This is a genomic window from Pedobacter sandarakinus (assembly GCF_026240095.1).
Lineage (GTDB): Bacteria > Bacteroidota > Bacteroidia > Sphingobacteriales > Sphingobacteriaceae > Pedobacter > Pedobacter sandarakinus.
In genome coordinates, this window is the sequence record NZ_JAPIVG010000001.1 from 403,700 (window position 1) to 461,370 (window position 57,671).

40 protein-coding genes and 2 tRNA genes (1 of these 42 cut by a window edge) are annotated in these 57,671 nt (G+C 39.0%); 12 read left to right on the forward strand and 30 right to left on the reverse strand.

The window, feature by feature from the left end; translation table 11 throughout:
- Positions 1 to 3: 3 nt before the first annotated feature.
- From OQ268_RS01610 to OQ268_RS01645, 8 genes are all read right to left on the reverse strand, one after another.
- Complete coding sequence (locus tag OQ268_RS01610; protein ID WP_265854313.1) at positions 4 to 2,328, reverse strand: TonB-dependent receptor; 2,325 nt, start codon at positions 2,326 to 2,328, stop codon at positions 4 to 6.
- Between the two features lie 60 nt (positions 2,329 to 2,388).
- Positions 2,389 to 3,510 (reverse strand): multiheme c-type cytochrome, encoded by a 1,122-nt coding sequence (locus OQ268_RS01615; protein WP_265854314.1) that lies wholly within the window; start codon positions 3,508 to 3,510, stop codon positions 2,389 to 2,391.
- Between the two features lie 89 nt (positions 3,511 to 3,599).
- The gene (locus OQ268_RS01620; RefSeq protein WP_265854315.1) at positions 3,600 to 5,351 is read right to left on the reverse strand and encodes a cellulase family glycosylhydrolase; all 1,752 of its coding nucleotides are present in this window, start codon (positions 5,349 to 5,351) and stop codon (positions 3,600 to 3,602) included.
- Positions 5,352 to 5,365: 14 nt separating this feature from the next.
- A complete protein-coding gene (locus OQ268_RS01625; protein ID WP_265854316.1) occupies positions 5,366 to 6,769 on the reverse strand; it encodes a glycoside hydrolase family 30 protein in 1,404 nt (467 codons plus the stop codon).
- A gap of 85 nt (positions 6,770 to 6,854) precedes the next feature.
- Positions 6,855 to 8,384 (reverse strand): RagB/SusD family nutrient uptake outer membrane protein, encoded by a 1,530-nt coding sequence (locus OQ268_RS01630; RefSeq protein ID WP_265854317.1) that lies wholly within the window; start codon positions 8,382 to 8,384, stop codon positions 6,855 to 6,857.
- Positions 8,385 to 8,394: 10 nt separating this feature from the next.
- Complete coding sequence (locus OQ268_RS01635) at positions 8,395 to 11,535, reverse strand: SusC/RagA family TonB-linked outer membrane protein (protein ID WP_265854318.1); 3,141 nt, start codon at positions 11,533 to 11,535, stop codon at positions 8,395 to 8,397.
- A 248-nt stretch (positions 11,536 to 11,783) separates the two neighbouring features.
- Positions 11,784 to 14,699 (reverse strand): triple tyrosine motif-containing protein, encoded by a 2,916-nt coding sequence (locus OQ268_RS01640; RefSeq protein ID WP_265854319.1) that lies wholly within the window; start codon positions 14,697 to 14,699, stop codon positions 11,784 to 11,786.
- A gap of 120 nt (positions 14,700 to 14,819) precedes the next feature.
- A complete protein-coding gene (locus OQ268_RS01645) occupies positions 14,820 to 15,479 on the reverse strand; it encodes a GDSL-type esterase/lipase family protein (RefSeq protein WP_265854320.1) in 660 nt (219 codons plus the stop codon).
- A gap of 190 nt (positions 15,480 to 15,669) precedes the next feature.
- On the opposite strand from OQ268_RS01645, the gene OQ268_RS01650 reads away from it, so the two are divergent.
- Both OQ268_RS01650 and OQ268_RS01655 read left to right on the forward strand, forming a co-directional pair.
- Complete coding sequence (locus OQ268_RS01650; protein ID WP_265854321.1) at positions 15,670 to 16,164, forward strand: hypothetical protein; 495 nt, start codon at positions 15,670 to 15,672, stop codon at positions 16,162 to 16,164.
- A gap of 100 nt (positions 16,165 to 16,264) precedes the next feature.
- Complete coding sequence (locus tag OQ268_RS01655; RefSeq protein WP_265854322.1) at positions 16,265 to 16,660, forward strand: hypothetical protein; 396 nt, start codon at positions 16,265 to 16,267, stop codon at positions 16,658 to 16,660.
- 172 nt (positions 16,661 to 16,832) lie between these two features.
- Here OQ268_RS01655 and OQ268_RS01660 read toward each other — a convergent pair whose 3' ends face one another.
- Genes OQ268_RS01660 through OQ268_RS01670 form a run of 3 tightly spaced genes read right to left on the reverse strand, consistent with a single transcriptional unit; the run spans position 16,833 to position 21,415 of the window.
- Entirely contained in the window at positions 16,833 to 19,283 is a 2,451-nt protein-coding gene (locus tag OQ268_RS01660; RefSeq protein ID WP_265854323.1) for an outer membrane beta-barrel family protein, read from the reverse strand.
- Between the two features lie 38 nt (positions 19,284 to 19,321).
- Positions 19,322 to 21,064: a PspC domain-containing protein gene (locus tag OQ268_RS01665; RefSeq protein WP_265854324.1), complete on the reverse strand. Its 1,743-nt coding sequence runs from the start codon at positions 21,062 to 21,064 to the stop codon at positions 19,322 to 19,324.
- A gap of 15 nt (positions 21,065 to 21,079) precedes the next feature.
- A complete protein-coding gene (locus tag OQ268_RS01670; protein WP_265854325.1) occupies positions 21,080 to 21,415 on the reverse strand; it encodes a PadR family transcriptional regulator in 336 nt (111 codons plus the stop codon).
- Positions 21,416 to 21,662: 247 nt separating this feature from the next.
- Between OQ268_RS01670 and OQ268_RS01675 the strand changes: the two genes are divergently transcribed.
- Both OQ268_RS01675 and OQ268_RS01680 read left to right on the forward strand, forming a co-directional pair.
- Positions 21,663 to 23,102, forward strand: coding sequence for an amino acid permease (locus OQ268_RS01675; protein ID WP_265854326.1), 1,440 nt, complete (start codon positions 21,663 to 21,665; stop codon positions 23,100 to 23,102).
- Between the two features lie 181 nt (positions 23,103 to 23,283).
- A complete protein-coding gene (locus OQ268_RS01680; RefSeq protein WP_265854327.1) occupies positions 23,284 to 23,448 on the forward strand; it encodes a hypothetical protein in 165 nt (54 codons plus the stop codon).
- Positions 23,449 to 23,462: 14 nt separating this feature from the next.
- On the opposite strand, the gene OQ268_RS01685 is transcribed toward OQ268_RS01680, so the two are convergent.
- The 3 genes from OQ268_RS01685 to OQ268_RS01695 all read right to left on the reverse strand — a co-directional run bounded on the left by OQ268_RS01685 (position 23,463) and on the right by OQ268_RS01695 (position 25,527).
- Entirely contained in the window at positions 23,463 to 24,365 is a 903-nt protein-coding gene (locus OQ268_RS01685; protein WP_265854328.1) for an NAD(P)/FAD-dependent oxidoreductase, read from the reverse strand.
- A 62-nt stretch (positions 24,366 to 24,427) separates the two neighbouring features.
- Positions 24,428 to 25,051, reverse strand: coding sequence for a class I SAM-dependent methyltransferase (locus OQ268_RS01690; protein ID WP_265854329.1), 624 nt, complete (start codon positions 25,049 to 25,051; stop codon positions 24,428 to 24,430).
- 59 nt (positions 25,052 to 25,110) lie between these two features.
- Complete coding sequence (locus tag OQ268_RS01695) at positions 25,111 to 25,527, reverse strand: UbiA prenyltransferase family protein (RefSeq protein WP_265854330.1); 417 nt, start codon at positions 25,525 to 25,527, stop codon at positions 25,111 to 25,113.
- A gap of 600 nt (positions 25,528 to 26,127) precedes the next feature.
- On the opposite strand from OQ268_RS01695, the gene OQ268_RS01700 reads away from it, so the two are divergent.
- Positions 26,128 to 26,490, forward strand: coding sequence for a cupin domain-containing protein (locus tag OQ268_RS01700; protein ID WP_265854331.1), 363 nt, complete (start codon positions 26,128 to 26,130; stop codon positions 26,488 to 26,490).
- A gap of 162 nt (positions 26,491 to 26,652) precedes the next feature.
- Here OQ268_RS01700 and OQ268_RS01705 read toward each other — a convergent pair.
- The 3 genes from OQ268_RS01705 to recO all read right to left on the reverse strand — a co-directional run bounded on the left by OQ268_RS01705 (position 26,653) and on the right by recO (position 27,638).
- Positions 26,653 to 26,730, reverse strand: a tRNA-Val gene (locus tag OQ268_RS01705).
- Between the two features lie 44 nt (positions 26,731 to 26,774).
- Positions 26,775 to 26,849 (reverse strand) — tRNA-Val (locus OQ268_RS01710).
- Between the two features lie 63 nt (positions 26,850 to 26,912).
- On the reverse strand, positions 26,913 to 27,638 hold the full coding sequence (gene recO, locus OQ268_RS01715; RefSeq protein ID WP_265854332.1) for a DNA repair protein RecO: 726 nt from the start codon (positions 27,636 to 27,638) through the stop codon (positions 26,913 to 26,915).
- A 121-nt stretch (positions 27,639 to 27,759) separates the two neighbouring features.
- Here recO and OQ268_RS01720 point away from each other — a divergent pair, with 121 nt between their 5' ends.
- Positions 27,760 to 30,111, forward strand: a complete 2,352-nt coding sequence (locus tag OQ268_RS01720; RefSeq protein ID WP_265854333.1) for an efflux RND transporter permease subunit — start codon at positions 27,760 to 27,762, stop codon at positions 30,109 to 30,111.
- A gap of 265 nt (positions 30,112 to 30,376) precedes the next feature.
- Here OQ268_RS01720 and OQ268_RS01725 read toward each other — a convergent pair whose 3' ends face one another.
- Complete coding sequence (locus tag OQ268_RS01725) at positions 30,377 to 30,649, reverse strand: hypothetical protein (RefSeq protein WP_265854334.1); 273 nt, start codon at positions 30,647 to 30,649, stop codon at positions 30,377 to 30,379.
- 266 nt (positions 30,650 to 30,915) lie between these two features.
- Here OQ268_RS01725 and ileS point away from each other — a divergent pair, with 266 nt between their 5' ends.
- The 3 genes from ileS to OQ268_RS01740 are packed head-to-tail and all read left to right on the forward strand — an operon-like array spanning position 30,916 to position 35,333.
- Positions 30,916 to 34,317 (forward strand): isoleucine--tRNA ligase, encoded by a 3,402-nt coding sequence (ileS, locus tag OQ268_RS01730; protein ID WP_265854335.1) that lies wholly within the window; start codon positions 30,916 to 30,918, stop codon positions 34,315 to 34,317.
- 30 nt (positions 34,318 to 34,347) lie between these two features.
- On the forward strand, positions 34,348 to 34,731 hold the full coding sequence (locus OQ268_RS01735; RefSeq protein WP_010600357.1) for a TraR/DksA family transcriptional regulator: 384 nt from the start codon (positions 34,348 to 34,350) through the stop codon (positions 34,729 to 34,731).
- Positions 34,731 to 35,333 (forward strand): lipoprotein signal peptidase, encoded by a 603-nt coding sequence (locus tag OQ268_RS01740; protein ID WP_265854336.1) that lies wholly within the window; start codon positions 34,731 to 34,733, stop codon positions 35,331 to 35,333. Before OQ268_RS01735 ends, OQ268_RS01740 begins: the two co-directional genes overlap by 1 nt.
- Before the next feature lie 544 nt (positions 35,334 to 35,877).
- On the opposite strand, the gene odhB is transcribed toward OQ268_RS01740, so the two are convergent.
- The 3 genes from odhB to OQ268_RS01755 form a co-directional block, all read right to left on the reverse strand.
- Positions 35,878 to 37,104, reverse strand: coding sequence for a 2-oxoglutarate dehydrogenase complex dihydrolipoyllysine-residue succinyltransferase (gene odhB / locus OQ268_RS01745; protein WP_265854337.1), 1,227 nt, complete (start codon positions 37,102 to 37,104; stop codon positions 35,878 to 35,880).
- A gap of 94 nt (positions 37,105 to 37,198) precedes the next feature.
- On the reverse strand, positions 37,199 to 39,997 hold the full coding sequence (locus tag OQ268_RS01750; protein ID WP_265854338.1) for a 2-oxoglutarate dehydrogenase E1 component: 2,799 nt from the start codon (positions 39,995 to 39,997) through the stop codon (positions 37,199 to 37,201).
- 193 nt (positions 39,998 to 40,190) lie between these two features.
- A complete protein-coding gene (locus OQ268_RS01755; RefSeq protein ID WP_265854339.1) occupies positions 40,191 to 41,465 on the reverse strand; it encodes a DASH family cryptochrome in 1,275 nt (424 codons plus the stop codon).
- Between the two features lie 171 nt (positions 41,466 to 41,636).
- On the opposite strand from OQ268_RS01755, the gene OQ268_RS01760 reads away from it, so the two are divergent.
- From OQ268_RS01760 to OQ268_RS01770, 3 genes are all read left to right on the forward strand, one after another.
- Positions 41,637 to 43,277, forward strand: a complete 1,641-nt coding sequence (locus OQ268_RS01760) for a DUF4139 domain-containing protein (RefSeq protein ID WP_265854340.1) — start codon at positions 41,637 to 41,639, stop codon at positions 43,275 to 43,277.
- A 143-nt stretch (positions 43,278 to 43,420) separates the two neighbouring features.
- Complete coding sequence (locus OQ268_RS01765) at positions 43,421 to 44,323, forward strand: TIGR01777 family oxidoreductase (protein WP_265854341.1); 903 nt, start codon at positions 43,421 to 43,423, stop codon at positions 44,321 to 44,323.
- Positions 44,324 to 44,349: 26 nt separating this feature from the next.
- On the forward strand, positions 44,350 to 45,663 hold the full coding sequence (locus OQ268_RS01770) for a cryptochrome/photolyase family protein (protein WP_265854342.1): 1,314 nt from the start codon (positions 44,350 to 44,352) through the stop codon (positions 45,661 to 45,663).
- On the opposite strand, the gene OQ268_RS01775 is transcribed toward OQ268_RS01770, so the two are convergent.
- The 9 genes from OQ268_RS01775 to OQ268_RS01815 form a co-directional block, all read right to left on the reverse strand.
- On the reverse strand, positions 45,660 to 46,580 hold the full coding sequence (locus tag OQ268_RS01775) for an FKBP-type peptidyl-prolyl cis-trans isomerase (RefSeq protein ID WP_265854343.1): 921 nt from the start codon (positions 46,578 to 46,580) through the stop codon (positions 45,660 to 45,662). The genes OQ268_RS01770 and OQ268_RS01775 overlap by 4 nt on opposite strands.
- A 4-nt stretch (positions 46,581 to 46,584) precedes the next feature.
- Positions 46,585 to 47,073, reverse strand: coding sequence for an FKBP-type peptidyl-prolyl cis-trans isomerase (locus OQ268_RS01780; RefSeq protein ID WP_265854344.1), 489 nt, complete (start codon positions 47,071 to 47,073; stop codon positions 46,585 to 46,587).
- A gap of 198 nt (positions 47,074 to 47,271) precedes the next feature.
- The gene (locus tag OQ268_RS01785) at positions 47,272 to 49,065 is read right to left on the reverse strand and encodes an acyl-CoA dehydrogenase family protein (RefSeq protein ID WP_265854345.1); all 1,794 of its coding nucleotides are present in this window, start codon (positions 49,063 to 49,065) and stop codon (positions 47,272 to 47,274) included.
- 108 nt (positions 49,066 to 49,173) lie between these two features.
- Positions 49,174 to 49,554 carry a four helix bundle protein gene (locus tag OQ268_RS01790; RefSeq protein ID WP_265854346.1) on the reverse strand — a complete coding sequence of 127 codons (381 nt, stop codon included), beginning with the start codon at positions 49,552 to 49,554 and terminating at the stop codon, positions 49,174 to 49,176.
- Positions 49,555 to 49,622: 68 nt separating this feature from the next.
- The gene (locus tag OQ268_RS01795; protein WP_265854347.1) at positions 49,623 to 50,798 is read right to left on the reverse strand and encodes an acetyl-CoA C-acyltransferase; all 1,176 of its coding nucleotides are present in this window, start codon (positions 50,796 to 50,798) and stop codon (positions 49,623 to 49,625) included.
- A 356-nt stretch (positions 50,799 to 51,154) separates the two neighbouring features.
- Positions 51,155 to 53,560, reverse strand: a complete 2,406-nt coding sequence (locus OQ268_RS01800; RefSeq protein WP_265854348.1) for a 3-hydroxyacyl-CoA dehydrogenase/enoyl-CoA hydratase family protein — start codon at positions 53,558 to 53,560, stop codon at positions 51,155 to 51,157.
- Between the two features lie 75 nt (positions 53,561 to 53,635).
- Positions 53,636 to 54,070 carry a MarR family winged helix-turn-helix transcriptional regulator gene (locus tag OQ268_RS01805; RefSeq protein ID WP_265854349.1) on the reverse strand — a complete coding sequence of 145 codons (435 nt, stop codon included), beginning with the start codon at positions 54,068 to 54,070 and terminating at the stop codon, positions 53,636 to 53,638.
- A gap of 244 nt (positions 54,071 to 54,314) precedes the next feature.
- Positions 54,315 to 56,030: a gamma-glutamyltransferase gene (gene ggt, locus OQ268_RS01810; protein ID WP_265854350.1), complete on the reverse strand. Its 1,716-nt coding sequence runs from the start codon at positions 56,028 to 56,030 to the stop codon at positions 54,315 to 54,317.
- Positions 56,002 to 57,671, reverse strand: partial view of an AMP-dependent synthetase/ligase gene (locus tag OQ268_RS01815; RefSeq protein WP_265854351.1) — the 3' portion only. The gene runs 106 nt beyond the window's last position; only the last 1,670 of its 1,776 coding nucleotides appear in the window; the start codon falls outside the window, past its right edge — the gene reads right to left on this strand; the stop codon is at positions 56,002 to 56,004. The genes ggt and OQ268_RS01815 overlap by 29 nt, the downstream gene beginning before the upstream one ends.

The window sequence follows — 57,671 nt, forward strand, 5'->3', positions numbered from 1 at the left end:
TAATTAAAATTTAAAATTCCAGGTGATTGATGGGATCAATCCGAAAAGGGAAGTTTGCTCGGCAACTGTTTTCATCGGATCTGCGGGATCATTAATAAATTCGATTGAATACGGATTTTTACGCCCCAGTGCGTTATAGACGCCAAAATTCCAGCTCGACTGGAACCTACCTTTGTTTCTTCCTTCCAGGGTGGCACTCAAATCTAAACGCATGTTGTAAGGCATTCGCCCAGCATTTCTTTCTGTGTAATAATAGGCTGTTTGCTGACCAATAACATACTTCCCTGCTGGAAAAGTAACTGCATTTCCTGTGCTATAAATAAAGCTCGACGAGAAAGTCCAACGGGTATTGAGATTATAGATACCCACAACCGATAGATCGTGAGTACGATCTTGCCTCGCAGGGAAATATTTTCCGTTATTCAACTGCGCAAACTTCCTTTCTGTACGTGATAAGGTGTAGCCCACCCAACCGTTTAATTTTCCAAATTTCTTCTTAAAAAACAATTCCATTCCATAAGCCCTCCCTATTCCATAAAGCAACTCTGATTCAACGTTAGCATTGGCAAGCAGCTGAGCAGCGTTTTTGTAATCGATTTGATTTTGCATCCATTTATAGTACACTTCGCCAGATAATTCATAATTATTTTCATCTAAATTTTTAAAATAACCCAAAGCTACCTGATCGGCAATTTCAGGTCTGATGTTGTTGCTGCTTAGCACATATTGATCGGTAGGTGAGCTTGATGTAGCATTGGTTAGAATATGAATATTCTGGGTGTTGCGGTTGTAGGAAGCCTTAACAGAATTTTGCTCGTTAAATAAATAACTAACAGAAAAGCGGGGCTCTAAGTTCAAATAGTTTTTGTAAAACTTTCCACTGGTAGCATTTTCTGTACTAATGATGTTTCCACCAGCATCGTACTTACTAAAGTTGCCAGGCCCTAAAAGCGAAAATGCAGCCAGGCGCATTCCGTATAAAAGATTTAATTTTTCCGAAACAGCCCATTCATCAGAAACATAGGCAGCGCTTTCTAAACCATATCTTTTTTCCTGCGTAAGCGGGTTTACCTGCGAAGCCTGACTAGTAGTAATATCAATTGGAGAAATACGGTGATGGGTTGCGTTAATACCAAACCTAAGCGTATGTTTGTTGCTAAAGTATTGTAAATCCTCTTTAAAATTGAAATCCCTAACCAGCGAGGTTGCCTTGAAGTTGGTGATATCGTTTAATAGCCGCACCGTATAGTTATAGTTGTTGTAAATTAACGAAGTGTTCGAAAATAAGCGATCGTTAAAAATGTGGTTTAAACGTATGGTAGTAGTCACATTTCCCCAGTTATTTTCAAAAAGATCTTTAACACCAATGTTATCCTTACCAAAATATCCCGATAGGTAAATGGTATTTTTATCGTCTATCTTGTAATTGGCTTTGGCATTAATATCGTAGAAATTTAATGTACTTCCGTTGATGGATGAATCTGGCGATGCCCTTAAAAACAGATCGATATAAGTTCTTCTAAAACTTACCATAAATGATCCCTTATCTTTCACAATAGGACCCTCTGCCTTCAACCGTGAAGCTATTAAGCCTATTCCGCCCTGAAACTTAAATTCTTTATTGTTTCCATCGTCCATTTTCACATCTAACACGGAAGATAAACGTCCACCGTATTGCGCAGGCATCCCGCCCTTATATAAACTCACATCTTTTATGGCATCGGCATTAAAAGTAGAGAAGAAGCCTAGCAAATGAGAAGAATTGTACACTACAGCCTCATCTAAAATAATTAAGTTTTGATCTGCCGCACCGCCGCGAACATAGAAGCCCGTATTGCCTTCACCCCCAGATTTTACACCAGGTAACAACTGAATAGTCTTTAACACATCTTTCTCGCCCAACAAAACCGGAATTGTATTGAGAGACTTCATGTCTACTCTTTCTAAGCCCATTTGCGCACTTTTGACATTTTCATTTTTACGATTGTTGGCGCTTACGGTCACCTCTGCAAGATCGTTCGCAGATTTAAGTTCCTGGTTCAGCTTGGTATCTTGATCTAATACAATTGTTTTTGTTACTGATAAATAGCCCGTATAACTTATGGTTACAGTATATGAGCCGGCAGGTTGGGTTAAAGCGAAGTAGCCATATCCATTGGTTAAGGTAGCTACGCTTGTAGCGCCAAACAATTTAACGGTAGCGCCAATTAAGGTTTCCCCAGAACTTGCATCGCGAATGGTTCCGCTTAAGGTAAACTTTCCCTGCGCCGAAACAGGTAGATAAAAAAATATAGAGAGGATTGTGAATAACCAAAACTTTGATAACATGCTAGCTAATATCCTTTTTAATGGAGCGCTAAATGTACGCATTACAAAAATGTAAATGGGCTAGTTTACAGGATATACCGCAATTTTGTGCGATCGTAACAAGTATGGATTAGCATGCTCCTTGCCTGCCATTTGAAAAGAAATAAGTTTAGAAGGTTGTTTAGGCATATGGCAATCGATACAGTTGCTGGCCAAAACGCCCTTAGCTAATGTTGCGCTGCTGTGTTTGGTATTTTTATGGCAGTTGATGCATTTTTGGGAGAAAATAGCCATGTTACCTTTTACGTCTTGATGTGAATTGTGGCAAGACTGGCAGGTCATATTTTCGCTTTTTTGATAGCAGGCACTGGTCATGAGCATGGGCGTTTGGTTCCCATGTACATCACGATCACCTCCACCAAAACCAACAAAATCCTGGGTATAGTAATCATCTAAATTATCGCCAGGTTTAAAACCAAAAACAGATTTTTGCACCATAAGCGTATTGCCAGAATGACAAACCCCGCAGGCATCCATCTTTTGTTTCCGCGTTAATGTTTTATATAGGGTAATAAACTTAGCAGTTTTCTCTTCGGGATTTTCCATATGAAAAACAACATGCTGCTTTCCTGGACCATGACAACGCTCACAATCGATACCATAAATTATAGCACCCTTTTCCATTTCCTCGTCAATAGAAAAGGTAGATTTTTGAGTTAATTTCTTTTCTACATAAGAGCCATGGCATTCTAAACATCTGCTAGTGATACCCCTATCGTAATAAAATGTGTTGCTTGGAAAACCCGGACTTATAGCCCAGCTTTGTATTGTTGTAAAATAAGAAAGCGGCAATTCGTAGAGCTTCTTGCCTTTCCAATAGCCATAGGTATAAGCCTTTTCTCCCGAACCAAAAATGATGTCGAATTTCTCAGAACGAACTTCCTTGCCGGAATGAAAGGCTACCTGGTAAGCTTGGCCATTTCTGTTTTCGATTAAAACTTTTTGCTCGTCATTAAAGGTAAAAGAATTAGCATCTGGATGTAACTTTGCTAAGGCCGTCCCCGATTCAAATGGTTTCGAAGTTAACCCATGAGGGCTGTGCGCATAAGATGTTGATAGCTCTTGGTGGCATTTAGCGCAGGTCTGTGCCCCAGTATAATCGTCTCCCCTGATGTCTTTTGGTAAGCTATCGGCCACATTCATACACCTAGATAGCACTAGAATAACAATTGCTATTACGCCTAAAAAACATAAAATACGTGGAGCACCTTTCAAAGTAGATAATTTGTTGATTATTTTATAAATTGAAGATAGCTAAAATTATAGCCTCCTTCATCTGCTTTGATTCTAATTTTATGTATTCCTTTTTTCAGTTTAATTTTCCCAACTTCAAAGAGGCTAAAAACTTTATCGTTACCAGTTGATGGAATGGTAATATTTCTTAAAACTTCTTCACTATCAATACTAAATGATACTTTTCCATCATCATTTTTGGAGGCGACATTTGCCTTCAGAGTATATGTGCCAGATTTCTTCACATTTAAGGTGTACTGAAGCCATTCTCCTTGCTCTATACTAGACACATAATATTTTTCATATAGATTTACATCTTTTTCAATATCAACCCCATCATTACGATAAATTCTACCCCTATTCCCTGCAGATCTCTTGTTGGTAGCAACATGGTAATCGGCTGTGTCTTTATCAAAGTAAGCAAAGTTATTTCTGCCCAAATCATAATCAACCGCATATATGATACTATTACTTTGGATTAGATTTGGCTTGAAGGGTTTTGTTTCATTATTAAATGGTTGCCTAATCATCGCATCAATCACATCGTGGTGTATGATCGTGTTTTCTAAACGGCTGTAAATTGCAAGTTCCATTAAACCGCTGTACACATTGCTTTCTTTTGGTTTCTCACCGCCATTATCCAGGTATTTTACAACTGCTTCGAAATTCGGATTGGACTTGATCTCCATTGGATTGTTAGCACCTATTTTTTTCAACGGCCACCAAGACCAACCAATGTTGTTTGTTTCGAATAGATGAATTGCATCTCGAAACCAAACATTGGAATTTTCGCCTGTTTCGCCTACCCATATAGGTGCATTTTGCTCATCGCGGGCCTTAACCATGTTTGCAATCGATGCCTGATCATTATAATTCCAATATTTGTGAAAACTGATTACGGTATTACTGTCCCAAAGTGGGAAAATGCCGTTGTAATTATTTCCCCAACCGTTTCCTTCTATGATAACAATATGCTTCTGATCTACCTCCCTGATGGCCTTGGTAATTTCAACCATTAATTTCCTGAGCGGGGCATTAAGTTTTTCCTTGGTACCGTTTCTATCTTGTTCAGGATTTTGAAAACCATAATTAGGTTCATTTAAAATATCATAAGCAGCCACAGTAGGTTCGTTCTTGTAACGTTCAGCAAGTTTCTTCCAAAGTGCAATGGTTTTCTTCTGGTTTTCCTCGCTGGTCCACAAATATGGTTTAGATGGATCTCTATCGGCAATATTCGCATCGTTTCCTTGTCCGCCAGGTGCGGCATGCAAATCCAAAATTAAATACATCTGGTTTGCCTTACACCAGGATAGTAGGCTGTCTGTAAGGGCAAAACCTTTATCTAGCCAAGTCTGCTCTCCTTTATTGGGTTCCTGATCGACGGGTAGCGTATAAAGATTATAGTGCATTGGAAGGCGAACTGAGTTAAACCCCCACCTTTTTAGGGAATCAATATCAATTTTGCGTACATGGTTTGCAAGCCAAGCATCGTAAAAAGCCTGCGTTTGTTTAGCACCCATTAATTCTTCAATACCGGCCTTAATTTTGTATTGCTGCCCATTTTTATTAATCTTTAGCATGTAGCCTTCTTGTAACATCCAACCGCCCAAACCAAAGCCACGAAGCAATACATTGTTGCCTTTCTCATCTACAATCATTTTACCATTGGCTTTTAGAAAACCCTGACCAAATCCCTGAAAATAAAATAAGCTAAATAAAAAAAGTAGTAAAATCGATCTTGAATAAGACATAATTATTGAGTTAATTACCAAATGTAGGTTGCTACGGATCCACTATCGAGATTAGCAACTAGCACTTTGTTTTGATGACTGATATTAAATGAAACTTTGTTCTTGCCTGTATTAGCTACAATAAGAACCTGCTGACCTTTATCTGTTTTAAAAGCCACATTGGGCAATTCTGGAAGTGCATTCGAGGCTATCCTAACCGCACCCGGGCGAACAAATTTCGAAGCGTGTGCAATGGAATAGAATGCCAGATTTTTACTGTATTGATCTTTATCGATAGTAATTGCCCCTTGGCACATCGAGCAACCGCCCCTATCGGTGTAAGGTTTATTTTCTGGATCGGCGGCCAAATTCCATTCCAAAACATTTCGGCTCCAGTTTCTAGTGGCACCAATAATTAACCTACGTACAGGATTAATAATATTGATCGTTTTGGAATCAGCAGGCTCAACCACCATCTGTTCCGAAAAATAAATATGCTTATCGGGATGTGCTTCATGTACATCAGACAGCGCCTCTATTTTACCTCCATAAAGATGAAACGCCGCCCCGTCTATATATTTATTTGCTTCAGGATCGTTTAAAATGCTAATTGGATAATCTGGTCGATCTGCATTATGATCGTACACTACAATTTTAGTTTTGATATTTGCTTTTTCAAAAGCGGGACCAAGATGATTCTTTATGAAGTTTGCCTGATCGGGGGCAACCATTAATAAGCTAGGGTTATTTCCCGGATGAAGGGGCTCATTTTGTATCGTTATAGCATCAATTGTAATGCCTTGTTTTTTCATCTCTTCTACATACCGAACAAAGTATTTTGCATAGGCACTGTAATATTCAGGTTTCAACATTCCTCCCCGGGCATCATATGCGGTCTTCATCCAAAGCGGTGGCGACCACGGGGAGGACATAATTTTTAATTTAGGATTGATGGATAAAATTTCTTTCATCACCGGAATCACATCCTTTTTATCGTCGCCCAAATCAAACTTTGCCTGTTCCAAATCCGTTTCTCCTTCTGGTAAATCATTGTAAGAAAAAACTTTTTCATTCAAATCTGAAGCACCCATACTTAGTCGGATATAGCTTACGCCAATCTGTTCACCATTTGTTCCGAAAAGTTCATTTAGCAAAGCCGCTCTTGCAGGTGCAGACATCTTAACAATATGCTGAGCGCTTCCTCCTGTTAAGGCAAAACCGAATCCATCTATCGTTTGGTATTGTTGCTTATCATCTATTAAAATAGTTGGAAATGAATTTTTTTCTGTTGTAAAGATTAAAGGAATATCTTGTTTTTTGAATAAGGAAGAACGGTCTGCTTTGGTAAGCCATACCGTGGCATTTTTCTGGGCTAGAGCATCAAAGGAGAAGCAAATAAAGATGGTAAGGGAGAGGATAAAGAATTGGGGTTTTATCATTCGGGATACAATTTCAGATTAAACAAACAGGAAAGAGAAACCTCTCTTTCCTGTTAACAATTAATGATAAGCGTAATTCAGCGTGCTATTTAGTTCCGCCGTATTCTTTGTTTTGCTCTAACTTCGTATTGGCTAATTCACCTTGTGGAATTGGGAAAATCTCATTTCTTCCAGCTTTAAAGCCTTTGTAAGCAAGTGCAGTTGCGGCCTTGCCCCAACGCACAAGATCTAGAAAACGATGTCCTTCTCCCGCCAATTCCAATCTTCGCTCTCTCATGATATTATCTAGGTTTACAGCTACCGGATTTAAGCCTACACGTGCACGCACTGCGTTTAACAGCTGATAAGCACGGGTGCCAGGACCAACCGCAGCATTGCTTGCCAATAGCGCCTCTGCTTCTAGTAGATATGTATCAGCCAGACGAATTTCATATGAGTTTTGTGGAAAATTTAACTCTGTCTGCCCTGTTGGCGCTTTATCGGCTACTCTTCCGATTGTTTTTTCAAGGAAATAACCAGTATTTTGATACCCCTTCTCATAAGTAGCGATACCATTTTTCTCTAAACTATCTAGGTTAGCTACTGTAGCCTTGTTACGAGGGTCAAAATGAATGAAATCAAAGAAATCTTTAGTAAACAATAAGAAACTATATCCTGAATAGTAATCTGGAGCACCAGGACCTGGTTTATATCCCCGCGGACCAACAATAATGTTTAGTAAATTACCTTCTGAGGCACCTGCGTCATTCCATCCGCCATTTGAAGAGTTGGCATGAACAATTTCCAGAATGGATTCTGAATTATATTTGTTGGCCACTTTAAATAAGTCTCCGAAATTGGTTAACAACTTATATCCGTATGTCGCATTTGCTTGTCCGGGTGTACTTCCATTAACAAGAGCCAGTTGTTCTGCGGCTTGAGCATTTTTACCTTGCCACAAATATACTTTTCCGAGCATGGCTTGTGCTGCTCCCTTTGTAATACGTCCACCGTCGGTGCGGGCAACAACAGTATTTGGTAATCCTGGAATAGCTTCTGTAAGGTCTTTCTCTATCAATGCATAAATGTCGGCAGGTGCTACCTGGGTAACATTGTAGATGTCTTTTGGATCTACGGCAGAGGTAAGCAAAGGAATATTCTTAAAGAAACGAACCAAATCAAAATAAAAGATAGCCCTTAAGGTTTTGGCTTCAGCGATATAGCTATTCTTAGTAGTGGCATCCATATTAATATCGCCAATTTTGGATAGAAATACGTTTGCCCGGAAAATTCCTGCATAACCTTTATTCCATAAATAACCTTGAGGACCAACGGTAGAGTTTAAAGTAAAATTGTTTACTACCTGCAGATCGTTAATGTCTGAAGGTCCGCCACCACCAGCAATTTGATCATCGGAGGCTGCATCCATAATTGCAACTTTATCATATAATCCCCCGCTTTGGAAACCGAAACGATCATAAATTGCAATTAACGCCGATTTGGCTTCCTGTGGTGTTTTGTAATAATTATCTAATAGGATACGCTCTTGTGGGTTAATATCCAGGTATTTTTTACAACCACCCAACAACTGCAAACCAGCTAGGATTGCGATTGTGTATGTTATTCTTTTTTTCATAATCAATTATTTAAAAATTAGCATTAATACCAAATACAAAAGAACGGGCTTGTGGGTATAAACCACGATCGATACTGAAAGCATTTCCACTATTATTAGAACCCAATTCTGGATCGTAACCTGTATACTTCGTTGCAGTGAATAAATTTTCTGATAATACATAAACCCTGAACTTTTGCATACCAATTTTGCCTACAATGTTTTTAGGTAAGGTATAACCAATCTGGAAAGTTCTTAGCCTGAAATAACCTCCGTTTTCCAAATAAAGTGAAGAGAATCTGGTTAGATTTCTATTAGGATCAGAATCAGTAAGGCGTGGCTGAGTAGTAGACGGGTTGGTTGGTGTCCAACGATCCAACCTCGATGTTTGGTAGTTTGCATTAGGAATATCTAATCTCCTCAATCCCTGGAAAATTTTGTTTCCTGCAACCCCGCTACCAAAGGCAATCAAATCCCAATTTCTAAAAGACAGGTTCAGGGTTACACCATAAGTAAACTTAGGCAAGCCATTACCAATAAAGTCTCTATCATTCACATCAATTACTTCATCATTATTTATGTTGGCAAATTTAACATCGCCTGGTTTTGCAAGTGGCTGAAGAATAGTTCCATTTGGCCCCCTGTAAGCGTTAATTTCCGCTTGAGACTGGAAGATACCCTGGTTTACATAACCGAAGAATTCGTTGTAAGAATGACCGATTTGCGTACGGGTGATATTGCCCAATGTTTGGAAAGTGGCTTGACTATCATCGATAAAATTAACACCTGGGCTTAATTTGTCGATAGTATTTTTCAAAAATGAGCCATTACCGCTAAGACCGAAATTAATTTCACCAATTTTTTTACGATAACCTACCTCGAATTCAAATCCGGAATTCGACATATCTGCAATATTCGCTGCCGGGCTACCGCTACCAATATAACCTGGAACTGGTGGATTCTGCAGAATACCAACGGTCTTCTTTTTATACCAATCTAAAACCAAGTTGAAGTTATTAAATAGGGTTGCGTCGATACCGATATTTGTTTGACGGGTTTCTTCCCATTTCAAGTCGGGGTTTGCAGAAGCAGCCGGACTATAGCCAATATTTACGATGTTCTCGTTTCCGAAAGTGTAGTTTCTACCACTTCCAACTAAGGGAACGTAAGCAAAATCGCCAATACCATCATTTCCGGTTACCCCATAACTACCGCGAACTTTCAAGAAATTTACGATGTTGTTTTTTGGGAAGAAATCTTCATTTGTTGGCACCCAACCAACTTGTGCTGATGGGAAATATCCGTATTTATTATTTGCACCGAAACGAGATGAGCCATCTCTTCTAATAAGGCCAGAAAATAAATATTTCTCTTTGTAGTTATAGGTTAAGCGGGTAAATAAAGAAAATACTTTGTGATCTGTTCCTTCACTACCATCTGATGTTCTGTTTGCAGCAACAGGTTTAAATCGCATCGAAGCGGAGTAGAAATCCTGAGCCGGCACGTCATAAAATGTAGTGCTTACACTTCGGCTAAATCCATCACTGTAAGATCCCTGACCAACCAATAAACTTAGGTTATGATTGCCAAATGATCTGGTATATGATGCCGTGTTCTCTAAATTATAGGTAATAACGTAATTGATATTTCTCGAAAATTGTGTCCTGTTATTTGATGTTGATGAATTCAAATAATAGATCGGATTAAAACCATCACTACCATAGAATGCCAATTTAGAACCCAACGTAGAGCGGAATCTTAAACCTTTAATTGGTTCTGCTTCTACAAAAGCATTCCCAACAATATTATGATCCCATGAGTAGTTTCCGATTCTTCTTCTGATATCTCCTAATGGATTGGTAATCTCTTGTGCTACACGGGTTGATATTCCGTAAGGATTACCATTCATATCTCTAAAAACTGGCTGCGTACTATATGGAGCTGCCCCTGCAACAGCAGGATCGGTAATTATTGCCGGTGTAATCGGATCTAAGTTTATAGCCGAACTTAATGGTCCGCCAAACTCGCTATTGGTATTGCCTACACCATTGGTAATGGCATGGCTGTATCCTAAATTTTCGCCAAGTGTAAGCCATTTGTACAATTTATGCTGTGAATTGAGTCTGATATTTGCACGGTTGTATTTAGAGATATCTTGAGCCACAATCCCATCAACTTTCAAATACCCCGCAGATAAATAAAACGTCGATTTCTCACTGCCACCGCTGATGGATAATTCATGGTTTTGGCGTGCAGCATTATCATCAAACACATAAGATTGCCAATCTGTACCCTGACCGAGAGCAGCAGGATTAGCATAAGGCAAAGTAAATGTTCCAGAAACGAAGTCGTTTGTATAGGCCTCATTTCTTAGTGTGGCGTATTCCGTTGCGTTTAACAAGTTCAATTTCTTTGCTGCGCTGGCAACACCATAGTAACCGTTGTAGCTAAGTTCGATTTTGCCTTGTTTACCTTTCTTTGTTGTAACGATGATTACACCGGATGCTGCCCTGGCACCATAAATAGCGGCAGAGGCCGCATCTTTTAATACTTCAATCGACTCGATATCGGCCTGGTTTAAATAACCTATTCCTCCGTTATCAACTACAACTCCATCAATAACCCAAAGCGGATCATTTTTGCCGCCAAACGAGGTAAAACCCCTTAGCCTTACTGTAGAAGCGGAGCCAGGTTGGCCTGACTGTGCAGCAATGGTTAAACCAGATGTACGCCCTTGCAAGGCTTGTTCTAAACGGGTAGTTGTAGGTTGGTTTTCTAAATCTGCAGCCCTCACACTAGATATTGCGCCTGTAACAACACTTTTCTTTTGAACACCGTAACCAACCACTACAACATCTGTTAAATCTTGTGCGCTGGTTGCAAGTGATACATTTACGCGGCCACCTGCAGGAATAGTAATGGTTTGGGTTTTCATCCCAACTAAACTGAAGGTAAGTGTTCCGCCAACGGGCGCCTGAATAGAAAAAACACCGCTTGCATCTGTAGATGCTACACGGGTTGAACCATTGAGCTTTACAGTTACACCCGGCAATGGCTGTCCGTCGCTTTGGTCTGTTACTTTTCCTGTAACGGCAATATCCTGCGCAATCAGCGCAAGGGGAAATGCTAAGAAACAGTAAATGAAGAATACGAATGTAAATCTTCCTCTCATAGAAATTAGTTTAATGTTAATATTTGGTTAATTGTTAGCATTGCAACTTCAGCAAATGCATAAACCAAAGCTATGTTGCTTTATAAAGAATGCACAATTTGCTACTACTACACAAACCATACAGAAGCCCCACATAAACTGTAAAAGTATCAGGATAGGCACTACATAACCACTACAACATGAATGTATACCATTGATAATCAGTAATTAAGATTGATCATAAGTTTTACAACAAAAACTTTGATTGATTACTGTTTTGGGTTGGATATTGCAAGTAGAAACTCGTATAAATTCGTTTCGGGCTTAAGTTGTAATTTCTTTCTCAGGCGGTATCTGCCTACCTCTACCGCTTTGATCGTGATGTTCATCAATTGTGCCATTTCTTTTGATGAAAGATTCATTGATAAATACGCACAAAATTTTAAATCATTTTGGCTTAAGTCTGGGTAACGGTTTTTTAATTGGTTGAAAAAAGCGGCGTTTACATGATTAAAATGTATGCCTAGGTGATCCAATTCCTGATCTTTTTTCTCTACATCTTTAATCAGGCGAATCAAGTGCCTAAAACTGGGAGAGCTCTCGCTAATATCATGGTTCTTAATAACTGTTGAGATAACCTCCTTTATCTTTGCCAAAACTTTTCCGCGTTGAACAAGGTGCATGGTCATCGTAGAAAGCTCCTTGTTTTTATAATTTACATCGGCTTCTAGCTTTTCATTTTGCAGCCTAACAATCTCCTTCTCATTTCTATCTAATTCCAACTGGTGTAAATAGCTCATTCTATCTTGTTCCTTTTGGTGCTTGCTTTTTTGCCATTTAACCAGTAAACGTAGGCCTAATAAAACAATTGCCAGGTAAAGCAGTTTCATCCAGAAAGAATTATACCAGGCAGGCAAAATCTCAAAACTATAAGTTAAAACTTCAGACTCATTATCTTCGTTGGTTCTGGCTTTGATTTTAAACGCATAACTTCCCGCGGGTAAATTCGTATAATCCTTTTCACTCTTGTTGTTCCAGAGCGACCAATTATCATCAAAACCAACTAATTGGTAACTAAACTTTAAGTTTTTATCATGCTCAAAAAGGGTGGATGAAAATTCAAAATGAATTGAATTTAAATCATACTTGTAGCTTGGAATTCCAGAAGAATCCTGCTGATAGGTAATGGCTCCGTTTTTCACAAAATAGCCTCCAAAAACCAAGCTATCGGCCTTTCCAAGAAGCCTTACATTCCCAAGAATAACTTTTGGTTTAGTAATGTTTTCAATATATTTTAAGTAATTGATATGGTAGGCGCCCTTATTTGCACCAATAAATATGTTCTTACTGTCGAGTGTGTAAATCGACTCAAAACCGCCTACAACCTTCCCGTCTAACTCGGGCATGTAAAATATACGAAACGGATGAGCCGTTGAAGATTTACCAAAATCTATTACACCAACCTTTTTATTGGTTACAAACCATACGTTGCCGTCATTATCCTCTTTCAGGTATTGTATGGGCAGGTTATTCAATGCATTCCCAAACAATTTTAAGCGTATGAATTTATTCCTGTCCGCATCAAATTCAAAAACACCTTTAACCGTGGCAATAACAACCCTATTTTTAATGCGGTAAACGTAATTGTACAACTTGAAAGGTAATCCATCTTGGTCGGTATACATTTTAGTACTCAAGATCCGTTTATGGTCGGGCGCTAAAACAATTTTATATACACCATGGTAAGGGTGGGAAGCCCAAATGACATCAGAATTATTGTTATCAGCCACAATGAAACGCAAAGTTTCCGTAATTCCCTCTATCTTACCTAAACTGACGAATTTACCATTGATAAAGTTAAGCTTCTGCAACCCAGTGTATGTGCCCGCAACAACATCATTAATAGGATAAACATTTTCCAAGGGCTCAAACATCCATGTGCCAGGCAAATTATATATGGGTTGGGCAACCCTACCCTTTACCGCAGAAGTTCCTTCTTCGTGAGCCATCAATAACTCATTATTAAATTCATTTAATCCCCAAACCTGGCCGCGGGTATTTTTTACTTCCTCAAAATTAGATGTAGAATAACTCAAATCTCCATTGTTTTCTGAGATTTTCGAGGCGTACAATCCATTAGAAGTTCCAATATAAATAGACTGGTCAAATTTCCTGAAGGCATAGCTGGTAATTTGTTTGTTCCTATCGGGAAAAATATTCTTAATAGCACTGTTGATAGCGATGTATGAGATTCCATCGTCAAGCGCTAACCACAAGTTCTTATCGCGATCTAATAAAATGCCACGCACATTATTATTCTGCAAACCTTCCTTATAATTATACTTTTGGATGAGTTTTCCTCCTTTATTCATGATATAAATTCCGCCAGATGTGGTGCCCAAGGCATATTGACTTGCACTGATTTTACTGGAGAAAAATACACGATCATTAAAAAGAACAGGGTCGAATTTGGTTTCAAAAGTGCTTAATCTGCCCTTAGTGATAATAAACAAACCCTTTTTCAGGGTAGAGACTAACAATGAATCTTTTCCAAATGGCATAATTGCCGTTATGGAAGAATGTTTCAAGAGGGTATCTGTACAATAGGGTTTCCATGCGTCATCAGCATAAATCATCAAACCACTACCCCTAACTTGAGCATAGACTGTTCCATTGGCTTGCCCAAGGTGTAACCAGGTGGTATTGGTTTTGTAATACTTGAGCATGCCATTCTTGTAATGGACGATCGCGTTATTCGAACGAAAGAAAACTTCATCGTGAAAGATGGAAATATCCCAGATGTCGGCAAGTTTTCGGAGGCGTTCTGGTAATAAGGGCAACAATGAATGATATTGTAAAATACCATGATCGTTGGGATAAAAATAACCAAATTCATCTTGCCCGCCTACGTAAATTCTATTTTTAGAATCGATATCCAACGAACGCACTGCAGTAAAGTTTGGTAGGCGGTACAAATTCCAATATCTGCCATTAAAGGTTAACAAACCTTCATTATTCCCGAAGTATAAAATGCCTCCGCGGTCTTGTTTTACATCCCAATTTTGGATCCCACCTTTATAATCTTCGTTATTATAGTTTACAATTTGAGGAATACCCAACAAATCTTGCGCAAGGGCATTTCTACCGACTATAAAAAAGATAAAGGCAAAAAGGAATTTCTTCATTTGGCAAATTGGAGGCTTTATGCAATGATAAAAATATAATTCCAATTCCTAAGCAGCAGATTGGGAAAACCAACACCATATGGCAGCGATTAGGGCTTTGTAAACATATACCGCTTTTTGCTACTTCATTAAATATTTTTCTACCGCTTTTCTCCAAATAGCATATCCCTTTGCGTTCATGTGTAACATATCGCCAACAAAAAGCTCTGGTCGCATCTCGCCGGTTTTAGTAAGCATCGGAGTAAATACATCAACAAATTTTGTATTCGGTTCTTTTGATAAAAAATTTTTGATCAGCGCATTGGCGGCTACTGCTTTTTCTCTAAATGCAGCTCTACTCGGACTAGGTTTTATAGAAATGTAAACCAGCGGAACATCCGGTAATTTTGCTCTAATGGCCCGGTATAACTTTACAGTCCTGTTCAGCACAGAATCGGCAGTAGTTTGCGCATTAGGTATATCGTTCTCGCCCACATACAGCACAATCTGCCGTGGTTTGTATGGAAATACTATATCGTTCAGGTAATAGGTAATATCGTTGGTAACCGCTCCGCCTATACCCCTATTTAAAGCATTATATTTAGCAAAAATCTGAGTAAGATCATCCCATTTACGAATAGAAGAACTACCAACAAATAATACGGGGTTCACCGGAGGTTTAAACATCTGATCGTATTTTTTGATCGTTTGCACGTCATCCCAGAAAGCGTGTTTTTGTTGCGCATTAACGCTTAAAATAATCAGGTTAGCTAGTAATACTATTAAGGATAATTTTTTCATGGTTATTAATCTTTTATTGAAAAGTTTACAATATAGCAATCAGCAATAAAGATTGAAGATAAAAAATGTACAACTTTTAGATCCGTATTTTTAAAGCAGGTTGAAATTAGTATCTTAGGCAGAGCCAAAAACCTATAAATCAAACATTTGTTAGGGGCTAGGCACATCATTGATCTAAATTATACACTTTATGGGAGCGCTTTTAAACGTACTATTGCCTAGCTTAATTGGTGCAATTAGTGCCATCTTGGTTATTTTCATCAACCAGTATTTCGAAACCAGAAATAAACAGCTGGCAAGCAAGAAAAAAGAACTCGAAAAGATATTTGCCCCCTTAGAAATTTTATCCAGGGTAAATAAACAGGAATTTATTCGCTTCCAGGCTATGGGTAAAATTACTGATGACGAACGTAATTTCATTGAGCAAAGTATCTGGTATCCCAATAATATGGAGATCAAAAAAATCTTAATGAGCAACTCACATTTGCTAAGCGAAATGCCCCAGGCATTCTTAGATTTACTAGATCATATTAACCTATGGCTGTTTGTTTACGAGTCTAAATATGTTTCGAAAACGTACAATGGTCCCGTATATGCTGGTCCTGGTGGCAAACCTTACCCAAAAGGTGCCGATGAATATATTTATCAGAAAGCCAGTGAATATAGGGCATTGTTGAGAAAATGATTTTTCTTTGTGCAACGATTGTCCCAAAGATACCATGCAATACTTATTGTTTTGTTATATCAAATAACGATGCCATCTTAAGCCATACTTGCGCCAAAATATGAAACGCCGTTTTAATTTATTTCTGTTAGCAATCTTCAGCACGATGATGCTTCTATCATGTGAAAATTCAATTTCGCTGGCCGATCAGCAATTTTATTTGGTTAAGCCAGAATTGGGTGGTAAGCGTTATGCGGTGATACAATGTCAATTTGCAGCAAACACCGTAGAATTCTTTGCTTTTAAACAAACCAATGGAACAGCTGATTATACCAAGGGGCCATATCTCGTAAAACACGATCAAATTAGCTTCCCAAAAGGAACCTTCGAAATCGTAAAAGTCGATGGTGGTTATCAATTGAAAATGCTCGGCCAAGTTCAACATCAACTTCTTACAGCAGATGGATATAAACTGTATCACGACACTTATAAACAAAGTGCCGAACAGCGCAAATAGCTGTGAACTTAGACTTTACAGAAACTATTATCGGGTTAGTTCGGCACTTATACCACCTGTTATTTACTTAATTTTTATGTAAGTTTTACAGCTATAAAGCCTGATAGAGTTTGCTACAAGCATGGCATAGAATATCCTATTCATTTTATCAAAGTCCGTTACTTGGTTTAGCTTAATTACTCCCCGCTCTTCCGTTTATATCGTCGGTAGCAGTTTTTCTGGTTCTTGCCGATTTAACATTCTGGTTTCCAAAACTGTAACTCATGTTGAAATTAATTCTTCTACTGGAATAATGGTTTACCACATTCATGTTTACATTTTGATAAACTAAGCTACCAGCCCAGTAGTTCGTTAGGAAGATATCATCTATATTTAACCGTAACTTTAATTTTTTATTCCACATACTTTTTTGCACGCCTGCATTAACAGCATATTGATTGATAGTTGTTTGCTCTACACCTGAAATTCGTGGCGTATTTAACCAAAAGTTTATTTCGACGCTGAAATTTTTTGGGAGTGTAAAAGTGCTTGAACTGTACACATTCACAGCTGCCTTAGCAGCCAGATATGGCGCTCCCTCCAAATTGCCATCCTCAAATTTGCTGTAGTAAACACTGGCGTTGTTCTGTAAGTTCCACCATTTTGTTATTTTTATGGGGATGAAGACACCCGCCGAAAAATTTTGGAAACGACCGAGATTTTGCCTCACTACACTTATTACACGGGTGGCATCATTCTGCTGACTTATCTGCGTAATCATATCCCGGGTATTGGCATAAGTTAATGAAAGCGAGGCCTGCTTATAGCTATAGTTCACCTCAAAGTTATCGGTAAATTGCGGCTTTAAATACGGGTTTCCCTGGTCTACCGCCAATGGATCCATATAGAAAACAAAAGGGTTTAACTGCTGGTAATTCGGCCGATCTACACGCCTGCTGTAAGAATATCCCAGATTGTGATTCTCACTAAGCTTCTGGTGCACAAAAATTGTTGGAAAAAGCGACAAATAATTGCGATCTACTTCTTTACTATCAGTAACCGACATGCCGTTAGAATGCGTATGTTCTGCTCGTAAACCCAATTGAACCTGCCACGATTTCCATGTCTTTGATACATTCCCATACGCCGCATTAATATTCTCCTTGTAAACAAAGTAATTCGATTTTCCCAAGTCATTTTGCCATACCAGACCAATTAACTGTTCAGAAAGAAAATCGTTATTGGTTATTACGTAGCTACTTTTTACACCCGTTTCTATTTTCAAGTTTTCTGATACCTGCAATGTTAAATCGCCTTTGGCTGCGTAAACGCTAATCTCGGCATCGGTAGTATTTCTCAAATTAGTTTGCTTGGTTACTTTGCCGGTTGCCTCCAAATAATCAGCAATGAAGTCCTCAGTTTTTTCATTGCCAAATCCGGCATAATCCACATCGAAAGTTAAAAAATTACCCTTTTTGGTAAAGTCATGCTTCAGATTCAAATTTGCCGTTAAATTGCCTACGGGTGATGTAGAATATGCATTCTGAACAATTGAACTTAATGTATTTGATCCATTTTGAACCGCATTGATATTTGTATTGCTGAAATTTGTGAGCTTGGATTTAACGGTGTTGGCATCTACCATTACCCCAAATACCGTTTTCTCATTAGCATAATAGTCTGCACCAAATTTGCCCTGGAAACCGACTCCTTTGTTATTGCGGTCGAAATTTTGGGTAAGATAGCTGGCTGTGCCGTTTGCAATACTCGTTCTGTCCAGAAAAATATTGTTAAAGTTTACCTTTCTGGCTATGGCGCCATTCCCAAAAACATTCCACTTCCCTACACGATGGTTGAGATTAAGGTTCACTCCTCCACGGTATAAATCTGCGGGTGAATTGGGCATAATTCCCTGACCACCATTGAAAGATAGTGAGCCGTTTGTACCGAAAGATTTATTTCTTTTTAGTTTGATGTTAATGATACCTGCATTTCCTGCTGCGTCGTACTTAGATGATGGATTAGTAATAATTTCTATTGTAGAAATTTGTTCAGCACTCATGTTGCTTAATAAGGTTGTAACGTCGGCTCCTGATAAAAAATTTGTTTTGCCATCAATCATAATCAACACACCGGGTTTGTTATTGAGCTTAATCTGATCGCTTTGTCTATCAATTTGAACGCCAGGTGCCTTTTCCAAAACTTCCAAAGCCGTTCCGCCGGTTGCTGTGATGCTATTTTCAACATTCAAAACCGTTTTGTCTACTTGATGCTCAATAAAAGGTTTAGTAGCAGAAACACTCACCTCATTTAATTGCTTGGCCAATGGCTGTATCGTTATGGTGGGTAGAGTGACATCTGCGTCTAAAACAAATTTCTCAGTTTGCTTTGTTTGGAAACCCACCAAAGACACAATAATAAAATACGATCCACTGTTCACCTGCGTAAATTTAAAATGGCCTTCGATGTCTGATGAAATGGTTTTCACTTGTGATGTATCCGCCAACCTGAATAACTTTACCACAGCATATGGCGCAGGTATGCGCTTTTCATCGTTAATTTTTCCTTCAATACGATTTGATTTTTGGGCAAAGGAGATCCCACACGTCATTAGACATGCAATGAGCACATACAATTTCTTCATGATTATTTTGTCTGCCTTCTGGCGATTAATTGATAAGCTTATATTTTAGTTAAACCCAATTCTTCCTCAATCTCTTTGATTCTATTAGATACAGAATCTTGTTCGACACTATCGGTGGCTGAATTTTCCTGTAGAAATTTCAAGTGAGACAGTTCTTCCCTCAATGTTTTATTTTTAATGGCATCTGCTTTCATTTGTGCTTCACACTTTAAGCCTTCCGCTGTCATGATCCAAAGGCTTGCGTCATCATTATCATTTTCGAGTTTGCCGCAATCCCAGGTCCCATAATAATTGTTGAGGTACCTATAAACGTCTTCTTTCAAAATCAATTTCGTGCCAACAGGTACTTCTATGTTCAACCAAACTTCCTGGTTTCTCCAGATGGTTCCCTTTCGCAATTGAAATCGCGGGTTCAATACAATTGATGCATCTTTTACAACGTATCTGTAATCGATATTCTGCGCATTTTGTAAAGCACTCTGGAAAGTTTTTCCTTGTGATTCGTACTTTTGGATCAAACGTGTAGTTCCTGTCTGGCTCTTTTCAATATTAATCCGGATCTTACTAGGGAAGATGAAAGGCCCATCCTCGAAGTCATCAGTTACAATCTGCCTACGTTGGCTACCGTCGATTTGGTAAATTAAACTGTCTTCTTTACTGAAATATTTACTTTTATCAATCTCGATTACATAAGTTTTAAATGATTTCAAATCGGTGGTTTGTGTAAGTTCGGCATGCTGCTTAAACTCCGAGGAAATTTTTGCTGCATAATATCCGGTTGCGGCAACACCAGCCAACCATATAATTAGTAACGCAAAAGACAACGTTTTATTAATGGCTTGTTTATTAAAAGCTACCCTGATAGAAAAAAGTACTAAAGCCAAAATAGGCACGAAACATACAACAAACGCACTGAAAACTATCACGCCCCTGTTTCCGTAATTGATAATAGAAAAAGGAAAATATTCATAGATACTCGAATCCCAGAAACCCTGAAAGGCCGCAAAACCAATAATAAGCGAGAGTAGGAAAAATACACCGAAGAGGATGATAAATCCTGCAATAACTTTAAAAATTACTTTTCCTGTGCCCGAGATAAATTTTGCTAGCCACTCAAAAAATTCACCGATAAAAAGGCCTAATCGGCCGAAAATTGGTTGAGCATGTCTGTTCACTTCGCTCAAGCCTGCCTTCATTGCTTGCAACTCCTCATCTAAATTTCGTTGGAAGCCCTGTAGGTTTGCAGGTTCACCTTTCATTTCCATACGCTCTAGTCTGGATGTGGCCTTAGGCATAATCACCCACAAAATCCCATAAACCAATATTCCGGCACCGCCTAAAAATGTAATAAGAAAAAAGGCTAACCGTATCCATCTGGCTTCGGTGTTAAGATAATGTGCTATTCCCGCACAAACGCCGGCAACAACGCGGCTGTCCATATCGCGGTATAATTTTTTGTCGATAAACTGATGCTGATCGTTACTTTGTGTAAAAGATTCTTCCTCGTTTACCTCAGCCGAATCAAAATCTTGTACACGCCCCATTTGTGTAATTACCAGTTGCACATTGGCAGCATCTATTACTTGCTTTTTCTGCGCCTCGAGTTGTTCACTTAATAACTCTGCAATACGGTTTTCAATGTCCGTTACAATCTCGAAGTCGTCGGCATGGTTAGCGAAGTACTGCTTCACTTCATTTAAATAAGCTTTCAAAAGTTCGTAGGCACTTTCCTCGATATGAATAATCGTATTGCCAATATTGATGATGATGGTCTTTTCCATTTCAGTTTCTAAAAATTATGAGTTGGCTCCTTTTTGAGATACACCTACAGCATAAGCCAATTCTTGCCAGGTTTGATCCAATTGTGATAAAATATCTTTACCTATTGCTGTTAAAGTATAGTATTTGCGTGGAGGTCCTGAGGTAGATTCTACCCAGTTATAGCTTAATAAACCATTGTTCTTAAGCCGAGTTAACAAGGGGTATAATGTGCCCTCTACCACCAATAACTTCGCCGATCTCAATTCAGCGATGATATCAGAGGCATAGATTTCTCCTCGTGATATGATGGATAAAACACAGTACTCCAGAATTCCCTTCCGCATTTGCGTTTGCGTATTTTCTGCTATCATAATACAAAGATATATGTTTTATAATGTACTATGCAATACATAGTACTAAATATTTAAAATAATAATTTATATTATATTGATAATCAATATCTTATTTTTTGTTCGTATCAGAAATTTCAGCATTATAAATTTAAACTGACAAAAGATCAGCTAAAAATTTGCAATAAATGCGAAGGAATTTAAAAAACGATAAATACTATAGATTACATATATTTTTATAGTTTTGTAATCATCTTAACTTATTTTCATGAAAAAGTCTATTGCTAGTATTGTTGCAGAAGCAAACGAAACCGGCGAAGGAACGCTAAAAAGAACACTCGGTCCCATTAACCTGATCTTGATTGGCGTTGGTTTAACACTTGGAGCAGGATTATTTTCGATTACGGGCCTTGCTGCTGCCAACCATTCTGGTCCGGCGGTTACACTTTCATTTGTTATTGCTGCCATAGGCTGTGGCTTTGCCGCTCTTTGCTATGCGGAGTTTGCTTCAATGATACCTGTGGCCGGTAGTGCTTATACTTATTCTTATGCCACGATGGGCGAGCTTTTTGCATGGATTATCGGTTGGGATTTGGTACTCGAATATTCAGTAGGCTGTGCAACAGTGGCCATTAGCTGGTCGCAGTATTTAACTAAATTTCTGTCTAGTCTAGGCATCTATTTACCACCTCAACTAACACTATCACCATTTGAAACTGCTAAACTTGCAAACGGCGAAACCGTAAATGGAATAATCAATATTCCCGCTGCTTTAGTTGTGGTATTAATGACTGCAGTCTTAATCCGTGGTACAAAGGGATCAGCCATTGTTAACGGCGTGATTGTTTTTTTGAAGGTTGGCGTTGTACTCGTATTTATTGCCTTAGGGTGGCAATATATCGATCCATCCAATTATCATCCATACATCCCTGAAAATACGGGCACCTTTGGCCAGTTTGGCTGGAGCGGTGTGTTAAGGGGTGCCGGCTTGGTATTTTTTGTTTTTATTGGCTTTGATGCTGTGGCAGCTTCTGCACAAGAAACTAAAAATCCTGCCAGGGATTTGCCAATCGGAATTATCGGCTCTTTATTGGTTTGTACCGTCTTGTTTGGTTTATTCGGACATGTAATGACGGGCTTAGCGAATTACAAAGACTTTGCAAATAGCGGTGCACCTGTGGCTATCGCCATCGAAAAAACACCTTACGGATGGCTCAGTCAAGCCATTATTCTTGCGATCTTAATTGGCTACACTTCGGTAATATTAATAGATTTAATGGCACAGTCTCGAATGTTTTACTCCATAAGTAAGGATGGATTGCTACCAACAATGTTTTCTGATGTACATGCTAAATTCCAGACCCCATGGAAATCAAACATCATCTTGTGCGTGTTCATTGGTCTTTTTGCAGCGTTTGTTCCGATGAATGTGGTGGGCGAAATGACCAGCATAGGCACTTTACTTGCCTTCCTAATGGTTTGTGTAGGCATTCTTATCTTAAGGAAGACTAACCCAAATGCCAAAAGACCCTTTAAAGTTCCTTTTGTTCCATTGGTGCCCATACTTGGGATCTTTACCTGTATTGCTATGATGGTTTTCTTACCCTGGGAAACTTGGTTAAGGCTTATTGTATGGTTAGCAATTGGCTTAGCGATTTATTTCTGGTATGGAAAAAAACACAGTAGATTGAGAAACGGTAAATTGTAATTGGTTAAAAATAAATAGTTAAGAGCAAAAAATGTTAAGCCATAATCCGAGATTTACGTAGTTATACCCAAATTACCACGCAGGTTGAGAATAAATGTTTAAGTTATCCACAAACTAGCGCTTACGAATGTTTTTGGCTTGTGATTTGTTTTCAGTTTAATACCCTATAAAAACTTTTTTTATGCTTATTAAATTAGACACATCGATATTTAGACTTGCGAGAGCAAAGGCAGAAACTAAACCAACAATTGCTAAACCTTTAACAAGAGCACAATGGATTAATGCAGATAGAATTGTAATTGCCATGATGTTCCTTGCGACTATAATAGGCGCAATTTTATTTTAGATTTAAATGTTCTATCAAAAGTCTTCTTCGATCAATGCTTTATTGATCATTACTGCAGCCATGGTACCAGCTGATACAGCTACAGATACCGTACGCATCAGCGTGGTGCAATCTCCTGCCGCATAAACGCCAGCAACATTGGTTTGCTGAAGCTCATTTACTTTTATTGTTTTCAAATCGGTATACTCAACTGCTAGCTGCTGACTGAAATCCAAGTGTTGCTTCACATCGCATCTGGCATAAACAGCTTTTAGGTTTATAAATGCACCATTTTTAAACATGACACCACTTAAGACACCATTTTCGTGAATAAACTCAGAAACTTCTTCTTCGATGATGTCTATAGACTTCGACCGTAACTTGTTAGTTTGCTCAACGCTTAGCTGAGATTTTCCATTTGTCAGCACTGATAATTCCTTATTCCAGTGATTTAAATTCTTAGCCATCTCAAAAGCATGGTCTCCATTCATCAATAAACCGATTTTTTCGCCACTTACCTCATACCCGTGGCAGTATGGACAATGGATTACAGATATTCCCCAACAAGATTCAAAGCCCATGATGTCAGGAAAAACATCTTTTAAACCAGTTGCAAGTAAGATTTTTCTTGAAGTATACACATGCTGAGCGGTAATAACTTCGAAGCCTAGATCTATCTTTTCTATAATCAAAACTCGTTCGTTACTGAGGCTAATTGTTGGATAATTGAGCACTTCAGATTTAGCAATAGTAGATATTTCACTTGGTTTTTGGCCATCGTGTGTTAAAAAATTATGCGAATATGGCGTTTGCCGATTGCAGGGTTTACCTTCATCTAAAATTAATGTTTTGCGTTTGGCCCTACCTAATGCTAATGCACCCGAAAGCCCGGCATAACTTCCTCCGATGATAATTACTTCAAATTGTTGATGATCCATTATTAACAAAGATGCAAAAGTAAAATTACAAATGCAACAATGTTGCCTTAAAGATTAGGTATTTATTTTAGGTATACAATTGCTTTGATAAACCTGCCAAAATAAAAACTTACTGCTATTATCTTGTATTTGCAGTGATCAAAATAGACTTCTGTATCAACCAAAGTTTTCGTTTCCACATTACTAAGTATCCGAAAGAACTGGTACATCAACTTCAAAAATACCTGCTTCCACCAAATAGATCCATGTTTTAAAGTGAAATCGACCATGAGCCATACCCCTTGGTTTATCAGCAGCAGATTAAGCTTTTTAAAAACCATCTCGGCAGTTTGAGTTGAGAAATTATCAAATAAAAAAGGAGTTAAAATGGCATCAAAACGGCAATTGCTTTCAAAGTTTTCAATGCTGTCGCGATAAAAAGTAACTTCATTATCATGGGTATTTCTTTTCATCGAAAGCAATATCATCTTGGCTGATACTTCAACATAAGTGATATTTAAACCTGATGGATGAATCTTTGCAATTTCTTCTAATATCCAACCCGTACCACCACCTACAATGAGTATATTTCCCCTCGTCGGAAGGTATTTCAGTTGATGGATCTGGGCATTTACCTGGGCACGACCAAATACCATCCTGCTTAGGAAGTCGTAACTGTTAGCTATTTTATCATAGTTATTATTCACATTTAATACCCGTTTTAACTTATGCAATAATCCGGAGAGGTATTATATCTAGTTTAGGCTTACCTAACAAACTGCATCCCTAAAATTCCACACAAGGCTTTAAATAAAATTAACCCATCTATTACCATTAAATAATACAAGATGTTTTTCCGTTTGTGCATGGTGTACGCAACGTAGATCGTTAGGAGAAACGGAAGTACATTGCACAAAACCTGTGGCCAGGCAAAGTCCTTATAATCAGCAAAAATCCCAAGAGAAAGTAATCCAACTATTAATAATGGAATAAGAATGTTGAATATTGTTTTGCGTAATCCATAACGAACAACGAAAGTCCTCAAATGCTTATTCGCATCTGTTGGATAATCTTTGATATCGAAAATGATAGCATTAACCGTACAAAACATCCAATTTTTAATAAAAAGCCAGGTCCACATTACCGAATCGTGGTAGCCAATTCCTGTTTCTATTTTCAGCATAATTAACGGTAAAACATTAGCGCAACACGCCCATACAAAACCAATAACAAAGGCCTTTAACCAACCTGTATTCCGAAGGTTAAAACTTAAAAAAGATTTTGGTAATAACCCGTAATACAGCACGCCGGCTATTATGATTATTGCGATTGCAGACCAGTAACTTATTGGAAGTTTTAAAAAATTGACGAAGTTTTGAAAAAGCAAGTTCAAAGACAAGATAAGGCATAGAACGAAAAGAATTCCCTGGCTCCAGTTAATAAACATTCTGTGCTTAAAGTACCATTGATTACGTGGGTTAGTAACAGTTGGGTTTGTGGAAACGTTGTGGTATGCGTGTGTGTAATAAATGGTTGGCGCTAAAAAAAGAAGCAGATAGTAATTAATAGAATTGAATGGAAGCCGAAGTTGCAATGTAGCTTCGATGGTTAAGGCTACAGCGAGAATGCCTACAAAGTAGTTTCCAAAAAAAACAAAGCGTATTAATTTATTAACCATTCTAAAATATAACTATTTGCAATTTCGAATTAAATATCCAAAAAAGACAGCATAATTAATTTGAAACAACTAAACCCGCTAAACGTTAGATATAAAACGATGGAAATGGAAAATCTTATAAGCATAGTTGAGGAAAATAGTGGTAATAGTATGTCTGTTGTGGGCGATACCTATAAAATTATCATTTCTGGAGAGCAAACCAACGGAGAATACGCCGTTATAGATATGTTGGTACCATCTTTTAGTGGTCCGGGGCCACATGCACATCCAAACATACAGGAGGCATTTTACATTTTAGATGGAGAAATCGAATTTACAACTGAGCAGGGCAAGCAAACTGCAAAAAAAGGAACTTTTGTAAATATTCCAAAGGGAGGAATCGTTCATCAGTTTAAAAACCTTAAGAAAAATCTGGCCCATATGCTTTGTATTGTTACACCTGCCGGCATGGAAAAAATGTTTGAATAGATAGGAACGCCAGTTGAAGCGAATACTTTTTTACCTGCACCGGAAATGAACCAGGACACGATGGCAAAGTTCGAAAAAATAGCAACGAAGTATGGTCAAAGGTTATACCCTACAGACTATTTCAAAAAATAAAAAAGCCTTTCAGATTTCTGAAAGGCTTCATGGTGGGAAATGAGGGGTTCGAACCCCCGACCCCCTCGGTGTAAACGAGGTGCTCTGAACCAGCTGAGCTAATTTCCCCTATTGGGTGTTTGTAAAAACCTTCCTAATCCAAGAAAGTTATGTGGGAAATGAGGGGTTCGAACCCCCGACCCCCTCGGTGTAAACGAGGTGCTCTGAACCAGCTGAGCTAATTTCCCTTTCCTTTTGGGAATGCAAATATAGCGCTATAATATTGTTTCGCAAATCTTTTTTATTTTTTTTCAACCTAGCAAGGTTTCTAAAATTTTATGCGATTGTACTTCTCCAAATGAGGCTGTATGTAAGGTATAGAAAACCAATATTTTATCAAGAAGAAATCGCCTTTTGCGATTGCTCATTTTGATTTCATAAATTTTTTCAAGCGAGGTTTCAAATAGCGAGATGAAACTTAACGCATCTTCACCTTCCAGGTAATGAGCATGTACAGGAACCCTCGAAACGAAAGCACCCTCATGTAAGTCGAAATAATTTTGATCGCCTCTACGCCTTCCGTTGGGCGAAAAACCTAAAAATCTGCTCAACTTTAAGAGAAAAGAAAGATGGAAGTTTGGATCTACATCCTCATTTTCATCAAACCAAGCGATTGCACTGAAAATATAATCGAACAGACTCTCATCGGCAGATTGCTGTCTGATGCTTTTATAAAGCACTTCGTTTAAAAAAATAACAATGCTGGTTTTAAGTACATTGTAAGGAATGCTTTTAAACACCGGTGTTTGCCTAATTTCTGAAACGCGTTGGATGGTGGTATTGGTCTTGTGATAAACCACCATATCTAACAAATGAAGTGATTGTAACATGTTCATTTTAACCTTTGCCTTAGGCTTTTTGACACCATTAATAAGGTAAGATTGCATCCCGAATTTATCGGTAAGCACTTGTACCACCACACTGCTCTCGCTGTAATTCGTTGTTTTTAAAACAATTCCCCTGACTTTGTGCAACATGCGACGAAAACAATTTTTCCAAAAGTATGTTATTTGTGCAAATTTAATTGCGCAAAAAGTAAATCAGATTTGTAAATAAGATTAGTTTTGCCCTTAACATATCATTTAAACTAGACTACACATGTGGGTAAAGCTATCGAGATTTATTCTTCAGAATCGTATCGCAATCATTTTATTCTTTATACTAGGCACCATATTTATGGCCTACCAAGCCAAAAATGTTAAGCTCTCTTATACAGGGAGCAAAATTCTGCCCGTTACTGATAGCGCCTTTGTTAGATATAATAACTTCAAAAAAACCTTTGGTGAAGATGGAAGTGTTATGGTTGTCGGGATACAATCGCCAAACATTTTTAAAAAAGACATTTATAATCAATGGGTTCAGTTATCAAACGAAATCCAACAACTTAAAGGCATTAAACAGGTTTTATCATCTGGAAGAATTTTCCAACTTGAGAAAGATACTGTTGATCAGAAATTTACATTAAAATCAATTCCTAATGGCTTGGTGAAATCTGATCCAGAGATGGATTCGATAAAGAACACCTTATTTAACACGCCATTTTTTGAAGGTTTGGTGTACAATAAACAGAACGCCACGCTGATGGCCATTACTTTTGACACCAAAATATTAAATACCGCAGAACGGAATCCCATCCTCAAACAGATCGAAGAAAAAGCAAGAGCCTTTGGTGAGAAAACCAAAATCCAGGTTCATATATCTGGGTTGCCATATATCCGTACGGCTGTTAGCAAGTTGGTTAGTAATGAATTTGTGCTTTTCCTGGGCCTTTCTATCTTAGTTTCGGCAGTAATTCTATTGTTCTTTTTTAGGAAATTTTATGCCGTATTCTTCCCTATTCTGGTTGTTGTTATGGGCGTAATCTGGAGTATCGGCACCTTAGTTTTATTTGGCTTCGAATTAACCATTCTTACTGGCTTAATACCGCCCCTTATTGTTATAATTGGTATTCCTAATAGCATTTTGCTTTTAAACAAGTACCAAAACGAGCTTAGGAAAGATGGCGATAAACAGAGGGCACTAAGTTTAACTATAGAGCGTATCGCAGTTACAACCCTAATAGCAAATATTACAGCAGCAATAGGATTTGGCGTGCTGTATTTCACCGGGAGCGAGTTGTTAATGCAATTTGGCAGTGTAGCGTCAATTAACGTAATGATTACCTGGTTAATGTGTTTATGTCTGATTCCAATCATCTTTAGTTATTTGCCGGCACCAAAACTTAAAGCCCAAACGCATATCGAAGAAGGTTTTTTACATAAACTTTTGGTAAAAACTGATAACCTGGTGCAAGGCAAAAGCAGTGTAATTTATATTGCAACCGTAATTATTTCAATTATTGCTTTTATTGGCGTAATGAAAATAAATGTGAACGGATATGTTGTAGATGATTTGCCAAAAAGTTCGACCATTTTGACAGACTTGAAATTTTTTGAGAAAAACTTTGAAGGGATTTTGCCTTTGGAAGTAAGTGTTGATACTAAAAAGAAGAATGGTGTATTTAACCTAACGAATCTAAAACGAATGGAAAAGATGGAAAAAATGATTTCCTCATATCCAGAATTTTCTAGATCGATTTCCGTAAATATGGGATTGAAATACGCTACACAGGCTTTCTACAACAATGATTCTACCTTCTTCCGTTTGCCAGATAACATGGAAAAGAATTTTATTTTAGCTTACATTGCTAGTGGAGGAAAAGGTAATGCTAGTTTACTAACCAATTTTGTGAGTAAGGGGAATCAGAGTACACGGATTAGTTTTCAAATGGCTGATGTTGGATCTAAACGCCTAGATGCTATTATGGCTGAATTAAAACCCAGAATCGATAGCATTTTACCCCCAGAGAAATTTGATGTTGAGCTAACCGGAAGCAGTGTTATCTTTTCTAAAGGCACAGACTATATGCTGAAACATCTGTTCGAGAGTATTGGCTTAGCCATTGTACTCATTTCCCTTTTGCGTTTGGCACAATTTAAAAGTTTAGGCATTATGTTTATTTCCCTATTACCGAATATTGTTCCGCTAATTATTACTGCTGGAATTATGGGATATTTTGGTATTTCGCTTAAACCATCTACCATTTTAATTTTTACAATTGCATTTGGTTTAGCATCAGATCAAACCATTTATTTCCTTACCCGTTACCAGCAAGAGCTGAATCTAACCAATTTCTCGGTACCAAAAGTAATTACCGATACCATAACCGAAACTGGCGTAAGCATGACTCATATTGCTTTAATTTTATTCTTTGGATTTGGAATATTTACTGCTAGTACTTTTGGTGGCACTGTAGTATTGGGCTTATTGCTATCGATAACTTTATTTGTGGCACTAATCTTCAATCTAACGCTATTGCCAGCATTGGTTTTGTGGTTAGATAAGAAGAAAGTAAGAACATTTGTTTCTGATGAGGAGACAGCCAAACACCTTGGCGAATTTGACCACTAGTTAAAGTAGCAAGTTGAAAACAAATTGGTTGCCATAGGACCTTAACTTAAGAAAAAGGAATGAAAAACCGCGTTCTAAGTATTTACAGGACTTTATAAACCTGATGGTAGCGAGCACGAGCGAAATTTTTTCTATGGAGCGAGTAAAGCGCACAGCAGGACTAACATTAAAATGGAAATAAGGCTTTGCTTTCCTATTATTTAAACAATGTTTAAACTACCTCTTGCACTTTGACGAAATTGATCGAGGATGAAGAAATAAAAAGTTACTCTGTTATTGGCTTTTCTTCTGGCTCGTCTACAGGAACTTCTACCGTTGGATCGGTAATAATTTCTGCGTTTCCATCGCCATCTTTAGCTGCAAAAACTATAGGATATAACATCCAAAGGGCGCCAACCATTACGAATATTCCTGCTAAAATTTGCATATACCTAGACCAACTTGCTTCATATGCATCTAAAATAAGGTAAGAAACATAAGATAACACGCCCAGAATAAGCAACAGAACGGCTTTTTGTAGTTTAAGAAGCTTGATCATGATGAGTTTTTTTTAGTTTGATGATATGAACTAGAACAAATGTGAGTCCAATAAGTTCGAGTAGGCCACAGAAATAAAAAGCATACAATACAAAATCGCGATTGGAGGGGCCAGTGAGGGCTAAGATAGGCAGCGCAATGATGGCCAAAACCATAAACATTAGCCCGATATTAAATAATTTCACCTTAAAGTATTTACATCAAAACTACCAAATTTGAGCGAAAAAACTTAACTTTGCAACCTTAATTTTTTGAGGTACTTAATTGATGTATAGCGAATTTAAACAATTAGAGCTTGCCAAAATAGGGCAGGAAATACTGGAGTTCTGGAAAAAAGAAAACATCTTTGAAAAGAGCATTTCTTCTCGTCCGAAATCCAATCCATTTACTTTTTACGAAGGGCCACCGTCTGCCAATGGCATGCCTGGTATTCACCACGTAATGGCTCGTGCTATTAAAGATATTTTCTGCCGATATAAAACTCTAAAAGGATACCAGGTAAAACGTAAAGGTGGCTGGGACACTCATGGTTTACCAATAGAACTTGCCGTTGAAAAAAAACTCGGCATTACCAAAGAAGACATTGGCAAAAAGATTAGTGTTGATGAATACAATGAAGCTTGCCGAACTGAAGTAATGCGCTATACCGATGTCTGGAACGATCTAACCGAAAAAATGGGATATTGGGTAGATTTAGAAAAGCCTTACATTACCTACGAAAACGAATACATAGAAACACTCTGGTGGATTTTAAAACAACTCTACGATAAGGGATTTTTATATAAAGGCTATACCGTGCAGCCCTATTCACCTGCTGCAGGTACAGGATTAAGCTCGCACGAGCTAAACCAGCCCGGCACATATAAAGATGTAAGTGATACAACCATTGTTGCACAGTTCAAAGCCATTACAGCAACTTTACCTGTACAGTTGCAGGCATTTGGAACGGTACACTTTTTAGCCTGGACAACCACACCATGGACTTTACCCAGCAATACTGCTTTAACTGTTGGTTCGAAAATAGACTATGTTTTAGTTAAATCTTTTAACCAATATACGTTTGAACCGATACAGGTAATTTTAGCGAAAGCATTAGTTGGCAAACAGTTTGGCGGCAAGTATTTTGCTACAGAGGCGGATGAGGACTTTGCAAATTTTAAAGCCGAAGACAAAAAAATTCCTTACCGCATTTTAGCCGCTTTTACTGGGGCTGATGTTGTTGATACCAAATACGAGCAATTATTACCGTTGGCGCTTCCTTACCAAAACGCAGCAGATGCTTTTAGGGTTATTGCCGGCGATTTCGTAACCACAGAAGATGGTACCGGTATTGTACACACCTCTCCTACTTTCGGTGCTGATGATGCCAGGGTGGCTAAATTGGCTACGCCAGAAGTGCCACCAATGTTAATTTTAGACGATAAGGGAAACCCTGTTCCACTGGTAGATTTACAAGGCAAATTTGTAGCGGCTTTAGGCGCAAAATATGGCGGTAAATACGTTAAAAACGAATATTATAAAGACGGTGAAGCGCCAGAAAAATCGGTAGATGTAGAACTTGCCATCCAATTGAAAGAAGAAAACAAGGCTTTCAAGGTGGAAAAATATGTGCATACTTACCCACACTGCTGGAGGACTGATAAACCTGTGTTATATTATCCTTTAGATAGCTGGTTTATTAAAACTACAGCTGTAAAGGACAAAATGGCCCAGTTGAATAAAACCATTAACTGGAAACCAGAATCGACAGGTACGGGAAGGTTTGGTAACTGGTTAGAGAACCTGGTTGACTGGAATCTTTCTCGTTCTCGCTATTGGGGAACGCCCTTGCCAATCTGGAGAACTGCAGATGGAGTAGAGGAAAAATGTATCGGCTCTATTGCAGAATTGAATGCCGAAATTGCCAAATCTGTTGCCGCAGGCTTTATGCCGTCGGGTTTTGAGTTGAAGGATATGCACCGTCCTTATGTAGATGATGTGATTTTAACATCTTCAAATGGGGAGAAAATGACCCGGGAAACCGACCTTATTGATGTTTGGTTTGATAGTGGTGCAATGCCATATGCACAGTGGCACTTCCCCTTCGAAAATAAAGACGAGTTTGCAAATGCCTACCCGGCAGATTTTATTGCAGAAGGTGTAGACCAAACACGTGGCTGGTTTTTTACGCTGCATGCTATTGCTGTTATGCTTAGCGAGGCTAGCAATGAAATAAAAGAAGTAAATGCTAAAACCGGAAATCAGGGCGTAGCTTTTAAAAATGTAGTTTCTAATGGCTTGGTGTTAGATAAGAATGGCAACAAAATGTCTAAACGTTTAGGCAATGCAGTAGATCCATTTAGCACCATCGAAACCTACAGTGCTGATGCTACCCGTTGGTATATGATTAGCAATGCATCGCCATGGGATAACCTTAAATTTAGCCTCGAAGGCTTAGACGAGGTGCGCCGTAAGTTCTTCGGCACTCTTTACAACACCTACGCATTTTTTGCGTTGTATGCCAACATCGATAAATTTGAAATAGACAAAAACAACTTAAGCAAAGTTGCCGACAGAACGGAGCTTGATCGCTGGATTTTATCTTTATTGCAAAACTTAATTAGCGAAGTTGATGAGGCATACAATACCTACGAGCCAACAAAAGCAACGCGGGCAGTTCAAACATTTGTTGATGAACATTTAAGCAACTGGTATATCAGGTTAAGTCGCCGACGCTTCTGGAAAGGTGAAATGACCGAAGATAAGCGTGCGGCATATGAAACATTGTATACGTGCCTGGAAACATTAGCACAACTGATGAGTCCTGTTGCACCTTTCTTTGCCGATTGGTTATATAAAAATTTAACTGTTACTGATAAAAATGCAGCACAATCTGTGCACCTCACATTATGGACGGATGCGGATAGGAGCTTAATTGATACAGACTTGAATGAGCGTATGGTGTATGCCCAAGATATCTCCTCTATGGTTTTATCATTACGCAAAAAGTCGAGTATTAATGTTCGCCAGCCCCTCCAAAAGATTTTAATTCCATCTTTGAATGGTGATTTTGAGCAGAAAATAAGCAAAGTAGCCGATTATATTCTTTCTGAAACGAACGTGAAGCATATCGAATTCATTACTGATACGCATGGCATAGTCAAGAAAAAACTAAAGCCAAACTTTAAATCTTTAGGGAAAAAAGTGGGCAAAGATATGAGTATTGTTAAGCAGGCTTTGGAAAACATGACCCAAGACGATATTTACCGTTTAGAAACCGATGGCTATGTAAATGTGTTTGGAACAGATAACCTGCAGCACGCCATAGATTTAAATGATGATGTAGAGGTTTTCGCAGAAGATATTCCGGGTTGGCAGGTAACCAATTTAGGAAGTTTAACAGTTGCCTTAGATGTAACCATCTCTGAAGATCTGAAACAGGAAGGTATCTCAAGAGAATTGGTAAACAGAATTCAGAATTTAAGGAAAGAGCTCAACTTCGAGGTAACAGACCGGATTAAAGTCGCTTTACAAAATGATAACCTTGTTGCTACCGCAGTTAACAAAAACAAGGCATACATTTGTGCGGAAATTTTGGCCGATGAACTGGAATTAAACGATACGGTATTAAATGCAAACAAAATTAGCATCGATGATGTTGAATTAAGCATTTCAGTAACTAAAATATAAATCCATATATTAGAAAACTAAATTAAAAACATGGAAAACAGTAACAAAACACGCTACTCAGACAGTGAACTTCAGGAATTTAAAGAGTTAATTCAAGATAAATTACGCATGGCGAAAGAAGAACTTAATGCTTTAACATCATCATTAAGTAACCCTAATGCCAATGGTACAGAAGATACATCTGGTGCTTACAAAACTTTAGAAGATGGTTCTGCAACCATGGAGAAAGAACAAATTAATCAGCTTGCTGCCCGCCAGAAGAAATTCATTGATAATTTAGAAAATGCTTTAGTGCGTATCGAAAACAAAACTTACGGCATCTGCCGCGAAACAGGCAAACTGATCCAAAAGGAGCGTTTAAGAGCAGTACCGCATGCTACTTTAAGTATGGAAGCTAAATTAAAACAGAGTTAATGAAAGGCTATACAAAACCTTTGATTGTTATCTTTTTAGTTTTACTTGCTGATCAGGTATTAAAAACGTGGATTAAAACCCACATGTATCTTGGCCAGGAGTTCAACATTATCGGCAAATGGTTTATCATCCATTTTACCGAAAATAATGGCATGGCCTTCGGGATGGAGTTTGGCGGAGAGTTTGGAAAGTTGGCTTTATCATTATTCAGAATAGTAGCCGTTGCTGGAATAGGTTATGGTTTGCACTATTTAATTAAACATAAATATCACCGCGGACTAATTTTGAACGTTGCGCTAATTTTTGCCGGAGCACTTGGAAACATCATCGATTCGGTATTTTATGGTAAAATATATGGTTACGAAAATTGGTTCCATGGCAGGGTAGTAGACATGCTTTACTTTCCAATTGCTCAGGGACACTTTCCGAGTTGGATCCCGATATGGGGAGGAGATGAATTTTTATTTTTCAGACCAGTGTTTAACCTTGCCGATGCCGCCATCTCTGTTGGCGTAATCCTTATCCTCATCTTCCAGAAAAACTACTTTAAAGAAGATGTTAAGGATGATGTTAGTATCAATAGCGAGATTGTAGAAGATTAATAGAGAATTGAAGTGATTCAGCTTGACACTTATAAATCCCATTTCCTAATCGAAATGGGATTTTTTTATTAAGTCATTGGTGGGCGGCGAAGCATCGTTACAAAGGCAAAAATCAATTCCTTGCATATTAAAGTTCCACTGTACCCTATCATAACCATTTTATTTATTAAGTTGTTGTAAAGCAAGCCCGCTACTAAAATTAAAGTTTCTTCCCGCTATCCTTACTGCCAATGAGGCCTGTGCTTTATTCATCTTTCAATTAAAATGATAAGAAAGTATTAACCCGCATTGGCATTCATACTATCGGGTTTAGTAACTTTGATTACTGCAATAAACCAAAATTGTATGGCCGCAAAGTGAAATGTTCTAACTACAGCATACTTAAAAATCGGTAGTGAAAAGCAGCGGAAAGCTTATGAAGTTTTAACTGAAAACAATATTCATGCTTTCATATTAAGAATGTTTTATACCCAGCGATGGTAAGTTAGTGCTAAACAAAAAAACCCCAACGTGATGTTGGGGCTTTGATTTATTCCTATCGATCTTAGACGCCTAATAGTAACCTGGCCGGATCTTCTAACAATTGTTTTACGCGGACTAAGAAACCAACTGATTCACGCCCATCGATAATTCTATGGTCATAAGATAAGGCAACATACATCATCGGGCGAATAACCACCTCCCCTTTCTCAGCAATTGGACGCTCTACAATGTTATGCATACCCAAAATGGCCGATTGTGGGGCATTTATAATTGGAGTTGACATCATAGAACCAAATACACCACCATTAGTAATGGTAAATGTTCCACCTGTCATTTCTTCAATCGTTAATTTACCATCTCTTGCCTTTAAAGCTAAAGCTAAAACAGATTTTTCAATTTCTGCCAGGCTCATACGCTCTGCATTACGAATAACCGGAACTACCAAACCTTTCGGTGCAGAAACTGCAATGGAAACATCGGCAAAGTTATTGTAAACAATTTCTTCACCATCAATACGGGCATTAACTGCAGGAAAGTCTTTCAGTGCTTCCGTAACAGCTTTGGTAAAGAAACTCATAAAGCCTAAACCAACGCCATATTTTTCTTTAAAAGAATCTTTATACTTTCCACGTAAATCCATGATTGGCTTCATGTTTACTTCGTTGAAAGTAGTTAGCATTGCAGTTTCGTTTTTCACTGAAACTAAACGCTTTGCAACTGTTTTACGCAACGGAGACATCTTTTCACGACGCTCGCTACGTGCATCTGCTGCAACAGGGCTAGCTACCGGGCTTTCTGCTTTTGGTGCTTCAGGCTTTTTACCAGCTTCAGCTTTTACTGCATCGTCTTTTGTAATCCGTCCGTCTACTCCTGTACCTTTAACGCCTGTAGCATCAATACCTTTCTCGGCAAGAATCTTTCCAGCTGCCGGGGATGGTGTACCAGTGGCATAGCTCTCGCCAGATTTTTCTGCAACCGGAGCCTGTACCTTATCGGCCGCAGCAGGAGCATTCTCTTCTGCTTGAGGCGCATCTGCTTTCGCAGGTGCGGCACCACCTTCTTCAATTTTACAAACTACTGCGCCAATGGCTAAAGTGTCGCCTTCAGCAGCTATGGTTTTTAAAGTCCCAGCCTGTTCTGCAGTTAATTCAAATGTAGCTTTATCTGATTCTAACTCAGCTATCACTTCATCCATTTCAACAACATCGCCGTCGTTCTTTATCCAACGCGATAAAACAACTTCGGTAATCGACTCCCCAACTGGTGGAACTTTTATCTCTAAACTCATATTTTTAAAATTGTATATTCTTTGATGTTTATGTCTTGATTTACTGGCTAAGCGATAAGGAAACCCCTAAAGCTTACATTTTCCATGCACTAACTTAATCGGCCTCAGCCATTTTCTTTGTAGCTTTTTTTGTGGCTTCCTTTACTTCCTCTTCTTTAACAGGAACTTCTAAAGCCTTTGCCAAAATGTAAGCCTGTTGGTTTGCGTGTTGTTTTGCAAAACCAGTAGCGGTACTGCTGCTTTCTCTTCTGGAAATTACATCAATACCTTTAAGCTCAGTTTTGTATAATTTGCGGAACAAATATGGCCAGGCACCCATGTTTTCTGGCTCTTCTTGTACCCAGAAAATTTCATTAGCATTTTTATATTTATTTTTGATGGCAACCATCTGATCAACAGGCGTTGGATAAAGTTGTTCTACACGCACAATTGCAACATGTTTAACCTCGTCTGCCTGCTGTTTTTCGAACAGTTCGTAGTAAATTTTTCCACTGCAGAAAATTATTCTGGTGATACTATTTACATCAGCATTTGCATCATCAATTACCTCTTTGAAACCACCTTGCGTAAATTCATCTAACTTAGATACACATGCCGGGTGGCGAAGCAGGCTTTTTGGCGAAAATACTACTAAAGGCTTGCGGAAATCGCGTTTAAACTGGCGACGCAACACATGGAAGAAATTTGCTGGTGTAGAACAGTTAACCACCTGCATATTGTAATCTGCACAAAGCTCCATAAAACGCTCTATCCGTGCAGATGAGTGTTCTGGGCCTTGTCCTTCATATCCGTGCGGTAATAACATCACTAAACCATTTTCGCGTTGCCACTTTGTTTCTGCACTGGCAATGTATTGGTCTACCACAATTTGCGCACCGTTAAAGAAATCGCCAAACTGGGCTTCCCAAATGGTTAACGCATTTGGATTAGCCATTGCGTAACCATACTCAAACCCAAGTACACCATATTCAGATAAATGTGAATTGTAGATATCAAATGTTGCTTGCTGATCTGAAATATTCGCCAAAGGCACATATTCTTCTTCAGCATCTTCCAAAGTTAACACGGCATGGCGATGTGAAAATGTTCCACGCTCTACATCTTGTCCGCTTAAACGAACGCGTTTGCCTTCTGATAATAATGTTCCATAAGCCAATTGTTCGCCCATGGCCCAGTCGAAAACATGCGACTCGTTAACCATTTTGCTGCGCTCGGCAAACAGTTTTTCTATCTTTTTGAAAAACTTCTTGTTCTCTGGCAATGTGGTAATGCGTTTACCAATTTCAAGTAGAGTTGCTTTTTTAACAGCAGTTACCGGAGAGGTCTCGAAATCCTTCGGAGTTGCCATACGCAGATCTGCCCAGGCACCACCAAATTTAACTTCACTGTTGCCTGCAACATACTCCTTAGCCTCATTTAAGCGCTCTTGTAAAAGTCCACGGAAATCTTTTTCCATTTCTTTTGCCAAACCAGCCTCCAATTTACCCTCTTTGGTTAATTGCTCAATATAGATTTCCCTTGGATTAGGGTGCTTTTCAATTGTTTTGTATAATAAAGGCTGGGTAAATTTAGGCTCATCAGACTCGTTGTGGCCAAAGCGACGGTAACAAAGAATATCGATGAATACATCATTTTTATACCTCTGGCGGTACTCCATTGCCAAATTAATGGCATAAACTAGCGCCTCTGGGTCATCACCATTTACGTGAAATACCGGCGACAGGGTAACTTTAGCAATATCTGTACAATAGGTACTGGTACGTGCATCTTTGTAATTGGTTGTAAAGCCAATTTGGTTATTAATAACTAAGTGGATCGTTCCACCTGTTTTATAACCTTCCAAACCGGCCATCTGAATTACTTCGTATACAATTCCCTGGCCAGCAACAGAAGCATCTCCGTGAATTAAAATTGGCGCTAATCGGCTATTATCTCCACCATATTTAAAGTCGATCTTAGAACGACTCATTCCCTCAACCACTCCATCAACAGTTTCTAAGTGAGATGGGTTTGGGCACAAGCTTAAGTGTACACTTTTGCCACCATTTGTGGTTACATCTGTAGAGTAACCTAAGTGGTATTTCACATCACCGCCAAAAGGCGTTTCCGGGTTATAACTTTTACCCTCGAACTCTGCAAAAATATCTTTGTAAGTTTTTTGCATGATATTAGCCAACACGTTTAATCTTCCGCGGTGGGCCATACCAATTACAAACTCTTCAATACCTAAAGCTGCTCCTTTTTCAATAACAGAATCCAAGGCTGGTATTAATGCCTCAGCGCCTTCTAATGAAAATCGTTTCTGACCTAAAAACTTTGTACCCAAAAAGTTTTCGAAACTCACTGCTTCGTTCAGTTTTTTAAGGATACGTTTTTTCTCCTCTATTGAAAAACTTGGCGTATTGCGTACGCTTTCCATTTTCCCCTGAATCCAGTTTAAAACTTCTGGTGTACGTAAAAATTTAAACTCTGCACCAATTGAACTTGCATAGGTTTGAGATAGCACAGCAATAATATCTTTCAATTTTGCTGCACCGATACCGATCTCTACACCAGAATTGAAAACCGTATCCAAATCTGCATCAGACAAACCAAAATTAGCTAAATCTAGGGTAGGCAAATGTTTACGCCTTTCGCGTACCGGATTGGTATGTGTAAACAAGTGACCACGACTACGATAGCCATCAATCAAGTTTAAAACATTAACTTCTTTTAAAAAATGTTCTGGTGTTTCCGTTGTTACGGCACTGGTCTCAGACCCTCTTCCAAAATCAAAACCCTCAAAAAACTTTTGCCAACCAAACTCAACTGATTCAGGATCTTGCTGATACGACTGATATAAAGAATCTATATATTCGGCGTTTGCGCCATTAAGATAAGATAAACTACCCATTATTAACTGTTTACTATAAGCATTACAAAATTAGAATTTTACCTTATATAAATGGTAAAAATCAGTATTAAAATAAGATTTATTGATTTTCAAATTTAAGCAGCACCTAAAAAATAGTTTGATATGGGTTGCTTCTTGGCGGATATATAAAAAATCAACAGGAACTACGTGTATATAGCGTTTTCCAGTACAATTATGATGCCCAAGTAGTGGCATAATTTCCTTTCGGATCGAGATTTTTAATATTCTTATCGAGATCGAAAACACTTTTTGTTTTTTGATCATTTCCTACACCAGCTACGTTTGCCCAGTTACCCCAGTTACTTGCTGGGTTATAATCGATTAGCTTCTCTTCAAAGTAGGCAGCGCCAAGTACCCAGCTAACCTCGAGATTATTAATCAGGTATAGCGCAGCAGTTTGGCGAGCAATATTAGAAATGTAACCTGTTTGGTTAAGTTCGGTCATCACAGCATCCACAACCGCAAAGCCAGTTTGACCGTTTTTCCATTTGCTTAGATTTTCCTGCTCATTGTCTACATCTACCAAGCCCTGGCTTCCAAACCCATCTGGATTGAAGAACGTGTCGCCATACTTTTTGAACATAAATCGAAAATAATCTCTCCAAAGCAAACCTAGCAACACGTGATTAAACATCGCCTTAGCATTAGGCACTCCTTCCATTTTCTTTATTTCCCAATACACCTTCCGTGGAGATAGGCATCCCATAGCCAACCACGCAGACAGTTTTGATGCTAACACCAAATTCTTGGCAGTAGCTGCCTGCTGCATGGCCAAAATCACAAGATGTAAATGCAATAAGCCTTCTGCTTCGCCCCCTTGGTATTCGAAATCACTTCGCTGGTCTTTCTGTTGAATTTGCAAACCTAAATCTGCCAGCGCAGGAATGTTTCCCCAATCTATTACTTCTGCAACATTTACCCTATCGGGAGCTAGGAAACAAGGTTTTATGATCGAATCGCGTTCAATCTTTTTCTTAAACTGGTTAAAAGCATCTGGAATATCCTTTATTGGAAAAGGCAAATCCTCTTTATTATATAGCGTATGGCCGATGAAGTGCTTCAAGTTTACCCTAAGTTTCCACAAGGCATTTTCTACTAAAGATGAAATATGCGTTTCTTCTTTCGCTACTTCGCGGTGATGGTACACCTCCGTAATATCATATTCCTGCACATATTGAGGAATAAGGTCTTCTGGGTTTCCTATTGCAATAAGTAGATTTCCACCAATTTGCTTAAGCGATTGCCTTAAACCTGTAACACTTTCCAGAAGAAACTGCGCCCTGATATTGCCTGTTTTCAAAGTTCCAAATCTGGTTTCTGCGAACTGGCGTGTATCTAAGATGTAAACCGGTAAAATTGCATCAGATTTAGCAATAGCTTCCACGAGCATTTCATTATCATGCAGTCGTAAATCATTTCTAAACCAGACTAAAATTTTTTTGGACATCTTTTCGAAACAAGGGTTTTAAGAACGTAATTACAAATTTATCGTAATTTTTCGCTACACCAACAGCCTGTAAAATTCTTTACAAACCGCCAACAATAAAACACTTATGGAATATCAGCGTACCAATCATCTATTGTTGAAATATTGATTTTAACATTAAAGAATAAAAAAATGAAGCAAATATTACTCATACTCCTCTTCCCAGTCCATGTTTTTGCGCAAAGCCAACTTAAAACGAAGGCCATCCTCTCAAATGTAACTGTGTATAATAATGGTGCACAACTTACCCACACTGGCAGAGTTAGCCTGCCGACGGGTACCTCCGAAGTCGTAATCAACAACATCTCGGGAAAAGTAAATGAGAGCTCTATCCAGGTTGGGGTTTCTGGTGGGGTAACAATTCTATCCGTACAGTTTAACAGGGATTTTTTGAATGGCGACACCACAAACCCTGAAATAAAGCAACTGAATGATAGCGTAAAGCTGGTAAGTAGCGATTTAATCAAAACCCGCAATGCGAAATCGGTTGAAGAACAAACGCTGGTTTTGCTCGACGAAAACAGAAAATCGGGTGGCACGAATACGGGCACGAATGTTAGCGAGCTAATTAAGCTTGCCGACTATTACAGAGCTAAGAATGCTGAGGTAAGAAATGCCATAACAGTACTAATGAATATGGAAGAAAGGCAAAGCCAAAAACTTAATGCCTTGAGGCACCAAATTACGGAATTACGCAATAACCCAAACCAGCAACTGGGGCAACTGGTTTTACAGCTTATGGCGAAAGAAACAACTGTAGCTAACTATAATATATCGTATGTTACACCCGTTGCGAGTTGGGTAGCCAGCTACGACATCAAATCGAGTAGTACAACTAAACCCTTAGAGATGGTTTATAAGGCCGCCATTACCCAAAGCACCGGTTTAGATTGGAAAAAAATCAAACTTTCTCTCTCTACCGGTAGCCCGAATTATAACATTACGGCACCACAACTAAATCCCTGGTTCGTATCTACCTACAAGACCTTACAAACAAGTTTACAAGGAAGGGTTGCAGGACTAGTGCTTCGGGGGGTGGGATCATTAGCAGAAGAAGATAAAGGATACTTGGATGAAGTTGTTGTTGCCAATGCCACGCAAAAACAAAAACCTTTAGCAAATTCAGTATCTACCATTGATGAATACACTAAAGTAAATGAGAGCCAGCTTGGTGTAACTTTTGATATCGAAATTCCATACGACATAAATAGCGACAACAAACCCCATACGATTGCCTTTAAAGAGTTTGCTATACCCGCTATTTACAAGTATTATGCGGCCCCGAAACTAAGTAATGATGCTTATCTATTGGCGGACGTAATTGATTGGGAAAAATTAAATCTTCAGGCTGGCGATGCCAATATTATTTTTGAAGGTACCTATACCGGCAAGTCATTTATCAATCCTGCCAGCATTTTGGATACATTAAGCTTAAGCATGGGAAGAGATAAAAAAATAATCATCACAAAAGAAAAGCAAGAAGAGTTTAGCAGCACAAAATTTATTGGTTCAAACAAAAAACAGCTATTCACTTATCTGATTAAAGTAAGAAACACTAAAAGCGAACCTATTGAACTTGTTCTTAAAGACCAATATCCGCTGTCAACAGAAAGTGATATAGAAATCGAACTTCTTGAAAATAGCGGCGCCATGGCAAACAAAGAAACAGGAATGTTAACCTGGCAGTTGAAAATTGCACCCAATGAAACTAAATCCATCAAATTGAGTTACACAGTTAAGGCACCGAAAGGCAAAATCATTGCATGGCTTTAACCATCAATGCTGCGATGGGTGAGTCATTAATCAAGATGTGCGCTATTAACGCTGACTTAGACTTGAGACTCTAGAATTGAGACTCTAGACTTTAGACTTTAGACTTTAGACAAACCCTTTTGTATCTTTAGTGTTTTAAAAAGATGGCGAAAAAAATATTGATTACAGGAGCGAGCGGCCTTGTGGGCACTGCACTTAAAAAGCAACTATTAGATCAAGGCTATGAAGTAAATACGCTTTCGAGGAAAGGAAATGGCAAACCAAACAATTTTACCTGGGATGTTTACAAAGGCGAGATTGACGTTAAGTCATTAAATGGTGTGGATGCAATCATCCACCTGGCTGGAGAAGGCGTAGTAGATAAAAAATGGACAAAGGAACGCAAGCAACAAATAATTGAAAGCAGGGTAAAATCTACGGCGCTCTTACATCAAGCAATTCGTTCTAACCCTGATCACCGGGTTACAACTTTTATTTCTGCTTCTGCAGTAGGTTTTTATGGCGATGGCGGTGATGGAATTTTAACTGAAGAAACCGCTAAAGGCTTTGGCTTTTTAGCAGATTGCTGCAAACTTTGGGAAGATGCTGTAGATGATGGAAGAAAATTAGGGTTACGGGTTGTAAAATTACGCACAGGAATTGTTTTAAGTAATGATGGTGGTGCACTGCCTCAGTTAGACAAACCCATCCGTTTTTTTGTTGGCGCTCCCATAGGAACAGGAAAGCAATGGACGCCCTGGTTACATCTAGACGATATGGTAGCCATGTATATTGATGCCATCACCAATACCAAAATGGAAGGCAGCTACAATGCTTGTGCCCCATTTCCAGTAACAAACCTGGGATTAACTAAAGCAATTGCTAAACATTTGCATAGACCGGTTTGGCCTATAAAAGTACCCAGAAAAATTTTGGAGATGGCTATGGGTGAGCGTGTAGAGGCAGTATTGATGAGCAGTAATACCTCAGCACAGAAAATTTTAGATGTGGGATTCAAGTTTAAATTTACACATTTAGACGATGCTTTGAGCAACTTATACAGTTGATAAAAACAAAAAAAGCCTAAAAATTTATGAAGAAAGAAACGGAAAAAACCGGTATCAATGTATTTTGGTTTCGCCGCGATTTACGCTTAGAGGATAATGCCGGATTTTATCACGCCTTAAAAAGCAAAAGACCAGTTTTGCCGCTATTTATTTTCGATAAAAATATTTTAGATAAGCTCCCTGAAAATGATGCCCGGGTAACTTTTATTTTTCAAACCATAGAAGCACTAAAATCTGAGCTGCAAAAACACAGGTCGGATCTTCTGGTGAAATATGGAACGCCTGAAAAAATATGGCCCGAGATTTTAAAATCATATCATATAGAGACAGTATATACAAATCACGATTATGAGCCATACGGCCGTGAGCGTGATGATAGCATGGCTGAATTTTTGAGCAGTGAAAAGGTCGCTTTTAAAACATTCAAAGATCAGGTCATTTTTGAAAAAACAGAGATATTAAAAGCCGACAATACACCATATACTGTTTTTACGCCATTCTATAAGCAGTGGCATGCCAAGCTAAACGACTTTTATTTAAAACCGTATCCCAATAAAAAATATTTCAAAAATTTACTAAAAACCAAGCACCTGCCGTTACCAGGTCTTAAAGAAATGGGATTCGAACAAAGCAAGCTCGAATTTCCGAAGCTCCTTTACAAATCTAAACTGGCAGATTACGCCCACGATAGAGATTTTCCCGCATTAGATGCGACCAGCCATATTGGTATGCATTTGCGTTTTGGCACCTTGAGTATCAGGAAAGCAGCCCAAGATGCCTTAGATGCAAAGGCAAATGTTTGGCTATCAGAACTGGCGTGGAGAGAATTCTATATGATGATTTTGTGGCACTTCCCTTATGCCGCTAAAGATTCATTTAAAAAGAAATACGATCAGATTAAATGGCGAAATGACGAAAAAGAGTTCAAAGCCTGGTGCGATGGCAATACGGGCTATCCAATTGTAGATGCAGGCATGCGGCAGCTCAATACAACTGGCTGGATGCACAATCGGGTACGCATGGTAGTGGCTAGTTTTTTATCCAAACATCTACTTATCGATTGGCGTTGGGGTGAAAACTACTTTGCAGAAAAATTGCTTGATTATGAAATGGCCAGCAATGTTGGCGGCTGGCAATGGGCCGCGGGATCTGGCAACGATGCTGCGCCTTATTTCAGAGTGTTCAACCCCGAACTACAAACCAAGAAATTCGATCCAAAGTTAGCATACATCAAAAAATGGGTGCCTGAGTTTGGCACAAAAAAATATGCCCAACCAATAGTTGAGCATACATTTGCACGAGAAAGAGTGCTTAAAGTTTTTAAAGAAGCGTTATCTTAATTGGTAACGCTTACAATTTCAATATCGAAATCAAGTATGGCGTTAGCTGGTATTCCGCCATTTCCACCAGTACCGTAAGCATAAGCAGAAGGAATAAACATTCTAAACTTTGTACCTACCTGAAACTTAGGAATCATTATTCCCCAAGCTTGTATAACAGCTTGCAAAGATGTAGTGAAACCTTCTGCATTAGAATCGAACACAGTTCCATCAAGCGTACGCCCAGTGTATTTTACAACAACGGTACTCTCGACACCATTTACAACACCACCTGTGCCTGCATTACTTACAATGTAATAAATTCCGCTAGGGTCTTTGGTCGCAGTTAAATTCTTAGATGTTAAATATGTTGTTATGCGATTATCATCCAGTAATGACTGCTTGGTATAAGGGTAAGTTGTAATAACCAAATCGATAACCTCGTTTGAAGGAATATTGCCAGCGCCATTTCTTCCGAAGGCTAAATGAGACGGCAATAAAACTCTGGCTGTTCCACCAGGTTTCAATGCAAGGGTAGCAGTTCTTATTGCAGGAATATCGTAGGAACCAGAGTTCGTCGATGTTGCAAGCGAAGAATTATAGAAACGATTGGTATAACCAACAAAATTAGAAAGATTACTTACCAAAGGAGACTGAAGATAGGTAGCACCGCTTGTTAACGATTTAACTGTCAGATTGTAGAAGACAGAGTCGGTATTTTTGAAAGTACTGCCTGTACCTGGCGAGGTAACCTGATAGTAAAATCCAGATTTATCCGGATCTTGAATCATGACAGAAGATAGGTTGTTTTTGGAGATAAATGAGGTGATTGTTGCATCATCAATACGCTCTATACTATCATATTCCTTTTTACAAGCACTAAAAATCACTGTAGCCATTACACACAGTGCGAAGCTAAGTTTTGTAAATCTATTCATTGAATTATTGTACGTCTGTAAGTGTAATTGTAAAATCTAGAATTGAATTTGCTGGCAAGGCAGCTCCTTGCGCCGCATTTCCATAACCATAGTATGATGGAATAATTAACCTGATTTTGCCACCTTTCTGAATCTTGGGGATACCGATTTGCCAGCCTACAATTACTTGCCCTAACGCAAAAGAAATGGGTGTTCCTTTGGTGCTATCGAAAATGGCACCATTGAGTAATTTCCCTTCGTAATCTGATGTTATTCTCGTATTGCCTGTATAAGTAACGCTTCCAGACCCAGGCGTGATGATTTGATAAAACACACCAGACGGATCTTTTACAGCTGGAATGTTGTTTGCAACAACAAAAGCACGAATGGCTGCAGTATCTTTCTTATATTGAGGAACCGGATCGTACTCCTCAAAATCTGTACTATCCTTTTTACAAGCAGCAAAGCACCCGGCAATGCAAACCAATAATAATATGTATTTTAATTTTGACATCAACGCAAAAATAAGCTTTTAATACCGTTGCCACAATTTTTAACCAATTTTAACACATTTGAAGAGTCGATGAATGGCCGGCAGAAGTTAAGGAACCTATAACAGGCCGCAACAAATGGGTTAATTGCAAACAAAAAAAGGCTGAGGTTAGAACCGTTACATTCAAACCATCAACCTCTTTAACCCTCAAAATTTAACCTAAAAAATATATTTGTTCGCTTCGATAAGCTTCACGGCAACCCTTTGTCTTGCATTTTTAACATTGAACGGTTCTACCTTAGTAAAACGGCGTAATCCTACAAACATCATGCGCATTTCATCACCTTCAGCAAAAGCCCATAGGGCCTCTTTGCCGGCTTTGGCAACACCATCAACAGCTTCAACCATATAAATTCTTAACAAATCTAGTTGAGTTGAAGCAACATCTTCACCATTTAATGCAACCAGTTTTTCTGTCCTTAATAAGGCCGATTCTAAAACGTAGACGTAGCTAGCCATGTCTGCAATGTTCATTAGAATCTCCTGCTCCTTACTTAAAGTCATCATCAGCTTTTGTACCGCAGCTCCTGCAACCATTAAAGTTGCTTTTTTCAAATTGGCTAAAACTTTCTTCTCTGCCGCAAATAAAGTATTATCTTCTTCTCCAAAATCAGGAATACTCATCAGCTCGGCGGCAACTGCGGTAGCTGGTGTCATGAGATCCAATTCTCCCTTCATGGCACGCTTCAGCATCATGTCTACAGTTAACAGTCGGTTAATTTCATTTGTACCTTCAAAAATCCGATTGATCCGGGCATCGCGGTAAGCACGATCCATTGGCGCATCGGCACTGAAACCCATTCCACCATAAATCTGCACGCCTTCATCAACAGTATAATCTAACACCTCTGATCCCCAAACTTTTAAAATAGCACACTCTACTGCAAATTGCTCTACCGACTTCAAGCGAGCTTTACCAGACTCCATACCATATGCTACTAAAGCATCGTAAGTATCGTCAATATTCTGTCCGGCCCTATAGTTTGCTGCATCCACAGCGTAAATTTTTGCCGCCATTTCTGCGATTTTATAACGGATTGCGCCATACTTAGAAATTGGTCTATCAAACTGAACACGTTCATTAGCATAATTAATGGCTGTATTTAATGTAGCTTTCGATGCGCCAATTGCTGCAGCAGATAGTTTTATCCTCCCGATATTTAAAATGTTCACCGCTATTTTGAAACCATTTTCTCGCTCGCTGAGCATATTCTCTACTGGCACAGGGCAGTCATTAAAGAAAACCTGGCGGGTAGAAGAGCCTTTAATACCCATCTTATGTTCTTCTGGGTTCATGGTAATGCCGCCGAAATCTTTTTCTACTATAAATGCAGTAAGATTTTTATCGTCGTCTATTTTTGCAAAGACAATAAAAACATCAGCAAATCCGCCGTTGGTAATCCACATCTTTTGTCCGTTGATGATATAATGCTTACCATCTTCACTTAACTTGGCCTTGGTTTTACCCGAGTTGGCATCCGATCCGGAGTTAGGCTCGGTTAAACAATAAGCTGCTTTCCATTCACCTGAACCAAGTTTAGGAATGTATTTAGCTTTCTGCTCTTCGTTACCATAATATAAAATGGGTAAGGTACCAATTCCCGTATGCGCAGATAGCGCCACAGCAAAAGAATGGCCTGCACCAACTACATCTGCAACGAGCATTGATGTATTAAAATTCTTACCGAAACCGCCATATTCTTCAGGCACAGAAACACCAAGAATCCCTAATTCACCAGCTTTGGTAAGAAGCGTTGGCATTAATTCGGGGTCTTCCTGTTTATCAATTTTATCTAAGTTTGGATAAACCTCTGCGGCTAAAAAATCGCGACAGGTTTGCGCAATCATTTGCTGCTCCTCATCAAACTCTTCAGGAATAAATACATCCTGGTAAGCGGTTTCTCTAATTAAAAATTCGCCGCCTTTAATTGTTTTCTTGTCAGTTGTTTCCATTGTTTAAGATTTGAGGTTTGAGATTTGAGATTTGAGACAGGTTCAAATACAAGCTCAAACTATATTGTTGAGATTTGAGATAGGTAATTTGAAATAAGGGACAGTTGACTACTCTGATATCTTTTTAAGATTAATTTTGTTATTCAGCATTTGCTGGAAACCATATGTCATTTTTTGCAATTCATCAATTTGTAGAAGTAAAGGTTCAAGAATTTCACTTTTTAACAAGTCGAGCTTATTTGCAATGATTAATTGAGTTTCCAATTCATAAGATGATCCGTTCGAAATACCTAAAAAATTATTGAATTCTTTAGGTGAGTTCCTTCCTGCACCCTCTGCGATATTTGAAGATATTGAAACTACTGCCCTTCTAGATTGACTAGTTAATCCATAACGTTCATCAACGGGATATGTTGAAGTCGCTTTATAAACGTCGACAGCTAAATCAATAGCTTTATTCAATATTTTTAATTCCCTTAAGTTGTTCATAGATTGTTATTTTTTGACTCGTAGTTAGCGGACACCTGATCTCAAATCTCACATCGCATTTCTTAAATCTATAAAAGCTCAAAAATCCCTGCTGCACCTTGCCCTGTACCTACGCACATGGTAACCATTCCATATTTTTTATTTTGTCTCTTTAGTTCATTCATCATTTGCACAGAAAGTTTAGCTCCGGTACAACCCAGCGGGTGGCCGAGTGCTATCGCCCCTCCATTTACATTGATAAGATCAGGGTTTAAATCCAAGGTTCTAATAGTTGCCAAAGATTGCGAAGCGAAGGCCTCGTTCAGCTCAATTAAATCAATCTCATCCTGTTTTAAACCTGCCTGCTTTAGTGCCTTAGGTATCGCTTCAATTGGTCCAATACCCATAATCCTTGGCGGAACACCGGCCACACCATAGCTCACTAACCTGGCAATAGGTTCCGCATTTAGTTCCTTCATCTTCTTTTCAGATACCACCAAAACAAAAGCTGCACCGTCTGAAGTTTGCGAAGAATTTCCAGCCGTAACACTACCAACCGCATCAAAAACAGGCTTCAATTTTGCCAATTTTTCTAAAGTAGTATCTGCACGTGGCCCCTCATCGGTATCCACTATATAAGATCGTGTTTGCTTTTTTAGGTTATCGTCGAGGTAATTTTCATTAATTGTAATAGGCAAAACCCCATCTTTTAAATGACCATTTTTGATCGCATGGATAGCTTTCTCATGCGATTTAAGCGAAAACGCATCCTGGTCTTCCCGACTCACATTATATTCCTTAGCCACCGCCTCTGCCGTTAAACCCATTCCCCAGTACCAATCCGGGTTATTCTTGGCAACCTCCGCATTAGGAACCAACTTCCATCCACCAAAAGGCATCCCACTCATCACTTCCACCCCACCGGCAATAATGCAATCAGCCATCCCAGCCTTAATTTTTGCTACCGCAGTCGCTATAGTATCTAAACCCGAAGCACAATATCGATTTACCGTAACCCCCGGAACCTTGTCTGTATCTAAACCCATCAACGAAATCATCCGGGCAATATTCAAACCCTGCTCTGCCTCCGGAGTAGCGTTACCCACAATCACATCATCTATTTGTTCATTATCTAAATTCGGAACCGATGCAACCAAAGCCCTCACCACTTCTGCAGCCAAATCATCAGCCCTTGTAAAACGAAACACGCCGCGTGGTGCTTTGCCCACCGCTGTACGATATCCTGCTATAATATATGCTTCCATTTTATTTAGTATTTCTTCTGGCCTTAGCCATTCCTATTATTAATTATTTGAAAACGTAACAGCAGTATTTCATCGGCTACACCAGCCCCGCTATTCGTTTCAATCTTTTTTACGTTATTGCAGCACCATCACAACCTTGGTAAAAAGGCAAATTACAGCACCATTATTATCGCATTTGCTTCTAAAAAGTATTTTCACTGCTATCGGGTTTAAGGTCTGCGTTTCCTACAAAAAACCTCCTATTCCCATGTAATGGCAATAAAATCATTATTTTAAAACGTTCCATGCCTAGGAAATGCAGTTTAGTTGGCATTGCAATCACAAGTTGCCTTGCCAAATTTTTCAATTACTGGTTGTTAATTTCGCAAAGGTTTCCCTTTGGTAATGATCGATTGAATTCTTTCCAACGATTTTCTTTCGCCTGCGAGCGATAAAAATGCTTCTCTTTCCAGATCCAATAGATATTGTTCTGTAACTTCCGTTGGGGCCGATAAATCGCCGCCACACATTACGTAACCTAATTTTTCAGAAATCTTTTTATCATGCTCGGAAATAAAGTGCCCCGCATACATGCTGTTTGCACCTGCATATACTATTCCCAAGCCTTGTTTACCGAGTACTTTAATATCGTTACGTTGCACCGGTTTGGTGTAACCGGCCTCCGCAAGTTCTATTGCTTTGGCTTTTGCATCAGCTAATAATCGGTTGCGATTCATCGAAATAGAGAATTTATCTTTCTGAAGGTAGCCTAACTCATAGGCCTCGTATCCCGAAGTAGAAACTTTTGCCATACCAATCGTTAAAAAGCGATCTTTCAATGCATTCTGTACAATCTGATCATCTTTAAACTCGTCGGATGCCCGCAAAGCGAACTCCTTCGTTCCCCCTCCGCCAGGTATTACACCTACACCAAATTCTACCAAACCCATATAGGTTTCTGCAGAAAGCTGAACATGGTCGGCGTGCAAACTAAACTCGCAACCGCCCCCCAAAGTTAAATTATGAGGTGCTACTACTACCGGAATAGAAGAATAGCGAATGCGCATCGAGGTATTTTGAAACATCCTGATTGCCATATTCAATTCTTCCCACTCCTGCTCCACGGCCATCATAAAAATCATCCCAACATTGGCACCGGCAGAAAAATTGGCACCATCATTTCCAATTACCAATCCACGGTAATCTTTCTCGGCCATATCAATGGCCTTGTTTATGCCCGAAATTACATCGCCACCAATGGTGTTCATCTTGGTGTGGAATTCAACATTCAAAATGCCATCCCCTAAATCTATAATAGATACACCTGCGTTTTTCCAAAGTGTTTTGTTTTCGCGGATGTTATCCAGGATGATAAATTCATCAGTTCCTGGCAAAGCTTTATAAGCTTTAGATGGAATGTCGTAATACTTTTTAACGCCGCCTTCAACCTTGTAAAAAGATGTATTTCCGGCATCAAGCATTTCATGCACCCAAGCCGCAGCTTTATTTCCATATTGCTCCATTCCTGCAATTGCATCTTTTACACCAACCGCATCCCACAACTCAAACGGGCCTAATTCCCATCCAAAGCCAGCCCTCATGGCATCATCAATGCGGTATAACTCGTCGGCAATTTCCGGAATCCGATCTGAAACATATTCAAATAATCCAAACGAAGAGTGGCGGAAAAGTTCTCCGGCCTTATCTTTTCCTGTAGCGAAAATCTTCATGCGTTCACGAAGGTTTTCTACAGGCTTTGTCATTTCCAAAGTGGTCGACTTAACTTTCTGCTGAGGCTTATATTCTAACGTTTTTAAATCAAGCGCCAGGATTTCTGTTTTGCCTTCAGCAGTTTTGGTTTTTTTATAAAAACCCTGTTTGGTTTTATCACCCAACCATTTATTTTCTTCCATTTTTTGCACGTATGCAGGAAGCTTAAATAATTCGTGTGCTTTATCATCGGGGCAATTGTCGTAAAGCCCCTTTGCAACTTTTATCATTGTATCCAAACCCACTACATCCGAGGTGCGAAAGGTAGCAGACTTTGGCCTACCCAGTGCCGGGCCTGTGAATTTATCAACTTCCTCAACGGTCAAATCCAATTTATCAACCAAATGAAGCAAAGCCATGATTGAATAAACACCAACCCTATTGGCAATAAACGCTGGGGTATCTTTACACAAAACCGTGGTTTTGCCTAAAAATTTATCACCATAGTCCATCAGAAAATCTACAATCTCTGGCTTAGTGTGTGGCGTAGGGATAATTTCCAACAACTTTAAATAACGCGGCGGATTGAAAAAGTGCGTTCCACAGAAATGCGTTTTAAAATCGTCACTTCTACCCTCGGCCATTAAATGAATCGGAATACCAGAGGTGTTTGAGGTGATTAAAGTTCCTGGCTTGCGGAACTGCTCTACCTGCTCAAAAACTTTTTTCTTGATATCCAGATTCTCTACAACAACTTCAATCACCCAATCATAGCTGGCAATTTTTGCCATATCATCACCGAAGTTACCGGTGCTAATTTTATTTACTACTTTTTTACCATAAACCGGAGATGGATTGGTTTTGATTGCCGTTTGCAATGCCGTGTTAACAATTCTATTTTTAACAACCGGTTGATCGAGATTTAAACCTTTCGCTTGCTCTTCGGCAGTAAGTTCCTTTGGAGCAATATCTAAAAGCAGAACCTCTACACCAATGTTGGCAAAGTGGCAGGCAATACGCGAACCCATAATTCCCGAACCTAGAACAGCAACTTTATTAATGCTTCGTTTCATCAGTATTTGTTTAAATGTTTGTGGTGGCAACACCTATTCTTCCGATAGAGAACAAACAGACCCCACTAAAAAAAATTAATCAACAGTGTAAGCAATGGTTATTTCATTCAATTTTACCAGTAAGCCAATAAATATATCTTTCTCTTTTTTGGTAAAATGTTCATCTAAATACTCGTTAAATTTCCGAACAACCCCCTTAGCCAATTGTTTCTTTTCCTTTCCAAAGTCAGTAAGAAAAACTTTAACAGAGCGTTTGTCTCCCGCAGCCGTTTCGCGGAAGATGAGGTTGGCTTCTTCCATATTATTTAGCATACGAGATAAACTGGTAGCCTTTACACCAAGCAAGCCAGCTAAATTGGAAACAGCGGTGCCTTCTTCATCATTGATATTGATCAGCATGTAACCAATGGCCTGGGTAATTCCAAAACTCGACGCCATTTGATTGTACTTGTTAAACATATTTTGCCAGGCAAACTTCACATGGTAATCTAACGTCTGTTGCTGTTTCATCTTATAATTTATTATGCTTGCATAACAAAGCTAGCGAATGTATTTTGTTATTGCAATAGAAAATTTCAAAAAAATTCAAATAAAAGTTCGCTATTCCTTCCAACCACTTTGGCATAAGTATGCTGGTAAAATAAATAGTTAAGCCTTAATTAATTCGCCTTAAACGATAATTAATTGTTCGAACAGATTAGCTAAAGCGGCCTTACAACCTATTTTAATTTGCAAATTATAAGGTTGCTTAGTGCTAGTAACCAATGGCCTTGTCATCCCCCCGCGGATCTGCCCCACCCTGGTAGGTTCCATAGCTGGTTCTGAGAATCGCATCCACTCGTCCAATAGGTCCGCGGGTTAATATTTTATATCCTTTCGATTGAAGTTTTTTAATTGACAAACTATCGATTGCATCTTTCTCAACATAAACCTCGTCTGGCAGCCATTGGTGGTGAAACTTCTTAGCAGCTACAGCCTGTTGCATCGACATATTAAAATCGACCACGTTTATAATAGTTTGAAAAACAGATGTGATGATAGTAGAACCTCCTGGTGTGCCAACAACCATAAACAGCTTACCATCTTTTTCTACAATGGTAGGTGTCATCGAACTGAGCATTCTTTTATTCGGCGCAATAGCATTTGCTTCTCCACCAACCAAACCATACATATTCGGGGCACCGGGTTTTACCGAAAAGTCGTCCATTTCATTATTTAATAAGAAACCCGCACCTTTAACAGCTACCAAAGCACCATAAGAACCATTTAAGGTTGTGGTAATAGACACTGCATTACCGTCGCGATCAACGATGGAAAAATGCGTTGTCTCTTCGTGTTCAGCGCCCTTTATTTCTCCTGCAAGCACGGCACTACTGGGCGTAGCGGCCGACCAATTAAAGTTAGCCATCCTCTTTTTATTATAGGAAACATCTAACAACTCATTCCTTGGAACTTGGTAAAAATCGGGATCACCCAAGTGTGTAGCACGATCAGCATAGACCCGTCTTTCGGCTTCTACAATTAGCTGAACCGTAGAATCTGCATTGTGCCCCCATTGCTTTAGTGGGTAGGGCGCAACAGATTGTAGGAGCTGCACCAGCGCAATTCCGCCACTAGACGTAGGTGGCATGGTGATAATCTGGTATCCCCGGTAGTTTCCTGTAACGGGTTTTCGCCAGGTCGCATGATAATTATCCAGGTCGTTTTTGGTAATGAGACCATTTCCGCGTTGCATTTCTTTCACAATAGAATCTGCCACGGCTCCACTATAAAAGCCAGCTCTACCTTTATCTCTAATTAGCTTTAAGGTATTTGCAAGTTCCTTTTGCATTAAAATATCATTCTCTTTCCAGGTACTTTCTAAATTTACGAAGGCAGTTCCGTTGGGATTAAACTCCATAAATTTTCTATGTAGCCCGTTCAATTCACTAGCCTGGCGCTTAGTAATTTTAAATCCATTTTCGGCAAGATCGATTGCTGGTTGTAATACCTGTTGCCAAGATACCTTGCCATACTTTTGGTGTGCTTGCACCATTCCATCTACCGATCCGGGAACGCCAGCAGCTAAATGACCGTAAAGGCTTTTATCTACAATAGGGTTACCTGCGGCATCCAGATACATGTCGCGACTCGCAGAGGCGGCTGCCTTCTCGCGGAAATCAAGTGCATTTATTTCGCCTTTCGCGGAGCGATAAACCATGAAACCGCCACCACCAATATTGCCCGCATTAGGATAAACAACTGCTAATGCAAATTGAACTGCAACCGCGGCATCAATGGCATTTCCACCCTTTTTTAAGATCGCTATCCCTACTTCCGACGCCTCAGGATGCGCCGTAACCACCATACCATTTTTAAATTCACCGCTATTGTTTTTCCCTAGTTGCCCAGTAACACAGCCTGCAAACAAAACAGTAGTTGCAATAAACAGGAATGACAGTTTAGCTAACAGGTTTGTAATTTTCGGCATCTTTATAGATTTTTTCGATTATTGTATTATTTTTCTCTGTAATAATTTTTCGCTTCAAGCTCAGCTTCGGTGTAAGTTCACCCCCATTTATACTCCACTCTTTTGGCAAGAGCGCAAACCTTTTCACTTGTTCCCACTTACCAAAACCCACGTTTGCTGCTTCAATCACTTCGTTAAATTTGGTTAAAACCTGCTCATTTTTAATAACTTCTTCATTAGAAACAAATGTTATTCCCTTACGCTCGGCCCATGTTTTTAATGTTTCAAAATTTGGAACTATTAAGGCAGACGGGAATTTCCTGTTTTCGCCAAGCACCATAATTTGTTCAATAAAGATAGATTCTTTGTATTTATTCTCTAGTATTTGCGGCGCAACATACTTTCCACCTGCAGTTTTGAACATTTCTTTCTTACGATCGGTAATTTTTAAAAACCTGCCATCAACCAGTTCTCCAATATCGCCCGTGTGAAACCATCCATCTGCATCTATTGCTTCATTGGTTAAATCAGGTCTGTTGTAATAACCTTTCATTACTTGATGGCCCCTTGTTAACACCTCTCCATCTGAAGCGATTTTAACCTCTACGCCTTTTATCACCTCGCCAACGGTGCCAAACATTGTTCCTCCAAAATGATTAACTGTAATTACCGGAGAAGTCTCAGTTAAACCATAGCCTTCAAAAACAGGCATCCCGGCGGCCCAAAAAATACGAGCCAATCGAGGGTTAAGCGCTGCGCCGCCTGATACGATAACAATAATCTCGCCGCCCAGTGCCTCTTGCCATTTTTTGAAAACAAGCTTTCTGGCTAAGTTAAGCTTAAAATTGTACCATCCGCCTGCGTTTATTGTATACTTTTCTGCAAGTGCAACAGACCAAAAGAAAATCCCCTTCTTGATACCGGTTAAAGATTTTCCCTTTTCCATTATCTTATCATAAACTTTTTCTAATAAGCGGGGCACAGTAGAGAAAGCATTTGGTTTTACATGCTGTATATCAGCCACAATGGTTTCCATACTTTCTGCATAATAAACTGCAGTGTGATTAAATAAATAGAGGTAAATAATCATTCGCTCGAAGATGTGCGATAAAGGAAGAAAACTGAGCCCCTTATTTACTCCTTCTGGCATCACAACGGCAGAATGAACAAAGTTTGCAACTAAATTATTGTGCGTAAGCATAACCCCTTTCGGGGTGCCTGTGGTACCTGAAGTGTATATGAGCGTTAAAATATCATCGCCGTTTACTTGTTTCCGATACTCATCTAAATTAATGTCTGCAGAATTCGCACCTGCATCCATCAAAATTCGCCAATTGTTTACGCCGTCTATGGCATCGAAACTATATATTTTTATATCAGGATTAACTGCAACCGCACATGGGTTTAGCTTTTTATACAGTTCTTCATCGGCAACAAAAATTACAGAAACATCTGCGTCTTTTAAAATGAATTGAATATCGTTTTCTGCTAAGGTGGGGTACAACGGAATCTGGTAGGCCCCAATTTGGTTTATAGCAAAATCTGCAATGTTCCACTCCGGCCGGTTATGAGACATCACCGCAACGCGACTACCTTTGTGTACACCCTGTTTAATTAATCCCTTGCTTAGTTCATCTACTGCACGGCAGAAATCGGCTGTAG

Excerpts from the sequence above, each read along its gene's own strand:
- OQ268_RS01610 (WP_265854313.1), bottom strand. The coding sequence starts at position 2,328 with ATGTTATCAAAGTTTTGGTTATTCACAATCCTCTCTATATTTTTTTAT.
- OQ268_RS01615 (WP_265854314.1), bottom strand. The coding sequence starts at position 3,510 with ATGAATGTGGCCGATAGCTTACCAAAAGACATCAGGGGAGACGATTAT.
- OQ268_RS01620 (WP_265854315.1), bottom strand. The coding sequence starts at position 5,351 with ATGTCTTATTCAAGATCGATTTTACTACTTTTTTTATTTAGCTTATTT.
- OQ268_RS01625 (WP_265854316.1), bottom strand. The coding sequence starts at position 6,769 with ATGATAAAACCCCAATTCTTTATCCTCTCCCTTACCATCTTTATTTGC.
- OQ268_RS01630 (WP_265854317.1), bottom strand. The coding sequence starts at position 8,384 with ATGAAAAAAAGAATAACATACACAATCGCAATCCTAGCTGGTTTGCAG.
- OQ268_RS01635 (WP_265854318.1), bottom strand. The coding sequence starts at position 11,535 with ATGAGAGGAAGATTTACATTCGTATTCTTCATTTACTGTTTCTTAGCA.
- OQ268_RS01640 (WP_265854319.1), bottom strand. The coding sequence starts at position 14,699 with ATGAAGAAATTCCTTTTTGCCTTTATCTTTTTTATAGTCGGTAGAAAT.
- OQ268_RS01645 (WP_265854320.1), bottom strand. The coding sequence starts at position 15,479 with ATGAAAAAATTATCCTTAATAGTATTACTAGCTAACCTGATTATTTTA.
- OQ268_RS01650 (WP_265854321.1), top strand. The coding sequence starts at position 15,670 with ATGGGAGCGCTTTTAAACGTACTATTGCCTAGCTTAATTGGTGCAATT.
- OQ268_RS01655 (WP_265854322.1), top strand. The coding sequence starts at position 16,265 with ATGAAACGCCGTTTTAATTTATTTCTGTTAGCAATCTTCAGCACGATG.
- OQ268_RS01660 (WP_265854323.1), bottom strand. The coding sequence starts at position 19,283 with ATGAAGAAATTGTATGTGCTCATTGCATGTCTAATGACGTGTGGGATC.
- OQ268_RS01665 (WP_265854324.1), bottom strand. The coding sequence starts at position 21,064 with ATGGAAAAGACCATCATCATCAATATTGGCAATACGATTATTCATATC.
- OQ268_RS01670 (WP_265854325.1), bottom strand. The coding sequence starts at position 21,415 with ATGATAGCAGAAAATACGCAAACGCAAATGCGGAAGGGAATTCTGGAG.
- OQ268_RS01675 (WP_265854326.1), top strand. The coding sequence starts at position 21,663 with ATGAAAAAGTCTATTGCTAGTATTGTTGCAGAAGCAAACGAAACCGGC.
- OQ268_RS01680 (WP_265854327.1), top strand. The coding sequence starts at position 23,284 with ATGCTTATTAAATTAGACACATCGATATTTAGACTTGCGAGAGCAAAG.
- OQ268_RS01685 (WP_265854328.1), bottom strand. The coding sequence starts at position 24,365 with ATGGATCATCAACAATTTGAAGTAATTATCATCGGAGGAAGTTATGCC.
- OQ268_RS01695 (WP_265854330.1), bottom strand. The coding sequence starts at position 25,527 with ATGCTGAAAATAGAAACAGGAATTGGCTACCACGATTCGGTAATGTGG.
- OQ268_RS01700 (WP_265854331.1), top strand. The coding sequence starts at position 26,128 with ATGGAAAATCTTATAAGCATAGTTGAGGAAAATAGTGGTAATAGTATG.
- recO (WP_265854332.1), bottom strand. The coding sequence starts at position 27,638 with ATGTTGCACAAAGTCAGGGGAATTGTTTTAAAAACAACGAATTACAGC.
- OQ268_RS01720 (WP_265854333.1), top strand. The coding sequence starts at position 27,760 with ATGTGGGTAAAGCTATCGAGATTTATTCTTCAGAATCGTATCGCAATC.
- OQ268_RS01725 (WP_265854334.1), bottom strand. The coding sequence starts at position 30,649 with ATGATCAAGCTTCTTAAACTACAAAAAGCCGTTCTGTTGCTTATTCTG.
- ileS (WP_265854335.1), top strand. The coding sequence starts at position 30,916 with ATGTATAGCGAATTTAAACAATTAGAGCTTGCCAAAATAGGGCAGGAA.
- OQ268_RS01735 (WP_010600357.1), top strand. The coding sequence starts at position 34,348 with ATGGAAAACAGTAACAAAACACGCTACTCAGACAGTGAACTTCAGGAA.
- OQ268_RS01740 (WP_265854336.1), top strand. The coding sequence starts at position 34,731 with ATGAAAGGCTATACAAAACCTTTGATTGTTATCTTTTTAGTTTTACTT.
- odhB (WP_265854337.1), bottom strand. The coding sequence starts at position 37,104 with ATGAGTTTAGAGATAAAAGTTCCACCAGTTGGGGAGTCGATTACCGAA.
- OQ268_RS01750 (WP_265854338.1), bottom strand. The coding sequence starts at position 39,997 with ATGGGTAGTTTATCTTATCTTAATGGCGCAAACGCCGAATATATAGAT.
- OQ268_RS01755 (WP_265854339.1), bottom strand. The coding sequence starts at position 41,465 with ATGTCCAAAAAAATTTTAGTCTGGTTTAGAAATGATTTACGACTGCAT.
- OQ268_RS01760 (WP_265854340.1), top strand. The coding sequence starts at position 41,637 with ATGAAGCAAATATTACTCATACTCCTCTTCCCAGTCCATGTTTTTGCG.
- OQ268_RS01765 (WP_265854341.1), top strand. The coding sequence starts at position 43,421 with ATGGCGAAAAAAATATTGATTACAGGAGCGAGCGGCCTTGTGGGCACT.
- OQ268_RS01770 (WP_265854342.1), top strand. The coding sequence starts at position 44,350 with ATGAAGAAAGAAACGGAAAAAACCGGTATCAATGTATTTTGGTTTCGC.
- OQ268_RS01775 (WP_265854343.1), bottom strand. The coding sequence starts at position 46,580 with ATGAATAGATTTACAAAACTTAGCTTCGCACTGTGTGTAATGGCTACA.
- OQ268_RS01780 (WP_265854344.1), bottom strand. The coding sequence starts at position 47,073 with ATGTCAAAATTAAAATACATATTATTATTGGTTTGCATTGCCGGGTGC.
- OQ268_RS01785 (WP_265854345.1), bottom strand. The coding sequence starts at position 49,065 with ATGGAAACAACTGACAAGAAAACAATTAAAGGCGGCGAATTTTTAATT.
- OQ268_RS01790 (WP_265854346.1), bottom strand. The coding sequence starts at position 49,554 with ATGAACAACTTAAGGGAATTAAAAATATTGAATAAAGCTATTGATTTA.
- OQ268_RS01795 (WP_265854347.1), bottom strand. The coding sequence starts at position 50,798 with ATGGAAGCATATATTATAGCAGGATATCGTACAGCGGTGGGCAAAGCA.
- OQ268_RS01800 (WP_265854348.1), bottom strand. The coding sequence starts at position 53,560 with ATGAAACGAAGCATTAATAAAGTTGCTGTTCTAGGTTCGGGAATTATG.
- OQ268_RS01805 (WP_265854349.1), bottom strand. The coding sequence starts at position 54,070 with ATGAAACAGCAACAGACGTTAGATTACCATGTGAAGTTTGCCTGGCAA.
- ggt (WP_265854350.1), bottom strand. The coding sequence starts at position 56,030 with ATGCCGAAAATTACAAACCTGTTAGCTAAACTGTCATTCCTGTTTATT.